A 54,220-nucleotide genomic window follows, 5' to 3' on the forward strand; every position below is an offset into this window, starting at 1 on the left:
GCTGCTGGTACTGCGCGACGCGCATCCGGCTGGGGGTCGCGACCTGCACGAGGACGACCTCGTCGTTGGACACCACGCCCTCGGCGAGCAGCTCGCCGAACGCCTCGACGCGCTGCTCGATGCCCTTGGTGTAGTCGAGCCGGTCCACACCGAGCAGGAGCCGCCGGTCGCCGCCCAGCTCGGCCTGCAGCCGGTCCGCCTCCTGCCGCACTGCGGGGTCGGCGGCGATCCGGTCGATCTCGGCCACGTCGATCGAGATCGGGAACGCCTGCGCGACGACGGTGCGTCCCTCGTACCCGACCCGGTCGTCGTGCGGTTGCAGGCCCAGGAGGCTGTCGGTGAGCTGGAGGAAGTTCTGTGCGGCGTGGGGTCGCTGGAAGCCGACCAGATCGGCGCCGAGCAGTCCGCGCAGCAGCTCCGCGCGCCGGGGCAGCTGCATGAACAGCTCGACCGGCGGAAACGGGATGTGCAGGAAGAAGCCGATGCGCAGGTCCGGCCGCATTGCCCGCAGCATCGCCGGTACCAGCAGCAGCTGGTAGTCGTGGACCCACACGGTGGCACCGTCGGCGGCGACCTCGGCGGCGGCCTCGGCGAAGCGGCGGTTCACCGAGTCGTACGCCTGCCGCCACTCGCGCCGGTGCACCGGCGGCTCGACCAGGTCGTGGAAGAGCGGCCACACGGTCGAGTTGGACTGGCCCTCGTAGTACCGGTCGACGTCCTCGGCGCTCAGCGGCACGGGTCGCAGCTGGATCCCGTCTGCCTCTTCCGGGCCGGTGCCGTCGTCGGGAGCACCGGTCCAGCCCACCCATGCGCCGCCGGAGCTGCGCACGATCGGTTCGAGTGCGCTGACCAGCCCGCCGGGGCTGCGGGTCCAGTGCTGCTCGCCGTCCTCGCCGATCGTGCGGTCCACCGGCAGCCGGTTGGCCACCACGACGAACTCGTACCCGTCAGCCATCAGGAGGTCTCCACACCCTCCGGATTACCTCACCCGGCGCGCGGGAAACCGCATCCGGGGAAGAATCACGCGGGTCGGCGCGCGAACACGATCGCTCCGGGCACCTCGTCGTCAGGGTCGAGCAGCAGCTGCGCCTCGACGGTCAGGCCCGCGTCGCGCAGCCAGGCCGCGACCCGTTCGGGGCGGCGACGGTGGACGTGGACCCGCATCGGGTGCCCGCCGTACCCCTGCGTCTTGAGCCGCGACACGTCGCCGACGTGGAAGCCGACCAGCAGCGGCGCGCCCGGGCGCAGCACCCGCCGGAAGCCGTCGAACACGGCCGGGATGTCGCCGTCCGGGACGTGGATCAGCGACCAGAACGCGAGCAGCCCCGCGGCGGAGGCGTCCGGCAGGTCCAGGTCGGTCATGGAGCCCACCTCGAAGCGGATGCCGGGGTGCTCGCGCCGGGCGATGTCGATCATCGCCGGGGACAGGTCGATGCCGAACGCGTCGACGCCCAGCCCGCGCAGGTGCGCGGTGACCTGCCCCGGCCCGCAGCCGACGTCCGCGACCGGCCCGTCGCCGCCGACCAGGTCGGCGAACAGCGCCAGGCCGGCCCGCAGGTACGGCAGGCCGGTCAGCGAGTCCCGCACGAAGTCGGCGTAGCTCTCCGCGACGGTGTCGTAGGAGGTCCGGGTGTCTGCCAGCCAGTCGTCCGCGCCCATGGTCGGACACCGTAGCGCTCAGCCGCCCGCCTTGGCCGCTGCATGCTCGGGCGTGTCCTCGGCGGCCGGCCGCCCGGCGTCGGGCTGCTCGGCGTCGGGCTGCCCGGCGTCGGGGTGCCCGGCGTCGGGCTCGTCGCGGCGCCGCAGCACGGTGCGGGTCACCTGGTACGCCACCGCGGTCACGGGGACGGAGACCATGGCGCCGGCGACGCCGCCGGTGAGGGCGCCCGCGGTCACCGCGACCAGCACCACGGCCGGGTGCAGCCGCAGCGCCCTGCCCATGATGAGCGGCTCCAGGACGTTGCCCTCGACCTGCTGCACGATGATGACGGCGGCGAGGACGAGCAGCGCGTCGATCGGGCCGCCGGCGGCGAGGGCGACCAGGGTGGCGACCACCCCGGCGACGGTGGCGCCGAGGACGGGCACGAACGCGGCCACGAACGTCAGCAGCGTCAGCGGCAGCGCGAGGGGCACGCCGATCACCAGCAGCGCCGCGCCGATGCCGACGGCGTCGATGGCGGCGACCGCGACGGTGCCGCGGGCGTAGCGGGCCAGGGCGCGCCAGCCGTTGCCGGCGGCCTCGCTCCACCGGTCGCGGCTGTGCGCCGGCAGCAGCCCCCGCGACCAGGTCACGATCGCCGGGCCGTCCTTCAGCAGGAAGAACACCAGGACCAGCGACAGCAGCGCGGCGCCGAACGCCTCGACGGCGCCCATCGCGTACGCCGCCGCATTGGGCGCGACGGCCTTGCGGACCTTCTCCCCCGCCTGGTCGACGGCCGTGTCGAGCTGCCGGTCGCTGACGCCGAACGCCCCGCCCAGCCAGTCGCGGGTCCGCTCCCAGCCCTGTCCGAGCTGGCCGGGCAGCTCACCGGCCTGCTGGGCGACGACCTGCCACATCAGCAGCACCGGCACGACCACCACCACCAGCAGCACGAACACGCCGGCGAGCGCGCCGACCGACCTGGGCGCGCCGAGGCGGCACACCAGCGCGGTCACCGGCTGCAGCAGCGCGGTGAGCAGCAGGCCGATGATCACCGCCAGGGTCAGCGGCGCCACCAGCACCGCGAGGCGCAGCAGCAGGTACACCGCGGCGGCGATCACCAGGGCGCAGCCCGCGCTCGCGGCGGCGTACCGCAGCGGCCAGGGCAGCGCCCGCCATACTCCCGTGCCTCGATCCGGCGTCATGCCGCGTCTGTACCCGGACGGCTTCCGCGGCACACCACGCCGAAGATCACTCGCCGCGCCGCCCGCCACCCCGTTCCCATCCGGCGGAAGCTACGACGACGTCCGCCTCGCCCTCGGCGCCGCGGAGACCGGCGAGCTGTCCGCCCCGGCGGCCTCCTGGCCGGCGGGCTCGTCCGGCCAGTGCCGCTCGAACACGATCTTGTGGCGGTCGCCGGGCAGGACGTTCACGGCGCACTGCACCGGCTGCTCCGCGACGGTGTAGCCGGTGTCGTAGTGCACCGCGACGGGGGTGCCGGGGCCCAGGTCGAGGCGGTGGATCTCGCCGGGCGTCGGCATGCGCACGAAGATCTCGTCGATGGCGTGGGCCTGCCGGTACCCCAGCTCGGCGAGGACCTGATCGGTGCCGCGCGGCAGGTACGCCGGCAGCATGATCTCGGAGTCCTTGACCAGGTCGATCGGGAAGTGGGAGTCGTTGATGTTGATCGGCTCGCCGTTGATCGACCGGATCCGGCGCCGGGCGACCAGCGTCGCGCCGGCTTCCAGCTGCAGCCGCTGCGCGAGGTCGGGGGTCGCCTCGATCAGCGCCACCTCGATGACATGGTGCGGGGTGCGGCCCTCCGCGACGATCTGCTGCGAGAAGCGGTCCATCTGCGGCGTGGCCGGCTGCGGGCGCGACTTCTGCTGCGGCCGGTAGATCATGTGCTCGCGCTGCCGGACGAAGTAGCCGTGAGGGCGCCGGGCCACGATCAGCCCTTCGGTGACGAGCACCCCGAGGCCGGCACGCACGGTCTGGCGCACCACCCCGAACCGGTCGGCGATCTCGTGCTCCGTCGGCAGCCGGTCCCCGGCCTGCAGCCCGCCGGAGAGGATCTCGTTGCGGAACGTGGCCGCGATGCGCTGGTAGGCCGCTGCCGCGGCGCCTCCCGGTGCTGCCACGACGCGCCACCTTCCCGTCGAGGTCTTGACACCGGCCCGTCGCCGGCCACAGCATCATACCGACCACACAGATTGTCTAGTCAATCTAGACGATGTCGTCTCCGGGAAGCGAGCCGACCGCATGTCACTCCCCCAGCTGCGGGCCCGCCGCGGCCGCATGACCGACGACCTCGCCGCGCTCGTCGCCGTCGAGTCCCCGTCCGCCGACGACACCGCCACGGCGGCCGGCGCGGACGCGGTGACCGCGCTCGGCACCGCCCTGATCGGCACGGCGCCCGAGCGCTCCGGCAACCACCTCCTGTGGCGGCACGGCCCGACAAGGGTGCTGCTGCTCGGCCACCACGACACGGTCTGGCCGGTCGGCACCCTGGCCCGCTGGCCGTTCAGCGTCACCGGCGACACCGCCACCGGCCCCGGCTGCTTCGACATGAAGGCCGGCCTCGTCCAGCTGTTCCACGCCCTGTCGGTCCTGCCGTCCCTCGACGGCGTCACCGTGCTCGTCAACGCCGACGAGGAGATCGGCTCGCCCGTGTCCCGCACCCTCATCGCAGACGCCGCCCGGGGCGCGGCGGCGGCGCTGGTCTGCGAGCCGAGCCTCGACGGCGCGCTGAAGACCGCCCGCAAGGGCATCGCCCGCTACCGCCTGGAGGTCACCGGCCGCGCCGCGCACACCGGCCTGGACCCGGCCCGCGGCGTCAACGCCGGCGTGGAGCTGGCACACCAGACCATCGCCGTGGCCGGCCTCGGCCACGGCGACACCACCGTCACCCCGACCGTCATGCAGGCCGGCACCACCGAGAACACCGTGCCCGCCGCGGCCAGCCTCGCCGTGGACGTGCGCGCGTTCCACGACACCGAGTTCGACCGCGTCGAGCGCGCCATCCACGCCCTGCGGCCGGTCGTGCCCGGAAGCCACCTGACGGTCCGCGGCCACCGGCAACGACCCGCGCTGCCGGCATCCGCCTCGACCGGGCTGTTCCGCCTGGCCTGCGACGTCGCCGCCGACCTCGGCCTGCCCGCCCTCACCGGCGCGGCCGTCGGCGGCGCCTCCGACGGCAACCTCACCGCCGGCCTGGGCGTGCCCACCCTCGACGGCCTCGGCCCCGTCGGCGGCAACGCCCACGCCGACGGCGAATGGGTCGACCTCGCCGCGATGGGCGACCGCGCCGCCCTGCTCGCCGCGCTCGTCACCCGGCTCCTCGCCCGCCCCGCCTGACCCGCGGCGGTCCCACCAGACGCGCCACACGCCCGCGCCGCCGAGGCCGACGGCCATGCCGTTCAGCGCGCCCGCGAAGCTCGTTCCCGTTCGGCAAGAACGTGTCGAGCAGGTCGAAGAGGACGCCGATGACCTGAGCCTCCTCTTCCACAGCCGTCGGCGTACCCGCCGCTGCACGCCCGGCGCCGTCAGCAGGCCGCGCGGCGGCCCTGCGGCAGCCAGGACCGCACCGTGCAGGCGAACGACCCGACGAGCAGGCCGGCGGCGGCCGCGCACATCAGCCGGACCAGGCTGGTGTGCACCAGGGCCGCCGCGGGCAGGAACGGCACCGCCGCGGCGGCCGCGGCGGCGACGCCGACGGCGACCGGCCAGAACAGCCAGAGACGGCGGTGCACCGGCGGCGGGTCTCCGTGCCAGCGGCGCACCAGCCGCTGCCGGCCGATCACCACGACGGCGGTGATCAGGCCGGCGGCGCCCAGGACGTGCATCACGTACTCCGACACGGGCGCGACCGCCTCCAGCCGGTCCAGTGCCAGGTGGCTCGCGGCGCCGAGCAGCGCCGAGGACGTCACGACCAGCCAGCCGGGGCGGGCCCGCCCGAGTGCGCCGTAGTCGGCGAGCGCGAGCGGGCGCCAGACCGGCAGGTGGGCGGCGACCACCGGTGCGACGCGGCGGATCAGCCATGTCGCGGCGAGGGTGACCGGCAGGCACCACACGACCAGCCCCAGCACCTGATGCGACAGCGGCCACACCGGTAACCCGGAGCCGTCCAGCGCGTACGCGAGGTCCGGTGCCGTCGACCCGATGACGAGCGCGATCTCGTCGAACCAGCGCGGTCGCCACAGCTTCAGCGGCAGCACGGCGGCGGGGTGCGTCGGGAATGTCAAGGGCACCACCGCGACGGTACCGGCGACCGGTGCAGACCGGGTGCCGCCGCCGTGGAGATCCTGTGACGGACCGCATGTCACAGCCGGCGGCGCTGTCTCGTCTCGTATTGCGACACGAAGCCTCGTGCGACACGAAGCCTCGTGCGACACGAAAACGAGCAACCAAGGAGCTGGGCATGAAGATCGCATTGGTCACCGGGGCGAACAAGGGCATCGGCCGCGCGGCCGCCGAGCAGCTCGCCGCGCTGGGCATGACGGTCCTGATCGGCGCCCGGGACCCGCGCCGCGGTGAGGAGGCGGCCGCGGCGGTGCGCGGTACCGGCGGCGACGCGCACGCCGTCGTCCTGGACGTCACCGACCGGGCGGTCGTCCGGGAGGCCGCGAGGCAGATCGGGGAGCGGTTCGGCCGCCTCGACGTGCTGGTCAACAACGCCGGGATCACCGGCTCCGGGCAGGTCTCGCCCCAGGACGCCACCGACCAGCTCCCCAGCGCCGTCGACCTGGACATGGTGCGGGCGGTGTTCGAGACCAACGTCTTCGGCGTGATCGCGGTGACCAACGCGATGCTGCCGCTGCTGCGCCGGTCGCCGGCGTCGCGCATCGTCAACGTCAGCAGCCACGCCGCGTCGCTGACGCTCACCGGCGACCCGGACGGGCCGTTCGCGGCGCTACTGCCGTCGGCGGCGTACACGCCCTCCAAGGCGGCGGTGAGCGCGCTGACCGTGCAGTACGCCAACGAACTACGCAAGGACGGCATCCTCGTCAACGCCGCCGCCCCGGGATTCGTCGACACCGACAGCAACAACCACACCGGGTTCCTGACGCCGGCACAGGGCGCGGCGGTCGTCGTACACCTGGCGACGCTCGGAACGGACGGACCGACGGGCGGCTTCTTCGGCGCGGACGGGCCGGTAGCGTGGTGACGGTGCCCCCGGCCGAGGAGTTCGAGCAGCTCAGGCCGCTGCTGTTCTCAATCGCCTACCGGATCCTGGGCAGCGTCAGCGACGCCGAGGACGCGGTCCAGGAGACCTGGCTGCGCCACGCCGCGTCCCCGGCACAGCCCGCGTCGGCCAAGGCGTACCTGTCGGCGGTGGTCACCCGCATCTCGATCGACGTGCTGCGCTCGGCCAGGGTCCGCCGCGAGGAGTACGCCGGGCCGTGGCTCCCCGAGCCGCTGCTGACCGACCCGTACCAGGACCCGGCCCGCTCGGCGGAACTGGCCGACTCGGTGTCGATGGCGGCGCTGCTGCTGCTCGAACGGCTCAGCCCCCTCGAACGGGCGGTCTTCGTGCTGCGGGAGGTGTTCGCGTTCGGCTTCCCGGAGGTGGCGGCGGCCGTGGGACGGTCGGAGGCGGCGTGCCGCCAGCTCGCCGTGCGGGCGCGCCGCCACATGGACGCGGGCCGGCCCCGCTTCGACGCCGACCGGACCGAACGCGAGGAGCTCGCCGGCCGGTTCCTCGGCGCCAGTGGCGGACCGGTTCACCGGTGTCGAGCACGTCGCACGGGTACTCGGGACGCTCGCCACCCTGTTCGCCGGGATCGGCGCGCAGGTGGAGCAGCACGAGGTCAACGGCCAGCCGGGCGCGATCTTCCGCGACCGCGACGGCCGGGTCCTCAACACGTGGAGCCTGGACGTCCTGGACGGGCGGATCCAGCTCATCCGTGCCGTCAACAACCCCGGCAAACTCGGTCACGTGGGTCCCGTCGCGGACGCCTGGGCCGCCCTCCGCGGCACGACGCAATGACCTACGTTGCAACCATGACGATCGGAACGAACCCGGCCGACCTGGCCGAGGCGCCGCTGCGGCAGGCCCGCAACTCCGCCGCCTTCTGGGCCGCGACCGGCGTGGCCCGCGGCCACGAGGTGATCCGCCGCCCCGGCTTCCTCGCCGTCGCCGGCGACGCGCGGGCGGGGCTGCGCATCCTGATCCAGCAGCCGGGGCTCGGCGCCGACGAGGTCGCCGAGATCACCGACCTGGCGGGCCGGGCCGCGGGGCCGGTCGACGCCGAGGACCCGTTCAGCGCGACTGACCTGAGCCACCTGGGCATGCGCACCTGGCAGATGCCGGTCATGCTGCGCCCGCCCGGCCCGGTCGAGACTCCGGCGATGCCTGTGGACCGGGTCCGCGACGAGGACGACCTGCACGAGGCCGAGCGGGCCGTGATCGGAGGCTTCGAGCTGGCCAGGTTCGAGCCGCACCGCGGCGGCGAGCTGTTCCCCATGGCGCTGATCGAGCAGCCAGGGGTGGACGTGTTCGTCGCGCGCATCGACGGCACGGTCGCCGGGGCGTGCGTCACGGTCGTCGACGCCGGGTTCGGCAGCCACTACTGGGTCGGCACCCCGGCGGCGTTCCGCTCCCGTGGCGTGGGCCGCGCCGTCATGCTCGGCTCGCTCGCGCCCCTGGCGGACCTGCCGGTGACGCTGACGGCGTCGCGGCTGGGCCGGCCGCTGTACGAGTCGCTCGGCTTCACCACCGCGGCCCAGTCGACCTGGTGGTCCTCCACCCGCTGAGGGTCCTGTGCGTCGGCGGCGTGGTGCGCGTCCAGCGCCCGCACCGGGGCCGTGATCCTCAGTCGAAGCGCTCGTACCGCAGGACGGCACGCAGGACGGCGGGCCGGTTCTCGATCTCGACGTTCTCCTGCGTGAAGTCGAACACCACGTGCAGGGCGGCGTCGATGTGTCCCGAGCGGGCGGCGCCGAACTCGATGCGGGTCACGTCGAGCGGGTTGTGCGCCCCGCACAGGTAGATCGACGCGTCGATGTATTCGTCGTCGTACGGGCTGGCCGGGAACTCGAACGTGCGCCCGCTCAGCGCGTCCAGGTCCCCGCCGGGCAGGCCGATGCACTCACCGCGGACCGCGGTCGAGATGACGTCCGGCCCGCCGGTTCCCGGCCGGAAGGTGCCGGGGTCGAAACGGTCCGCCGCGGAGAACGGCGCGAGCGGCACGGTGATCGACCACGTGTCCGCGTCCGGGCCTGACCGCAGCGGCGAGTGGTACCCGATCGTGCCCGGTTCGAGCCGCAGCAAATCGTCGGAGAGTGTGTGCACGGAATCATGGTAGGCACCCGGCGGTGTCACATTCGGGGCGGCGGCGGTGCTCAGTGGATGTGCGGGAAGATGTCGAGTTCGTCGGGCACGTCGCGGCGGTGAGGTCGCCCGCGAGGCTGGTCAAGCGGAAGGACGCCGTCGCTGTGTCGAGTCCTCCGGGGCGTGGGATGGTCGTGCGCGCCGACCTGGAGCAGGTGTTCCGGTCCGCGTACCCGCGGGTGGTGGCCGTCGCCGCGCGGGTGCTCGGGTCCAGGGACCAGGCCGAGGACGTGGCGCAGGAGGTGTTCCTGACGTTCGGGCGTTCGTCGGTGCCGGCGACCGAGGCCCTCGGCTGGCTGACCGTCGCCGCGGCGCACACGGCGCTGAACCATTTGCGCTCCGGGCGCCGCCGGGCGTCGCGGGAGGAGGCCGCGGGCGGTGGCGACGGTCGCCCGTGGCCTGCGGTGGGACCGGTGAGCGCCCCCTCGCTCGAATCGCCCGCGGTCTGGTGTTCCGGCCTGCGGAAGCGGTACCGCCGGCAGGTCGCCGTCGACGACGTCTCCTTCACCGTCCAGCGGGGCGAGGTCCTCGGACTGCTCGGGCCCAACGGGGCCGGCAAGACCAGCGCGATCAAGTTCCTGCTGGGCCTGGTGCGCCCGGACGCCGGTGAGGTGCTGCTGCTCGGCCGCCCCGGGCGGGACCCGGCGTCGCGGGCCCGCGTCGGCTACCTGCCGGAGCTGTTCCGGTACCAGCCGTGGCTGACCGTGGCCGAGGTGCTCGCCCTGCACGTCCGGCTCGCCGGCGCCGCGGTGCCGGACCGCGAACGGCGCGAATGCCTGGCCACGGTCGGGCTCGCCGACCGCGCCGGCGACCGGGTCGGTGGTTTCTCCAAGGGCATGCAGCAGCGGCTCGGGCTGGCGGTCGCGCTGGTCGCCCGGCCCGAGCTGGTCATCCTCGACGAGCCGACCAGCGCACTGGACCCGCTCGGGCGCGCCGACGTCAGGGACCTGCTGCTCGCACTGAAGGACCGCAAGGTCGCCGTGCTGCTCAACTCCCACCTCATCGGCGAGGTGGAACGCGTCTGCGACCGCGTCGTCATCCTCGACAAGGGCAGGGTGGCCGCCGCCGGTACCCTGGCCGAACTGCTCGGCGGACGCGAGCTGCGGCTCCGCCTCGACGGCGTGTCCGACGCGGCCGCCGCCCGGCTGGCCGCGACCGGGGCACTGACCCGCAGCGGGTCCGTGTTCACCGTCGCCCTGCCCGCCGAGCCGGACGCCGACCTCGTGCCGGCGCTGATCGCCGACCTGGTCGCCCTGGGCGTCCGGGTGCACGCCGTCGAACCCGCGCGGGTCACGCTCGAGGAACGGCTGCTGGACATTCTGCGTACCGGAGCCGCCGCATGACCGTCCTCATCATCGCCGCCCTCACCTTGCAGGAGGCGTCCCGGCGGCGGGTGCTGCGCTCGCTCGCCGTCATGACGCTGCTGCTGCTCGGCCTCAGCGCGTGGGGCTTCTCCCGCATCGACGCCACGTTCGGCGGGCTGACCAGCGGCGAGGCCCGCCTGGCCGCGGCGACGGTGCTCAACCTGGTGATGTTCGGCCTGAGCCTGATCTCCGCGCTCGGCACCGCGTTCCTCGCCGGGCCGTCCCTCGCCGGGGAGATCGAGTCCGGCATCGCCCTGGCGATGCTGACCCGCCCCGTCCACCGCTACGCCGTCCTGGTCGGCAAGTGGCTGGGCCTGGTGACGTTCGGCAGCGGCTTCGTCGCCGTCGCCGGGCTCGCCCAGCTCGTCATCGTCCGGGTCACCGTCGGCTACTGGCCGCCCGAGCCGGTGACCGGCCTGGCCCTGCTCGCCGGCCAGGCCGTCGCCCTGCTCACCCTCGGCCTGCTGCTGTCCACCGTCATCTCACCGATGGCGTCGGGCATCGTGTCGGTCGGCCTGTTCGGCGCCACCTGGATCGCGGGCGTCGTCGGCGCCGTCGGCGAGGTCTTCAACAACGCGAGCCTCACCCAGGTCGGCACCGTGTCCCGGATGCTGCTGCCGACCGACGGCCTGTGGCGCGGCGCCATGCACGCCTTCCAGGACCCGACGCTGCTCACCCAGTTCAGCGAGGCGTTCGAGGGCCACCCGTTCCTGAGCCGCACGGGCCTCACGTTGGCGTATGTCGTCTGGGCCGGCACCTGGGTCGCGGTCGTCCTCGGCCTCGCCGCGGCCGCCTTCCAGCGCCGCGACGTGTGATCGTCATGGTCCGTGCCCATGGGACCGTGGATCGCTACGCCGTGGCACGCTCCGCCGACCTGACCGACGACGTCGGCGAGTCCGTCGCGGGCGACGGGGGCCGGGCAGCCTCAGCGCAGCAACGGCCGGCCTTCACGGGCCCAGGCGACCGCGAGCCTCGTGTCGACCCACAGGTCTTCGCCGTACAGGCCGTCCACGAACGTGGCCGGCACTTCGGCCCGGCTCAGGGTGATCGTCGGCCAGCCCCAGCTCTGGGGTTCGGCGTCGTCGATGCCGTCTGTCAGGCCGGCGCCCTCCGGCAGGGTCCCGTAACGGCGGCACAGCACGTGCCCGGTGTTGGTGACGTTGAGGTCGCCCTCGTCGGAGATGATCAGCGGGCAGTCGGTGGTGCCGGCCACCGACAGGGTGCCGTCGGTCGTGGCGAAGTCGATGAGGCGGGTCACGGTGGCGCCGACCCGCGCGGCGGTCCGGACGGGGTACAGGGTCACCGTGCACCCGCCCGTCTGAGCGCTGAACGGCCGAAACTGTCATACCTCTCGTCTAGAGTGGCCCGGTGCATGTCGCAGACAGTCATGACCTGATCAAGGTCCACGGGGCCCGTGAGAACAATCTGAAGGACGTCAGCGTCGACATCCCGAAGCGACGCCTGACGGTGTTCACCGGTGTGTCTGGATCCGGCAAGAGCTCGCTCGTGTTCGGCACCATCGCCGCCGAGTCGCAGCGACTCATCAACGAGACCTACAGCGCGTTCGTGCAGGGGTTCATGCCCAGCCAGTCGCGGCCCGACGTCGACCTGCTCGAGGGGCTGACCACGGCGATCATCGTCGACCAGGAGCGGATGGGGGCCAACTCCCGCTCCACGGTCGGCACCGCGACCGACGCCAACGCGATGCTGCGCATCGTGTTCAGCCGGCTCGGCGTGCCGAGCGCCGGCCCGTCGTTCCACTACAGCTTCAACGTGCCCGCCGGCGCGTGCCCGAAGTGCGAGGGCATGGGCAAGGCCAGCGACATCGACCTCGACGAGCTGTTCGACCGGGACAAGTCCCTCGCCGGGGGCGCGATCACCATCCCCGGTTACAGCGTCGACGGCTGGCTGGTGCGCATCTTCGCCGCGTCCGGCTTCGTCGACGCCGACAAGCCGATCCGGGACTACAGCGAGCAGGAGCTGCACGACTTCCTCTACAAGGAGCCGGTCAAGGTCAAGGTCGAGAACATCAACATGACCTATGAAGGGCTCGTCCCCCGCGTCCAGAAGTCCTTCCTGCAGAAGGACAAGGAGGCGCTGCAGCCGCACATCCGCGCGTTCGTCGAGCGTGCCGTCACCTTCACGGCGTGCCCCGAGTGCGGCGGCACCAGGCTCAACAAGGCGGCGCTGGAGTCCCGCATCGACGGCGTCAACATCGCCGACGCGTGCGCGATGCAGATCAGCGACCTCGCCGACTGGGTCCGGGGCATCAAGGACCCTGCGGTGGCGCCGCTGCTGACGACGCTGCAGCAGACCCTCGACTCGTTCGTGGAGATCGGCCTGGGCTACCTGTCGCTGGACCGGCCGTCCGGCACGCTGTCCGGCGGCGAGGCGCAGCGCACCAAGATGATCCGGCACCTCGGGTCGAGCCTCACCGACGTGTCCTACATCTTCGACGAGCCGACCGTCGGCCTGCACCCGCACGACATCCAGCGGATGAACGGGCTGCTCGTGCGGCTGCGCGACAAGGGCAACACGGTCCTGGTCGTCGAGCACAAGCCCGAGACGATCGCGATCGCCGACCACGTCGTCGACCTCGGCCCCGGCGCGGGCGGCGCCGGCGGCACGGTGTGCTTCGAGGGCACCGTCGAAGGCCTGCGCGCCAGCGGCACCCTGACCGGCCGTCACCTCGACTACCGGGCCGAGCTCAAGTCGAAGACCCGCACGCCCAAGGGCACGCTGCCGATCCGCAACGCGACCCGCCACAACCTCCGCGACGTCAGCGTCGACGTGCCCCTCGGCGTGCTGTGCGTGGTGACCGGCGTCGCCGGCTCCGGCAAGAGCTCCCTCATCCACGGCTCGGTCCCGAAGGGCGCCGGCGTCGTCTCCGTCGACCAGACCGCGATCCGTGGCTCACGCCGCAGCAACCCGGCCACCTACACCGGCCTGCTCGACCCGATCCGCACCGCGTTCGCCAAGGCCAACGGCGTGAAGCCGGCACTGTTCAGCGCCAACTCCGCGGGCGCCTGCCCCAACTGCAACGGCAACGGCGTCATCTACACCGACCTGGCGATGATGGCCGGCGTCGCCACCGTCTGCGAGGAGTGCGAGGGCAAGCGCTTCCAGGCCGCCGTCCTCGACTACAAGCTCGGCGGCAAGAACATCAGCGAGGTCCTCGCGATGTCCGTCACCGAGGCGGAGGCGTTCTTCGCCGCCGGCCACGCCAAGTCGCCCGGCGCCCACGCCATCCTGCACCGCATGGCCGACGTCGGCCTCGGCTACCTCACCCTCGGCCAGCCACTCACCACCCTGTCCGGCGGCGAGCGCCAGCGCCTCAAACTGGCGATCCACATGGCCGAGAAGGGCGGCATCTACGTCCTCGACGAGCCCACCACCGGCCTGCACCTCGCCGACGTCGAGCAGCTGCTCAAGCTGCTGGACCGCCTCGTCGACTCCGGCAAGTCCGTCATCGTCATCGAGCACCACCTCGCCGTGATGGCCCGCGCCGACTGGATCATCGACCTCGGCCCCGGCGCCGGCCACGACGGCGGCCGCCTCGTCTTCGAGGGCACACCGGCAGACCTGGTCGCCGCACACTCCACCCTCACCGGCGAGCACCTCGCCAAGTACATCGGCGCGTAACGGCCACGACCGCTGCCTGCTCCGCGGCTCGGGCCTCACGCCCGGCCGGCGGAGCAGGCACGGCGGTCACCTCGCGGACGCACGCCGGCGCGACCAGCATGTCGTGGTTCAGCCGGCCGGGAGTGGTGCTGCCGGGCCGTCCCGGCGGCGCTGCGACCTTCCTGGGGCCGACCGTCCACGGCCCTGGCCACCCGGCACCACGCGGATCCGCCGGCGGCCTGCTGCTGACTGTCGTCGCTGCCGTCGCCTGGGTCGCCGCCAGCGGCGAGCCACCACGCGCCATGCCTTCCGGCCCGGCAGCGCGGATCGCGTGCTTCGCCGGTGTCGGACAACTTCTCGGTGTGGCGCTGGGACGCGGTCACCGGTGAGCCGCTGCCCGTGGTCTGACCCATCGCACCAGCTAGGGCAGCAGGACGTCGTCCACGACCGTCGTGCCGTTGGTGGCCACCACGACGGGGTCCGCGGTCGCCGGCGACCGTTTCCCCGTCGCCCACTGCACCTGCGTGCCGGTCTCGTACCGCACGGCGTACGTGCCGGGCCAGACGGTCACGAACCAGGTGCCGTCGGAGGCAGTGGTCGCCTGGAACTGCCGGCCTCGTGTGGTGTCGTAGACGACCACGGCGCTGCCCACCGACGGCTGGCCCGAGGCATCGGTGAGCCGGCCCCGGACCAGCCCGACCGGCAGTTGCCGCTCGTCCAGAACCATCGTCTGATCGGCGCCGACCCGCACGGGCCGGGTCGCGCTCTGCGACTCTGCCCCGCCGAGCCACTGGTCGAGGCCGGTGCCGGACGGCACGACGAACTTGATTGTGTAGCTGCCCGGGTACGGGCGCAGCCGGAAGGTGACGTCCGCGGCGGTCCAGTTGCTCACCGACTCCGCGGTGCTGGTCTGCGAGTAGGCGTAGACGACCACATTGGGCGCCGGTGCCCCGTTGCGGGTGAACCGCCCGGTGATGACGCCCGAGGGGAACAGCCGCTCGTTCACCGTGGTGTGCTGGCGGGGCGTGACGGTGACCGGGTCGGCCTGGGTGTAGCTGCGGCGCCGGTACGTCCACTGGTTGGTGGCGCCGCGTTCGGCGGCGGCCACCGCCACCCGTAGCTGACCCGCCGGTGGATAGCTGATCAGGTATTCGCCATTGGTGCCGGTCAGCACGGTGGCGAGGGGGCACCGCCGGTGATCGCGTACAGCTGGACCCGGGCGCCGGGTGCGGACTGGCCCGGGTCCGTGGTGATCCGCCCGCCGAGGGTGCCGTGCGGCATCACCAGCTCGTGGACCGTCGTCTCCGCGGCGGCCAGCACGGTGACCGGCATCATGGGCCTCCTGGCAGGCGTGGCGACCAGTACGAATGACGTTCACAATGCTGCGGGTGTCACGGGAGGTGGCAGGTGCGCGCGCAGATTCTCAGGCCGGACAGCGCCCCGTAGTACGCCGGTTTGCGGGCGCCGGTGGCGTCGAACAGCAGTGGGGTCAGGTTGGAGCGCCACGAGTCGCTGTCACGTACGCCCCAGACCGTGATGCCGGTGCAGCGCGACACCGCGACACAGGCGCTGACGACCCGCCGATACCCGTCGGACTGTGCCGTTCCCGAGCCTCCGATGTCCAGTTCGGTGATCTCCACGTCTACGCCGAGCGACGCGAAGGCCGAGATGGTCTGCCGGTAGGCGCTGGGAATCGCGGTGCTGCTGATGAAATGGCTCTCCAGGCCGACGCAGTCGATCGGCACGCCCCTGGTCTTGAAGTCCCGGACCAGGTTGTAGACGGCCTGCGTCTTGGCGAGGCCGATGTCCTCGATGCCGAAGTCGTTGTAGCACAGCCGAGCACCGGGGTCGGCCGCCCGGGCGGCCCGGAACGCCTCCTCGATGTAGCCGGGCCCGACGCGGTTCGCGAACACCGACTGCCGGACGACGCCGTTGTCGGAGAACGCCTCGCTGACCACGTCCCACGTCTTGATCTGACCGCGGAAGTGGCCCATGGTGACCGTGATGTGGTTGCGCAGCGCCACTCGGGCATCGTCGGCGGTGCCGAGCAGGGTTACCCAGGCGACCTGGTTGGCGCTCGGCGACACCAGACCTCGAGCCCGGACGCCGGCGCCGTGTGACCGGGCGTGGTCCACCACCCGGTCGGCGGCGGTGAAGTTGAACTGGTTACGGGCGGGCTCCACCGCATCCCATTCCAGCGCGTTCTCCGGCGTGACGGAGTTGAACTCCTGGTCGATGACCCGGGTGTAGACCGGATCGGTCAGCTTGGCCGGCTGGACGGCGGCGCCGAAGTAACGACCACGGGCCGCGGCGGCGGCACCGAGGCCGGTGGCCGCGCCGGCCACGCCGGGGACCGCGATCGCGCCGGTCAGGGTCAGTACCCCCAGGGCGCCGGCGAGGAGCACGCGATGCCGTCGTCCGGCCTTGCCGCCGGGTGGTCCTTTCACCATGGTTCCTCCTCCGGCCAGCAGCCACACGTCGATGCCGGTCGATGCTAGAGGCATCGACGACCGTCGGCGAATGCACGACCGCCACGACACCGGAACACACACCATCCGGCCCCCGTCGCGCATGTAACGTTCAGCGCCGGCGGTCGACGCCGCCGACGACGACGCCGCATGTCGGCACGGCGGCATCGACGCCCATTCGGCCCGTATGCGCACCACGGTGGGCAGGCGCGCGGGGCTCGGCACCCCCGGCGCCGGCGGCCCTCGACGGCGGGCGGCTTGACCCACATGGAGCACCCGGCCACGCTCGTCGATGGATGTCGATGGATCGGGCGATTGGGGGCACCGGTGATGAACGCTCAACGGCGAAGGAAGGTGCGGGCGGCCACGACGCTGGGCCTGGCAGTCTCACTGGTCGCGGGGGTGCTGACCGCCCAGCCCGCCTCGGCCGCCACCGCGGTCACGTTGTCCGTCGACGCGTCCGCCGCCCGGCACGCGATCAGTCCGGACATCTACGGCATGAACGGAGCGGAGGCGGCGTTCGCCGCCGAGATCGGCCTGCCGGTGGCGCGCTGGGGCGGCAACGCAAGCACCCGGTACAACTTCAAGAACCACACCTACAACACCGGTAGCGACTGGTACTTCGAGAACATCGTGGCCGGACCCGACAACACGGTCGAGTCGTTCGTCACCACCAACCGGAACCGCGGTACCAGGCAGGTCGTCACCGTGCCGATGAGCGGATGGGTGGCCAAGGACTCCCCCGGCGCACACCCGTTCGCCTGTGGCTTCCCGGCCACCCGGTTCCCCGCCCAGGACGGGTTCGACCAGTGGGACGCCAACTGCGGCAACGGCAAGCTCAACGGCACGAACCTCACCGGCGCAGTGCCCACGGACACGTCCATCCCGGTGGACGCCTCGTTCGCCGGTGAGATGGTGTCGCATCTGGTGAGCCAATTCGGCCCCGCGGCGCGCGGCGGGGTACCGATCTACGAGCTCGACAACGAACCGGTGCTGTGGAACGCCACGCACCGCGACGTGCACCCCGACGCCGTGTCCTACGACGAACTGGGCGGCAAGAGCACAGCGACCGCGGCGGCCATCAAGACCGCCGATCCGAGCGCCGCGGTGCTCGGCCCGTCGGGCTGGGGCTACTGCGAATGGGTCGCCTCCGGGTTGGACGGGTGCGCCCCGGGAGCCGACGCGGCCGCCCACGGCGGGCTCAATTTCTCCCAGTGGTACCTGAAGAACATGAAGGACTTCAGCAACGCCCACGGCGGGAAGCGCTTCCTCAACTACTTCGACCAGCACTACTACCCGCAGATCGGCGGCGGCACGGACCCCGACGCCAACGCGCTGCGGCTGCGATCCACGCGCTCGCTGTGGGATCCGACGTACGTCGAGGAGTCCTGGATCGGCCCCGGCGGCGTGAACGCGCCACCGCTGCAGTTCATCCGCACCATGAAGGCGTGGGTCGCGCAGTACTACCCCGGCACGAAGGTCGCCATCACCGAGTACAACTGGGGCGCGCTGAACGACATCAACGGCGCGCTGACGGAGGCCGACGTCCTGGGAATCTTCGGCCGCGAGGGGCTCGACCTCGCCACCATGTGGGGCGAACCCCAACCGGCCCAGCCGGGCGCCTACGCGTTCCGGATGTACCGCAACTATGACGGCGCGGGCAGCCGGTTCGGCGACGTGAGCGTCTCGGCGGTCAGCAGCGACCAGGGGCAGCTGGCGGTGTACGGCGCGCAGCGCCTCTGCGACAACGCACTGACCGTCATGGTCGTCAACAAGACGGGCAGCGACCAGGCGTCGCCGCTGTCGGTCGCCCGCTTCAACGGCAACGGCACGGCGCAGCGTTTCACCTACAGCCCCGCCGATCTCAACACGATCGTGCACGGCGACGACCTCGCGGTGCACCGGGGCAGGATCGATGCGACGTACCCGGCGAACTCCATCACCCTGCTGGTCCTGCCGGCCCGGCGACGCTGAGCGCCACCCGCGACACCGGCCGGTGCGGTGGTTGTCAGGCACCGCCGGAACCGGCCGGCGGGTCGAAGGCGGGCGCGACGCGCAGGGCGACGGCTCCCCATCGACCGGTGAGCGCGTCGTGCAGGCGGGCCGCCAGCTCCGCCAGTGCCGGCGCCACGGGCGAGCGGCGGGCCAGGTCGAGGCGGTGCAGGATCGTCGCCCGGCGGGTCGGCGCGGCCCGGACCGGGGCGGCAGGCGAAGGTCCGGCGACCGGGGTCTCGTCGTGCAGCGCCCGCGGCAGGAACCACGACACCGACATCAACGCCCACCCGACCGTGGCAGCCTCGACGTCCGCACGGAACGCGGCGGTGTCCGGTACCGCCGCCGCGGCCCGATACGCGTCCAGCGCGCGGCGTGTCACGGCGGAGGGCAGGCGCCACGAGCACCAGCAGGACGGCCACGGCGCGGTCAGGTAGGCGACGTCCCACGCCACGTGCCGCCACTGCGCGCCCTCGAAGTCGATCAGCGCGAGCCCGTCGCCGGTGCGCACGTTGTTGTCCGGGCACGCGTCGGCGGGCGTCAGTGCGGCCGGCCCGTCACTGTCGAGGCGGGTGCCGAGGGCGCGCAGCTCGCCGAGGGCGTGCGCGGGGACGTCGACGCCGAGCCCGGCGCAGTGCGCGGCGAGGGTGTCCGCCGATTGCCGCAGGTCCGCCGGTACGGTCGACTCCGGCGCCGCCCCGGCAAGGGCGTCCCGGAACGCCTCGCGTGAGCCCGCCGTCGCGCGGTGGAGCACCCCGATCGTCGTGGCCCACGAGACCACCGCTTCCGCGGCCGCGGCGGGGTCCCGGCCGAGCAGCGCGTCGGCGACGCTCGGCCCGCGGCCGAGGTCCGACATCACCACGGTCGGCGGGTCGGCGCGGGCCGCGACCAGCCGTGGCGCGCGGACCTGCGGCGGCAGGACGGACAGCGCCGCGGCCTCCCGGGCCCAGCCTTCCCCGGCCCCGGTGAACTCCTTGACGATCAGGGTGCGGTCGTCGGCCCGGATGCGCCGCACCCGTGACCGGCTGCTTCCGCCGAGCAGTTCCACCGTCTCCAGCAGGGCGCCGGGCAGCAGCGCCCGTGCCGTGTCCAGTCCGTCGTCCACGGGCGGAGGCTACGGGAGGTCGGTGGTCTGGCTCAGCGTGAACGGCGGTGCCGTGTCGTCGAACGGTTTGGGGGTGCCGCCGGGTTCGGCGGCGTAGGCGTGACCGTCCTGGACGTAGAAGTTCAGCCACGGGTTCAGGGCGAGCTCCTCCCGTGCGACGCCGATCCACCCCTGCGTCAGCGACCACCGGGCGAGCCAGCGCGGGACGATCTGCACCAGGTCGTACATCGCGTCGTCGAGCATGTACAGCCGCACGTACAACCCGAAGCAGGCGGGCCGGTTCAGGTACGGGTGCTGCTCGATCAGCGAGCCGGCGCCGCCGCCGGGCAGCCGGTCGTCGGCCGGGTCGACGGCCAGGCACGGCCAGTCGGCGTCCAGCGAGGGGTCCGCGGGTGGCTGGTCGGTGAGGCCGAGGTGGTAGCGGACCTCGTCCAGGAACGCCGCGGGCGCGTCGGGTCGCAGCCGCAGCGACAGCGTCCACTCGTAGTGCAGGCTCACGGGCGTCCGATGGACTGCTGGAAGCGCAGGCCGGCCTCGGAGGGCGTCTGGAGGGCCCGGGGCAGCAGGTCCTCGAGGCACCGGTCGCGGGCGTAGCCGCCCGGCTCGGCGGCGATGACGGTCGCCTCCGGCTCGACCTCCTCGAACGTCGTCGTGCGCCGCAGCAGCGCCTGGACCAGCGTCTGCAGGAACCAGCCCGACTGCTGCGGATCCTCGTCGTCGTCGAACCAGTCGGCGATCGCGCCGGGTTCGCGCAGCGCGGCGCGGACCTCGGCGAGGGCCACGGGGTCGCCGTCGAGGCCGGCCGCCACGGCGGCGTACGCGCGGACCCGCTCGTCCGGGTCGCTGAGCAGTTGCCGCGGCGGGATGTCCCAGCCGTCGAGGGTGAACGCGAGATGCGCCCGCTCGACGGGGTCGGTCCGCGACGTGTCCTCCAGCAGCCGCCCGGCGAGCGCCTCGCGGGTCTCGCCGAGGTCCGGGGCGCGCAGGAGGTGACCGGCCGCCCGCAGCGCCGCGATGCGCACGGAGGCGACCGGGTTCCAGATGAACGGCGCGACCGCCCGGTACAGCTCCGCCCTGATCGCCTGGCAGGCCTGCTCGGCCTCGTCGGGGTCGGGGATGCCGTCGCTGTAGGCGGTGCTGTCGCCGACGTCGCCGAGCCACTCCAGCAGCGCGGCCCGCAACGGGCGCACCCGGTCGTCCCACGGCAGGGCGGTCTGGCACGGCAGCTCCGTGCGCGCGTCGCCGAGCACCGCGGCGACGAACAACGCCACCGGCGCCGTGCACGAGTAGATGGTGCCCTGGTGCAGCACGCCCGCGTCGAGGTCGGCGAGCGCGCCGCCGGCGAGGTCGGCGTCGCCGCTCAGCAGTCCGACGAGGCGCTCCGGCAGGTCGTCGGCGCAGCCGTATGCGTGCTCCAGCGCCGACCAGTCGGTGCGGGCCAGGATCTCCATGGGCATGGCCATGCCCCGCATCCTTCCGGACCGGCCCGGCCCGGGCAACGCCCGTCAGCTGCCGCGCACGTACGCCAGGGCGCGCAGGACGTTGTCGGAGATCGGGGCGACGGAGTCCAGGACGAGGCGCTCGTCGTCCCAGCCCTCGAAGCCCTCGCGGCGGGCCTCCACCGACTCCCACGTCGGTTCGGCGTCGCCGGCGATCCCGACGTCGCGGCGGTCATCGAGCCGCTGCCGGTGCAGGTCGGGGTCGGAGCAGACGACCTCGACGAACCGCAGCAGCACCTCGTGCCGGGCGGCCAGGTCACGCCACTGCTGGCGGGCCACCTCGGCGTCGTTGACGGCGTCGACGACGACGGTCTGACCGAGTCTCAGCATCGTGCCGGCGAGCGCGCCGACGACGACGAACGCGGCCAGCCCGGTCGGCTGGTCCCGGTCGATCCCGGCGGCCCACAGCGCGACCTCGACCGGGTCGACGGGCAGCACCGGCGCCGACAGCTCCCGGGCCAGTTGCCCGGCGATCGTGCTCTTCCCGGTCCCCTGCAGGCCACACATCACAATCAGCACCCAGCGATGCTGTCACACATCAGTCGAGCGGGTCCCGGTGTCCGGCGAAGCGCGGCAGCGACCCCGCGCGCGGCCTCGAAGACGGAGGCCGGCCCGTAGACGAGGTACACGCCCGCGACGGTACGCCAACGGTGCTGGTAGCGGGGGCAGCGGAGATCCAGTAGGTTGCGCGCGTGAAGACTCGGGAGGACGACGAGCCGCGGCCCGTCGAGTTCGTCGGCGCGGGCGGGTACGGCGTGCCGTTGCCGTTCACGTCCTCCTCCGCCAGGCCCGCCGCGCCGCCCGCGCCGGAGCCGCCGAAGCGGTGGCTGTGGCTGGCGGCCGCGGGTATCGTGCTCGTCTTCGTGGCGGCGCTGTACCTCACCGCCAGGACCGGCGCGACGCACGGCACCGCCGCGCCCAGCGCGTCCGCCCTGTCGCAGAACCCCGTCGGGGCGAAGGGCGACCTCATCAACGCCGGGCTCGCCGCGCAGGCGCAGGCGCTGCTCGGCGGGGACCTGGACGGCTACCTGGCATCCGTCGACGCCGAGCTGCACGAGGAGTTCACGCTCCGGTTCCACTCGCTGCGGGCCTTGCGGGTGGCGCGGTGGACCGCGCAGGTGACGGAGACGCCGGATGAGGCCGACGACCGGTGGACCGTCAAGGTGACGATCGGGTACTGCCTCGGCAACCCGGCCTGCGAGCCCGTGCACCTGGTGCTGCCGACCGCGTGGACGGTGCGGGACGGACGGGCGGTCGTCACCGAGTTCCAGCGCACCGTGCTGCCGTGGGACCTGACGGCGTTGCAGGGTGTCGCCGGGCGGCGGGTCGTCGTGGCCGCGCCGGCCTCCCTCGCCGGTCAGCTCGAGCGGACCGTCCAGGCCGCCGACAGGGCCGCCGACATCGCCGACCGGTTCGCCCGGTGGGGGCCGCCGCCGACGCGGTATGTCGTGTACCTCGCCGGGCCCGAGGAGTGGCGTACCTGGTGGAACGGCCAGGCAGACAGCTTCGACGGCTATGCGGCCGGGTCATACGGTGTCGCGGTCCAGCCCGTCCAGGACGGACTGGAGAACCTGCTGGCCCACGAGTTCGCGCACGTGGTGAGCCTCGGCGCCGAGCCCGGCACGCTGTGGTGGCTTGCGGAGGGCCTGGCCGAGTACGTCGCTGACCGGGACGGCTCGTGGACCCGGGACCGGCTGCCGTCGGTGCGGCGCTACCTGCGCGCCGAACGCTGGGACGGCTCGGTCACGCTCGACGGGATACCGCAGGGTGCGTCCGACGACGACCGCCGCGCCCGGTACGGCATTGCCCTGCTGGCCGTGACCTGCCTGGCGCAGCGGTTCGGCGAGGACCAGATGCTGGCGTTCTTCGGCTCCGTCGTGCGCAAGGGATCGGACCCGGAGGCGGCATCGCTGAACGTGTTCGGCACCGAGTGGGCGCCGGTCGCCGAGGGCTGCGCCGCGCAGATCCGTGCCCGCGCGAGATAGCCGATGATGGGCGTATGGCGCTGACGACACGGTTCACGGAGCTGCTGGGGATACCGCATCCGATCGTGCTGGCGCCGATGGGAGGCTCCGCCGGCGGTGCGCTCGCCGCGGCCGTCTCCCGGGGTGGCGGGCTCGGCATGCTCGGCGCCGCGGACGGCGACCGTGCGTGGCTGGACCGGGAGGTCCCGATCGTGGCCGCCGGCACCGACCGGCCGTGGGGCATCGGCTTCCTCACCTGGATGCTCGACGCCGACGCCGTGCGGCGGGCGCTGGAGCACCGGCCGCGGGCGGTCATGCTGTCCTTCGGCGACCCGGCCCCGTACGCGGAGCTGGTCCGCCGCTCCGGTGCCGTGCTCATCGTCCAGGTCACCGACCTCGAGGAGGCCCGGCGGGCCGTGGACGTGGGCGCGGACGTCATCGTGGCGCAGGGCACCGAGGCCGGCGGGCACGGCGCGCGGCGCGGGCGCTCGACGCTGCCGTTCGTGCCGGTCGTGGTGGACCTCGCCGATCCGGTGCCGGTCCTCGCCGCCGGTGGCATCGCCGACGGGCGCGGGGTGGCGGCGGCGCTGGCGCTGGGCGCGGCCGGGGCCGTGATCGGCACCCGGTTCCAGGCGACCCGCGAGGCGCTCGTGGATCCCGCGATCGCCGGGGCGATCGTCGGCGGGCGCGCCGAGGACACCGAGCGCAGCGCGGTGCTGGACATCGCCCGTGGGTCGAGCTGGCCGTCGCGGTACACCGCCCGCACGCTCGGGCATCCGTACCTCGACCGGTGGCGCGGCCGGGAGCAGGAGCTCGCCGCCGACGCCCGGGCGCGGCAGGACTACCAGGACGACGTGGCCCGCGGCGCGATCCCGCCGCTGCCGGTCTGGGCCGGTGAGTCCGTCGACCTCATCACCGACCTGCCGTCCGCCGCCGACCTCGTGCCCGCCCTGGTGGAGCGGGCCGAGCAGGCCCTGACCGCCGCTCACGGGCGCCCGCGGACGATGCGGGTGCGCACCGCGGACGGCACCCACGAGTGGGCGCTGCGCCGCACCGACGCCGACGACCTGCTACTGCGGGCGCCCGACGGACGGCAGTGGGCGGCGGCCGGTGAGGACCTGCACGAGTCGCTCCTGGCGCTGCGCCGCGCGCTCGAAGCGGACGGCATCCTGCTGTGCTGCAACGGCGCCCGGCGCAACGTGCACGGCTTGGGCATGTCGCGGAGCATGTCGGGTGGCGAGGTCGCGTACGCGCTGCGGCGCTGGCGCCGCTCGGACGTCCGGGACCTGGTCGAGGTCCTCGACCCGGCCGACTGCAAGGACGTGGTCACCATCGACGAGCAGCAGGCCTGGTACGACGCCTGGCAGCGGACCGTCACCGGGTGGCACTATCTGTTCGGTGCCCCGCTGGACGCGTTGCGGCGCCGCTGATCCGCAGCTCCTCGGCGATCGCGGCGAGGACGGCCGCCGGGTCGGGGGCGCGGGTCAGCGCGCGGCCGATGACCACGTGCGACGCGCCCGCGCGGAAGGCGTCCGCCGGGTGCGCCGGGCGGGCGTGGTCGGTCGCGGCGTCCGGGTGCACGGGCAGCGTGACGCCGGGCGTGACGACGAGCACGTCCGGGCCGAGCAGCCGGCGCAGCGCGGCCGCGTCGTGGGGTGCGGCGACCACGCCGTGGCAGCCGGCGTCCCGGGCGAGCAGCGCCAGCCGCGCGGTCTGCTCCCCGGTCGTCGCGGTCACCCCGACCTCGGCGAGGTCGGCGTCGATGAGGCTGGTGACGACGGTCAGCGCGACCACGCGCAGCCGCGGGAACTCGGCGGCGGCCCGCACCGCGGCCCGCAGGATCCTGGACCCGGCGGAGGCGTGGACGCTCACCATGGTCGCGCCGCGAACGCCTGCGGCCCTGACGGCGGCCGCGACGGACGTGGGGATCTCGAACAGCTTGAGGTCGAGGAAGACGTCCTTGCCGGCCGCGGCGAGCGAGGTGACCAGCGACGGACCGGCGGCGGTCAGCAGCTGCAGGCCGATCTTGTACGACTGGCCGGTGTCCCCGAGCCGCTCCACGACCGCCTCGGCGTCCTCGGCGGTGTCGAAGTCGAGCGCGACGATGACCCGACGGGTGAGATCCATGGCCGTCATCCTGGCATGATCGTCGTCATGACCGACCGGTTCCTCACCCACCTGCCCGTCGGCGGGCCGTCCACGCCGTTCGAGGGCGACGGCATCCCCGGCTGGGACACGTTCCCGTTCGACGGCGACCTGCGGGTGCGCGCGCTCGACCCGCCGGTGCTGCCCGAGCCGCCGCGCAACGGTGAGGACGGGCCGCAGGCGTGCGTCATCTGCCAGGACGGGCTGCGGCAGGCGGTGTGGGCCGACGAGCACTGGATGCTGCGGCACTCCGGCGGGCCGACGGCGATACCGGTCGTGGTGCTGCTGTGCCCGATCGGCCACCACGACCTGGGCGACCTGCCCGCGGAGCGGGCCGCCGAGATCGGGCCGATGCTGCAGCGGGTCGAGCGGGCCGTCATGTCGGTCGGCGGGATCGGCCGGGTCCACTCGTCGAAGATCGGCGACGGCGCCACGCACCTGCACCTGTGGTTCATGGGCCGGCCGGCCGGGCTGACCCAGCTGCGCGGCAGCTGCCTGCCACTGTGGGACGACGTGCTGCCCAAGCAGGACGAGGCCCAGTGGCGCGCGGTCCTCGCCGAGGTCGCCGCCGCCCTCGCCGCCGACGGCGGCGCCGCCCTCTAGGGCAGTGTCCGCACGAGCCGGAAGCGTTGCAGCACGGCGGGGGTGTCGTCGTCGACGGTGAACCGCGGGTCGCCGAGCCAGCCGCGGTAGCCCGGCCCGTGCCAGAACTCCTCGTGGCCGGCGCGCCAGGCGGCGACGGTGTCGTGGCCCTCGCCCTCGTCGCGGGCGTGCGTGGCGTCGACGTCGCCGAGCCGGCGCACCTCGACCCGGGTCAGCTCGATCACCGCGACCCGGCGCTCGGCCGAGTCGACCACCGCCGCCCGGTCCCCGGCCGCCGGCAGCGGGTCGCCGTCGAGCTCGAAGTCCTGCGCCAGAGCGGTCGTGGTGGTCTTCGTCCCGTCCAGCACGGCGGCGACGAGCGCGTCGCGCAGCGGCCCCGGGAAGGCGAACTGGAACACGGGCAGCTCGGCGTCGGTCACCGGGCCAGCCTAGTCGTTCCTGACGCCCGTGTGCCTGCCGACCAGGCTGGCCGACGACGGGGTGAGCGGCACCTCGGTGGTCAGCATGGCCGGATGCCGCAGCCAGTGCAGGCGGGCGTGGTCCGGCTGCCCGCCGAACAGCGGCGGCCACCCGCGCGACGGCGTGAAGTCGTCGATGACGAGCACGGCGCCCGGGCGCAGCCACACTTCGACGTCGATCGGTTCGGCGCCCTGCTTGCCGTGTCCCCCGCCGTCGAGGACGAGCAGGTCGAAGGGCCCGTGCCGGACCAGCGTCCGCCAGTCGGCGGTGAGAATCCCGACCCGCGGATCGGCGGCGAACACCGCTGCGGCCACGGCCGCCACGGTGGGATCGTGCTCGACACTGACGATCCGTGCCCGCGGATGCGCGCCGCTGGCCAGCCACGCCAGCCCGACGCCGCATCCCGTGCCGGTCTCACCGATCGTGCCCGGGCCGACACCGCGGGCCAGCGTGCGGAGCAGCTCGCCGTGCTCCGGTCCGCACGAGTTGTCGAAACCGGCCCGGCGCGCCGCGCGGACCGCGGCCGCGACGGGCTCCGGCAGGGCACCGGCCCGGTCGTAGGCGGCCGTTCCTCGTACCGTCATGCCGGCCATGGTCGCAGGCGCGGCCTCCCCCGGTCGACCGGCTGCGCGCCGTCGTCGTCGGACGGCAGGACTATCGGACGGCCGCGTCGAGAACGGCCTCTGCGGCGCTCGTGCGGGCGTAGAGCACCCGGCGGCCGGCGCGGTGGGCGCTGACCAGACCGGCGTCGCGCAGTGTGGTGAGGTGCTGCGACACCCCCGGCGCGGACAGGCCGGTCCGCTGGGCCAGGTCGGTGGTGGACGCCGGTGTACCGAGCTCCGCCAGCAGCCGGGCCCGCGCGGCCGAGCACGGCGGCCAGGGCGTCGCTCGCGGGCCGGGTCTCCCACAGGGTGCCCGCACCCCGGGCCGGGTACGCCAGCTGCGGCGGGTCCGGCGGCGCCGACCTGGTGAACAGGTCCGGTCCGGTGAACACCGACGGGATCAGCAGCAGCCCCGGCCCGGCCGCGGCCCGCGACAGCGAACCCGGCCGGCGGGACAGGCGCAGCGCGGTGTCGTCCCACGCGACGGAGGCGTGCAGGGCGTTGAGGAGGTGCCCGGCGCCGTGCTCCGCGACGTGCCGGGCGCGGTGGAACACGTCGGCGTCGAGCACCGCGCGGATGCGCGCCCAGTACGGTGCGATCGCCAGCGCCCAGTACGCCTCGATCTCGCCGGTGACCCGTGCAAGGCATGCGGCCGGGTCGGCGTGCAGGGCCCGGGCGCGCGGGCCGAGGCCACCGTCCTGCCGGGCGAGGCGGTCGAGGTCGCGGCGGACGTGGGCCGGCGGCGTCGCACGGATCGCGGCGACCTCCTCGGCGAGGTTCGGGGCCGCGCCGGCGGGTGCCGGGTTGAGGAAATCCGGGACGTACCCGGCCGGCGGGATCAGCTCGGCGAGCCACCCGGCGTCCAGGCCTGCGGCGGCGACCCTGGGCCGGACGTCGTCGATCCAGCGCTGGTGTACGGGATGCGCCCGCCCCCGTGCCAGCACCCGGAAACTCGGCCCGGCCTCCCACATCGGCGAGACCACGAAGCGGGTGCGGGCCAGGTCGGCGGTCGAGAACGCCAGCTCCTCCACGACCCGACCCTACCGACCCGGCGCGCGACGATTCGGCTGGAGCTGAATCATTCGGTGCGACCGGCGGCGCGGCGCGAAGCTCTGCGCATGACTTCGCAGACGATCTCCGCGGCGGCCGCGGGCACCTGGACACTCGGCGACCTGACCGTCAACCGGCTCGGGTTCGGGGCGATGCGCCTGCCGCAGCACGGCGAGGCGTTCGCGCCCGGCGCCGTCCCACGCGACCGCGACGAGGCGATCGGTGTGCTGCGCCGCGCCGTGGAGCTCGGCGTGAACCACATCGACACGGCCGCGTTCTACTTTTCCGCACTGCGCTGCGCCAATGAGCTGATCGGGCGGGCGCTCGCCCCGTACCCCGGCGACCTGGTCATCGCCACGAAGGTGGGGCCCGCACGGGACCGGTCCGGTGCGTGGGAGCCGCACGCGGCCCCTGGGCAGCTGCGCGGGCAGGTCGAGCAGAACCTGCGCCAGCTCGGCCGGGACCACCTGGACGTGGTGAACCTGCGCGTCGTCGGCACGGACCCGGTCGCGGACCGGTTCGGCGCGCTCGCGGACCTGCGGCAGGCGGGCCTGATCCGGCACCTCGGCCTGTCCAACGTGCACCCGCACCACCTCGACGAGGCCCTCGCGATCGCGCCGGTCGTGTGCGTGCAGAACATGTACGGCGTCGGCGTCCGCCCCGACCAGGCCGCGCTGCTGGACCGGTGCGGCACGCTGGGCATCGCGTTCGTGCCGTTCTACTCGATCGCCGGCACCGGGCGGGCCGCCGGGGCGGCCGCCGCGGGCCCTGTGGGTGGCGAGGATACCGCGGTGCGGGCCGTCGCCGAGGCGCACGGGGCGAGCCCGGCGCAGGTCCGCATCGCGTGGACGCTGCACCAGGGCCCGCACGTCCTGGCGATCCCCGGCACCGGCGACGCCGGCCATCTCGCCGACAACGTCGCCGCGGCCGCGCTGCGGCTGTCCGCCGGCGACCTGGTCCTCCTGGACGCCGCCGGCCGGTGACGCCGGTATCGTCGGACGCCTGCCGTCGACCAGGTGGAGGTGACCCGTGGGGGGTCGTTCGTACATGCTCGCGACCCGGATGCCGATGTCGCGGGCCGGCTTCGACGCGTGGCTCGCCACGCCGCTGCCGGGCCTCGACGTGATCGACAACCCCGCCGCGATGTGGACCGGCTGGACGGACGCCGACGCCCCCGACTGGGACCTGGCCGCGATCGCCGACCACCCGGCGGCAGTGGCCGCGATCCGTGACGCCCGCACCGCGACCCCGCTGCGGCTCCTGGCGGCCCGCGCCGCCGGCGGCGTCACCCTCGCCCGCCATCACGACGGCGCGCTGGAGATCTACCTGTACGACTACCACGCCGACGCCTACAGCACCCAGACGGACCTGCTCATGCTCGCCGGCGCCGGCCGCTTCGCCGAGGAGGCCGCGCCGGTCATGTACTGGGGCGGCAACGTCTACCCGGACCTGCCGTTCGGCGGCGACGGGCCCCTCGCCGTGCTGCTGGTCGACCGGGCAGGCGCCCGGTTCGTCGACCGATACCCGCTCGACGCGCTGATCGGGCGGCTGCGCCCCGTCGAGGCCGTGTTCGTCGCCGCGGGCGAAGCGGCCGGCGGCGAGGGCGACTGGGACGCCGGGACGCTGCTGGATCCCGCGGTGCGCAACCACATGGCGGACGGCTAGCGGTCAGACGCGGCGCACGGCCAGGACGGCGACGTCGTCGGTGGGTGCCGTGTTGTCCAGCAGCGCCATCGCCGCGTTGCAGGTGGCGTCGGCCGTGCCCGGGGACAGCGCGCCGACCATCCGCTGCAGCCCGGCGATGATGCCACGGTCACGGCGTTCGACGAGGCCGTCGGTGTACAGGAACAGACCCTGGCCCGGCTCCAGCGGCATGCGGGTGCCGCGGCGCTCGGCGCCCCGGTAGGCGCCCAGCGGCAGGTCGGGCGACAGGCTGAGCAGGTGGCCTGGCCGGTCCGGACCGGTCATGACCGGTGGCAGGTGGCCGGCGTTGGACATCGTCACGGTGCTGAGGGTGGGGTCGAGCACCGCGTAGACGGCGGTGGCCATGGCGTCGGGCTCGAAGCGCTGCACCTTGCGGTCCAGGCGGGTCAGGACGTCGGCGGGGTCGTCGGTCTCCATCGCGTAGGCCCGCAGGGCGCTGCGGATGCGGCCCATGACGACGGCGGCGTGCAGGCCGCTGCCGGCGACGTCGCCGATGACGATGCCGACGTGACCGGACGGCAGGTCGAAGACGTCATACCAGTCGCCGCCGACGCCGACCTGGGCGCCGGGCACGTAGCGCACCGCCACGTCCAGGCCGGGGATCGCCGGTGGGCGGGCCGGGAGCAGGCTGCGCTGCAGGGCCACCGCGGCGGCGCGGTCCAGGTGCGAGCGGCGCGCCTGGGTGGCGAGGCTGGCCCGGTCGGCGACGAGCTGCAGCAGCTCGATGTCGTCGGGGGTGAACGAGCGGGGGTCGACGGTGCCGACGTGCAGCACGCCGATGACGCGCCCGCTGCTGAGCATCGGCACCCCGAGCACGGAGGTGGTCCGCGCCGGCAGCAGCACGTTGTCGAAGCCGCCGGCGCGGTCGACGTGTGCGACGGCGACCGGCTCGCCGCGCACGGCGACACCGCCGGCGAAGCCGACGCCGAGGGGCAACCGCAGGCCGTGCTGCAGCTCACGGTCGAGGCCGGCGACCGCGGTCGCGACGAGGTCGGTGCCGTCCTGGTCGAGCAGCAGCACGGCGGCGCTGTCGGCGCGCAGGATGTCCAGGGTGCGCTCCAGCAGCTCGTGGAGCAGGTCCTCGAGGCCGAGCTGCGACAGGGCGGCGTCGGTCACCGCTTGCAGCCGGCGCAGCTTCTCCACGCTGTCGGCCATCGCCTTTCCGCCGCGTCTCGGCACCGTGTCCCTGCCTCTCACGCTTTCCGCCCGTCGAGCTGCTGGTCAGTGTCGCACCGTCGCGGTGCTGTCGGATCGAGCACGATGGCCGCGATTCAGCCGGACAGGTGACCCAGGACGCCGGTCAGGTCGAGCACATCGTGCACGACGCCCGTCGCGTTGGCGATCCGGAAGTGCCGGCCCCGCTCGTCGGCCAGCCGTCTGCTCTTGAGCAGCGTGTTGATGCCGGCGGAGTCGATGAACGTCACCGCGGCCAGGTCGACCACCACGCCCGTCGCGTCGTCGACGGCGGCGAGCACCGCATGATCCAGGTCGGCCACCGTCGACAGGTCGACGTCACCGGCAACACTCACAGTGATCGTGTCGGCGTCACGGGTGGTGGACAGTGTCAGTGCCATGGGCCCTCCTCGCGCAAAACGACAAGCGCTTGCTGACCCTATATGGTGATTCGACGAGGACGCAGCGACGGCGTCGGCGGGTCCTGGCCGCCTGCGACATCGCCGATTGCAGCGCACGACGTTGTGGATGTGACATGCGGGATGACCCTGACGCACCTCCGGTGCTGGTGGCGCTGCCTCCGGTGACGGTGACCGGTGTCGCCGAGGTCCGGCGCCGGGTGACCGAGGCCGCCGCCGAGGTCGGCCTGTCGCCGGAACGGGTGGCGTCCTTCACCGTCGCCGTGAACGAGATCGTCATCAACGCCGTGGAGCACGGCGGCGGCACCGCCGTGGTGACCCTGATCCTGGAGCCGGAGCGGCTCGTCGTCGAGGTCGTCGACCACGGCACCGCACCGTGGCAGTTCAGCGTGCCGGCCGCCGCTCCCCCACCGGACCAGCCGCACGGCCGTGGCCTGTGGCTGGCCACCAAGCTCTCCGACGAGCTGACCGTCGACGCCCGCGGCGCCGACCGCCTCGTCCGCCTGACCGCGAACGCCGGCGGGCGGTAACCCGGGAAGCGGCGCGACGGCCGCGCCGGGCGGGTCAGACCGTGGCGGCTGCCTTGCGGTGCTGTTTGGTGCGGTACATGGCGGCATCGGCGTCGCGCAGCAGCCGGTCGGGGTCGTCGGCGGGGCCGGTGGCGACGCCGACGCTGGCACCGATGCGCAGCGCGCCGCCGTCGAGGCCGATCGGCGCCGACAGCCCTGCCACGATCTGCTCGGCGAGCGCGTCGACGCGGGCCGGGCGCGGGTCGGCGGGCAGCACCGCGAACTCGTCGCCGCCGAGGCGGGCGGCGACGTCGCCGGGGTGCAGCAGCGCGGTCAGGCGGCTCGCGACGGTGGTGAGGACGTGGTCGCCGGCGTGGTGGCCGTGCCCGTCGTTGATCTCCTTGAAGCCGTCGAGGTCGATGACGAGCACGCTGGTCTGCCCGCCGGCGGCGCGCTGCTGCAGGCGCTCGCCGAGCAGGGCGCGGTTGGCGAGGCCGGTCAGGGCGTCGTGGGTCGCCTGGTGGAGCAGCTTGTCCTGCAGGGCGCGGGCCTCGGTGATGTCGCGGGCGTTGTACACCACGCCGCGCACGCTGGGGTGGTCGCGCAGGTCCGCGCCGACGACGTCGAGCCACCGGTAGGTGCCGTCGGTGTGCCGCAGCCGCACCTGCGCCGAGGCGGCGGCCGACGCGTCGCCGGCGGGGAAGGCCTCGAGCCGGGCGGCGAGGGCGTCGAAGGTGTCGACGTCGTCCGGGTGTACGCGTTGCCGCAGCACCGCGCCGAGCGCCTGGGCCGGGTCGATCCCCAGGATCCGCACCGCGGCGGGGCTGGCGTAGGTGACGGCGTCGCCGGCGTCCACGACGAGGGTGACGTCCGAGGCGTGCTGGACGAGGGAGCTGAACCACTCCTTCTGGCTGCGCAGTTCGAGCATGCTGCGGTCCAGGTCGGTCAGCAGCCGGTCGTTGTCGTGGAAGGCGACGAGCTGCCGGGTCAACACGAGCACGGTGATGACCACGACGCCGGCGGTCACGCCCCAGATCCTGGCGCCCGGCCGGACCTCGACGAGCGCCGCGACCAGCAGGATCTGGGTGGCGAGGACCGCCACGTACGGCATCCGGCTGAAGCGGCCCCGCGGGGCGGCCGGCCGGTCGCCGCGGCCGCGCCGGTTGTGCAGCTCCTGCAGCCGCAGGCTGAACACGACCAGGATGCACGGCAGGAGCTGCGCGACGCTCATCAGGGCCGGGTTCGGCTCGCCGGTGAGGACGTTGGCGACGGAGGAGCCGACCGCGGTGCCGGCCGTGCCGATGCTGCCGGCGACCCCGGCGGCCATGGTGAACGGCGCGGTGTCGCTGAGGATCAGCTTCAGCACGCCGAAGACGATGACCAGCATGACCGCCGAGTTGGCGGCGCCGGCCAGCCGGTCCACCGCCCGGTCCGCACCGAGGTGGGCGCCGACAGCGAAGTACCAGAGGAACACGGCGACACCGGCCAGGACGGTCGCGGCGTCCAGCCACAGCCGCAGCCGCTGCCGCCCGGCGGCGCCGAGCGGGTGGCGCAGCATCGTGACGACCATCGTCGACATGCCGAGGACGACCAGGCCCGTCTGCACGACGCTGACCTGGGTCATCCCGGGGTGGCGCACCACGAGGAAGGACTGGTAGCCGTCGCCCGCGGCGCAGCAGACGGCGGTGAACGCCATCGTCCGCCAGAACCGGCGGGCGGGCGACCCCGCGGCGCACAGTGCCGCCAGCCGGCGGGCGAACCACACCAGCGAGACGTCCAGGCCGGTCTGGATCAGCCAGGACGACCTGCCGTCACCCGGGCCGGCGAGGAACCACAGCACCACGGCGACCGTGAACGCGCCCATGCCGAGCAGCACCGGGTCGCGCCGCGGAGACCGGCGGTCCGAGTCCCGCATGTGCCGCTCCCAAGGTTCCACGCCGGACCATCGGCCGCCGCGCGGGGCGTCTGAGCGCCGCACGGACGCGCACCTCAGCTGCCACCGGATCAAGCCACGGAGCACCCCGGCGGGACCCAGACCAGGCGGGCGGGGTACAGCGTCTCGGCCGTCTCCAGGGCCGCCTCCGCGGAGCCGAACACGGCCACCTCGAGGCTTCCGTCCGCCAGAAACCAGCTGGTCACGGCGCGGTCGGCGAGCTGGTGCCCCCAGGCGACGACGCACGGGTTGCCGTCGTCCTCCGGGTCGGCGACGATCCCGAACAGCGACGGCGCACCCTCCAGCAGACGCCTGTCGGTCTCGGTCACGCGGTGCCCCCTTCCACGTTGGTCACACGCAAATGCACGTGCATGTGCAGCCTATGACGCGGAAGCCCTGCTCAGCCCGGTGCAGAGTCATCGGGAGCACAGGTGAAGTACCCGGCGAATTCGCACACCGTGGTCCCACCGGGCGCACTGAGTAATGGCGGCGGCGGCCGCGGGGAGATCCGCGACCGCCGCCGTGACGAACTCAGCGCTGCGGCTTGTAGGTCGCCGCGGAGAAGTCGGCGGGCCGTCCGGCTCCGGTCATGTCCAGCGCCCACAGCCCGAAGAACGCACCGGTGAAGCCGCCGTCGGGGTCCCGGGCGTACTCGTCGGACAGGATGCTCGCGTCGAACGGGCCCCATTCGGCGTCGCCGTACGAGGCGCGCAGCACCGCGGCGTCGAGGTCGAGCCGCAGCCGGACCGGCCCGGCGACCGGGACGGCCGGGCCGTGCATGCTGACCCTGCCCTGGTCGCTGGACAGCATGCCGACGAACGGCCCCGCCGTCTCGTCGTACCCGACGTGCAGGAAGTACCAGTTGCGGCTGTTGTAGTACGCGGTGATCCCGGCGAGGTGCTGGAAGTGCGTCGGCGCGAAGTCGACCGTCGCCTCGAACGTGGCGCGGACGTGCTGGACGCGGCGGGCGACGAGGCTCTCGCCGGACATCGCGCCGGGCGAGCGGCCGCCGCGGACGCGCAGGTGCCCGGGCCGCGCCTGGCTGGACACCCACGTGCTCGCGGCGGGGCGGCGCAGGGTGCTCCAGTTGGGGCCGAGCGCCGGTCCGGTGAAGTCGTCGGTCTCCGGCTCGTCCGGCCACGGGTGCGCGGGCAGGTCGGGCCCGGCGACCTCGTCGTGCGGGACGCCACCCTCGATGCGCGGCCAGCCGTCGGCGGTCCAGGTGACCCGCTGGATCGCCGTCTCCCGCCCCAGCACGCACCGCCCGCGGGGGGTGAGCGGCCGGCCGGCGAGGTGGGCGAAGAACCACTCGCCGGCCGGGGTCTGCACGAGACTGCCGTGCCCGGCCTTCTGCAGCGCCAGGTCCGGGCGGTGCACGGAGGTGATGAGCGGCCCCGCCGGGTCCGACTCGTAGGGCCCGAGGACGTCGCGGGAGCGGGCCACGGTCGCCTGGTGGAACCACTCCGTGCCGCCCTCGGCGGTGACGAGGTAGTACCAGCCGTCCCGCAGGTACAGGTGGGGCCCCTCGGTCATGCCCGCCGCGGTGCCGGCGTAGATGTCGGTGGCCTCCCCGACGAGGCTGCGGGCGTCCCGGTCGTACTGCTGGGCGATGATGCCGTTGGCCCATTCGTGGCCGGGCCGCCAGTCGGTGCGGTTGGACAGCAGCCAGCTGCGCCCGGTGGCGTCGTCGTGGAACATCGACACGTCGAAGCCCTGGGCGTGCAGCGCCACCGGCGCGGACCAGGGCCCCTCGATCGACGGCGCGGTCACCAGGTAGTTCGGCGTGTCCCAGAAGCGCGAGTAGGCCTTCACGTCGGTGAAGACCAGGTGGAACAGGCCGTCCACATAGGACAGGCACGGCGCCCAGATCCCGCCGGAGTCCGGGTTGCCGGTCATGTCGAGCAGCCGGACGCTGTCCAGCGCTCCGCCGATCGGCCGCCAGTTCACCAGGTCCCGGGAGTGGTGCAGGCGCACGCCCGGATACCACTCGAACGTCGAGGTGGCCAGGTAGTAGTCGGTGCCGACCCGCAGGATCGACGGGTCTGGGTGAAATCCGGGAAGGACCGGGTTTCGGATGGAGCCGGCAGGCCGTCGCAGCATGCCGACACCGTATGGACCCGGAGCAATGAGCCGAAAGCCTTTTCGAAACTCACCGTTGTGCCACGGCCGGAAAACCGCACCCGGACACGCCGATCGGTGGCGTGCGCCGCCGTGCGCATCCGGCTGCCGCCGTGCCTGCCGCTGCCGGTGGCCGGGGTCCTGTTCACCTGCCTGGTCGACCCCGGATTGTACCGGTTCATCCTCATCTTCAGCGCGGTCCCGGGCCGAGCCGCCTGATCCGCGTCGCCTGAGCCCGGTGGACCGCATGTGGCACCCTCGGTGCGCTCAAGCACGCGAGGAGAAGCATGGAGTTCAGGATCCTGGGCCCGCTGGAGGTCGTCGCCGCGGGCGCAACCGTCCCGCTCGGCGGCCCGAAACCGCGGGCGGTCCTCGCGACGCTGCTGCTGGACGCCGACCAGGTCGTCACCGTCGACCGGCTCATCGGCGGCGTGTGGGGCGAGGACCCGCCACCCAGCGCCATGAACGCCCTGCAGACCTACCTGTCCCGGCTGCGCCGCGTCCTGGGCGCCAACACCCTGGAGCGCCACCAGCGCGGCTACCGGGTCGCCGCCGCGTCGCAGCAGATCGACGCCCGGCGGTTCGAGCACGGCGTGACGCAGTCCCGCGACGCCCTGGCCGCCGCGGACCCCGCGACCGCGCACCGGGCCGTCGAGGCCGCGCTGGCGCTGTGGCGGGGACCGGCGCTGATGGACCTCACCGACGACCTGTCCGCGCAGGCCGAGATCGCCCGGCTCACCGAGCTGCGGCAGGTCGCCGCCGAGCTGCGCGTCGAGTCCCTGCTCGCCCTCGGCCGCACCGCCGAGGCCGTCGCCGCCGCCACGGCCTTCGTCGCCGACCACCCGCTGCGGGAACGCGGCCGCGCCCAGCTGATGCTGGCGCTGTACCGGGCCGGCCGGCAGCACGAGGCCCTCGCCACCTACCACGAGGCCCGCACGCTGCTCGCCAACGGGTTCGGCCTCGACCCGGGCGTGGACCTCACCACCCTCGCCCAGTCGATGCTGCGCCAGGACCCGCAGCTCAGCCTCGCCGCGCCGCCCGCGCCCCCGTCGCTACCCGCCACGCCCTCGGCGCTACCCCTGCTGCACCCCCGCCGCTGGCGGCGGGCCGGCGCCGGTGGCGGAGCTGGAGCCGGTGGCGGTGCGGCTCCCGCGCCGGTCGCCGCGCCGGCGGACCGGTTCGTCGGGCGGGACCGTGACGTCGCCGAGCTCCGCGCGCTGCTGCACACCCACCGGCTGATCACCCTCACCGGACCCGCCGGCAGCGGCAAGAGCCGCCTGGCGGCCGAGGTGTGCCGCGACGCCCGCCTCGACGTGCAAGCCGTCGAACTCGCCGGCCTCACCGACGGCGCGCAGCTGGAGCCGGCCCTGGCACAGGCGCTCGCCACGCACCCCGGCCACAGCGACGTCGTGCTGCTGCTGGACAACGGCGAGCACCTCGCCGCGTCCCTGGCCGACGTCGCGCCGCGGCTGCTCCGGCAGCGGCCCGGCCTGCGGGTCCTGCTCACCAGCCGGGTGCCGCTGCGCGTCGGCGGCGAGCGGCCGCACCGGGTCGCGCCGCTGCCGGTGACCGCCGCGATGGAGCTGTTCCTGGACCGTGCCGCCGCGGTCACGCCCGGGTGGACGTGCGACGCCACCGAACGGGAGACCGTCGCCCGGCTCTGCGAACGGCTCGACGGGCTGCCGCTCGCCGTGGAGCTGGCGGCGGCCGAGCTGGCGGCGCTGTCCCCCGCGCAGGTCCTCGAACGGCTCGACGACCCTGCGGCCCTGCACACCGCGCGCCGCGACGTCCCGGAGCGTCACCGCAGCCTCGACAGCGCACTCGACGTGACGTACCGGCTGCTGGACGCGCCGCAACGGGACCTCATCGCCAGGCTGAGCGTCTTCGCCGGCACCTTCGACCTCGACGCCGCCGGACGCGTCGCGGGCGGCGGCGTCCTCACCCCGCTCACCGGGCTCATCACCGCATCACTGGTCACCGCGCTGCCCGGCACGTCGCCGCGGCGCTACCGGATGCCGCGGACCGTGCGACGGTACGCCGACCGGCGGCTGCGCGACGACGAACGCCGCGAGGTCCGCCGCCGGCACCTGGGCCACGCCGCCGAGCTCGCCGCGACCGCCGACCGGGAGCTGCGCGGGCCGGACGCGCGCCGGTGGTTCCGGGCGCTCACCGCCGGCCACGACGACACCCGCGCCGCCTCGCGTTCGCCTTCGACGGCGAGGCCCCCGACGCCGGGTTGCGCCTGGCCGCCGATCTCGCGTGGTACTGGTACCGCGGCGGCCACCTCGTCGAAGGGCTGCGCTGGCTGCGCGCCGGGCTCGACGCCGCCCCGGGCGCCGACGCCGACGATCGGGCCAGGGCGCTGACCGGCATCGCCTACCTGCACTACCTCGCCGGTGACGTGACGGCCGGCGCCGGTGCGATCACCGCCGCGGCCGACCTCGCCCGGCGGCCCGTCACCCTGGCCCGCGCGACCGCGCACCTCGCCCTGTCACTGGGCCTGCGCGGTCACGTCGAGGAAGCCACGGCCGTGGGCCCGGTGGCCCGCGCACAGGCCGTGGCCGCCGGCGCCGACTGGGTGCTCGCCGAGGCGCTGATCAGTATCGGTCACGTCGCCGGGCTCGGCGGCGACCCGGCGGCCGCCGTGGCGGTCCTGGACGAGGCGGCCGAGGTCGGGACGCGCTGCGGCTTCGCGTGGGCGGTCCGCTCCGCCCGGTGGATGCGCGCCGACCTGGCGGCGGCCGCCGGCGCGCACGACGAGGCGGACACCCTCGCCCGCCGCGCCGCGCTCGACCTCGACGAGCAGGACGACGTCACCGGCTGGCTGGCGGCGCTCGGCGGCCGGTTCGGCTACGCGCCGCGACGCCCGGACCCGGTCGCGGCGCGGGGCTGCTGAGACTGCACCTGGATTGCACGCGGCCGTTCAGCGGCGGGTCGCACGATGTGCCCCTGGCACATCCATGACGCGACCGATACGGAGCACATCCTTGATGAGAACCCTGACCCGAGCCACGGCGGCGATGCTGCTGGCACTGGCCGGCACCGTGGCGGTGCCCGCCGGCGCCGCGCACGCCCAGCTGGTGTGCGACCAGCCGATCCCGCCGCCCGCCTGCGACGACAACGACCCCGAACCGGATCCCGGGCCGACCGACGTCGCGCCCCGCGGCGCCTTCGACACCATGACGTTCGTCGGCAACGGCGTGCGCATCACCGGCTGGGCCGCCGACGTCGACAGCGCCGGCCCACTCTCCGTGCACGTCTACGTCGACGGCGTGTTCGCCGGTTCGCCGGTTGCCAACACGTACCGGCCCGACGTCGCCGCCGCCTACCCGCACTTCGGCGCCTACCGCGGCTACGACGCCGTGGTGCCGTCGAAGCACGGCGCCCACACGGTCTGCACGTACGCGATCAACGTGTCGCCGCCCGGCACCACCACCCCGGCGACCAACCCGAACCTCGGCTGCAAGTCCTACGACGTGCCGGCCGTGGCGAACGTCGAATCCCTCTATAGTGGACAGTGGCTGGTGGCGTTCGACGACAACATCGTCGGTGAGACGGGCTTCGAGGTCCGCTGGGAGTACGTCACCTGGTACACGATCCCGGGCACGCACTACCGGGTCGCCACGCCGAGGGTCTGGTCGTACACGGTGCCGGCGCATGAGGGCACCGGCCGGGTGTCGTTGCCCGACCACCGCCCGGCGGACGCGACGAAGCTGACCGTGATCGCGCCCGGCTTCGGCAGCGCGAGCACGACCGACCTGTACTGACACCGCGGGCCTGAACAGGCACCGGCCCTGGCACACCCGCGCCGCCAGGACCGGTGCCGCCCCGCGTGCGGTCTCAGAACAGGGTGAGCGGCTCGATCGGTTCGGGGTCGGGCAGGGGCGCCAGCTGTGGCAGGCGGGCGCGGACGTCGGCGTGGAAGCGGCGGGCGAGCGCGGGCGCGTCGGCGTTGTCAGGGGTGTGGACGAACACGGTCGGCGAGCGGCCCTCGCGCAGCCAGGCGGTGACGACGTCGAGCCAGTGCTGCCAGCCCTCGACGGTGCGGTCGGTGTCGTCGCGGCCGAGGTACCGCACGATCGGGCGGTCGGTCAGCGCCGCCGTGCGCAGCGGCATGCGGGGCTTCTTCGTCCACGCGTCGCGTTCCGCGTCGCTGGTCGGCGGGGTGCGGAAGAACGCGGTGGTGTCGAACGGCACCCACTCCGCGGCGGTGCCCGCGAGGGCGGCCTCCAGGAGGTGGGCGGCGCGGGCGTCGGTGAAGAACTCGGCGTGCCGGACCTCCACGGCGTAGCGGTGCGAGGACGGCATCCGCCGCAGGAAACCCTCGAGCACCGGGACGTCGGCGGGGGCGAACGAGCCGGGCAGCTGGATCCACACGGCGTGGGCGCGGGGGCCCAGCGGCTCGATCGCGTCGAGGAACGCGCGGACGTCGGGGCCGGCGTCGGCGAGGCGGCGCTCATGGGTGACCCGCTTCGGCAGCTTCACCACGAACCGGAAGTCCGGATCGGTCTGCTGCGCCCACGACGCCACCGTGTCCCGGGCCGGGGTGGCGTAGAAGGTGGTGTTGCCCTCCACGGCGTTGCACCAGCCCGCGTACGCCCGCAGCCGCTCGTGCGCCGGCAGCGCGTGCGCCACGAACCGGTCCTGCCAGGCCTTGTGCGTCCACATCGCACATCCCACGTGCAGCCGCACGACGCCGCCTCAGTCCCGCGGCGGCAGCGTCGTCGGCAGGGGCACCACCCTGCAGCGCTGCGCCAGCGGGGCGCCGGCCAAAATGCCGGCGATCAGGTCGCCCATGCGCGCGGCGGACGGCCCGTACAGGTACAGCGCCGTCTCCTGCGGGCCCTCCCAGTAGGACTGCATCTCGCCCTCGGCGCCGAGCGCGTCCAGCAGCGCGGCGATGAGGTCGTTGATGTCGTTGCCCTCGTAGACCTCGGCGGGCAGGTCGGTGCCGTTGAGGTACACCGCGAGCCCCTCGGTGACGCCGAACGTGACGGGCGCGTCGTCGTCCAGCCGGATCGTGGAGCCCTTCGGGATGCCGGCCGCCTCAAGGGTGGCGATCGTCAGCGCGAGGACCGCCTGCGCATCGCCGGCCACGTCGAGGTCGACGTCGCTGACCGTCGGCTCGCCCTCGGCCGACAGCAGCGTCCCGCCGCCGCCGATGTGACTGCCCGGCGCCTTCGCGTCGAGGGCCTCCTCCAGAGGGTCCTCGTAGCGCTCACCCCGGTCCAGCGGGCGCAGTCTGGCGTTGATGGTGATCCACAGGCGGCTCGGCACAGCGGCACGCTACCAGCGCCGGGCGGCCAGGTCGCGCAGCAGGCGCAGATCCATGACGTCGACGTCGCGCGGCTCGTACCCCGTGTGGAAGGTCAGCTGCAGGCCCGCCGAGATGCACGGCACCGGACGCCCGGCGATCGTGCCGGTGACGAGGTCGGCGCCGGGATAGTCGAACCAGGCGCCGCCCAGGCCCGCCTGCCGGCCGTCGCCCGTGCCGTCGAACGCCACGGGGTGCACGTCCACGCGGCCCTCGCCGGGCTCGACGACCTCCACGCGGACCGGCCGCCAGTCGGTCTCGACGGTGTACCCGAGCGCGGCCAGGGCCCGCATCGCGTCGGCCTCGCGGCTCGCGTCGACGGCGAGGTCGAGGTCACGGTGCGGGCGCGTCTGCCGGCCCACCAGGGCGTCGACGCCCCAGCCGCCGGAGATCCAGCACGGGCAGCCGGCCGCGGCGAGCGCGTCGAGCACCGCGTGGACCTTCCCCACGTCCATGCCCGCGTCCGTGCCCCCGCCGCGCCTGCCGGCGTGCTCGCCGGTCGTCAACGGCCGCGGCGCTGGCCGGGCCACCGCGGGTCGGGGCACCGCGGCCCGCGCCGGGTTTGCCCGGCTGCCGGCTCTGCTGCCTGGCGGGCTGTCTGGCGGGCTGCCGGCCGGGCTGCCCGGCGGTCGGCGTGGCCGGCGCTGACGGATCCTGGGTCCGGCCGCGGGTGCTGTTGGCGGTCCGGCCACGGACGATCCCGATCATCTCCTCGACCAGGTCGGTGTGTCGGTCGCGGACCCACGCGAGCGCGACCGACGACGCCGGCGCGTCGGTGACGACCCGGTACGTGAGGTCCTTGCGGTGGTGCGCGCGGGCGAGGGACTGCGGCACGACCAGGACGCCGACCTCCGCCGCCACCAGCTCGACCGCGGCGGCCGTGGTCGCCGGCCGGTCCGCCAGCACCGCCGCGGGCGGCGCCGGCCAGGTCAGCACGTCGTCCAGCGGGCTGAGCAGCGTCTCGTCGGCCAGGTCCGCGACGGTCACCTGGTCGGCGGCGGCGAGCAGATGCTCACGGGGCACGACGACGACGGTGGCTTCGGTGTACAGCGGGATCGCATGGAACTGCAGGGGATCGACCGGCAACCGGATCAGCCCCGCGTCGGCACCCGCGGACAGCAGCGCCGCGGCGTCCGCCGCCTCGGTGGGCTCCAGCCGCAGGTCCACCTCCGGCAGCCGCTCGGACCAGGCACGGGTCCACTTGTCCACGGTGACTCCGGGGACGACGAGCAGGCGGAACGTCGCGGGTGGGCGATCCTCGGGCTGGGGCATGGCACCTCCGAGGAGTTCGACCGGGACCCGGCCAGGTTACCCGCCTGTGTGCCCGGCATCCCGGACCCGCCGGGGTGACGGCGGGCACCACGGTCCGGGCGATGTCTGCTTGCGTTCACCGGGTCGCTACCCTGACCCGGTGAGCAAGCCGAAGAAGTCCCAGGTGATGAAGCCCTCCACGGCGGCGCTGAAGCTTGACGTGTATCTGCCCGCGACACCGCAGGAGTTCCAGGACGGGATGGTGTCCCGCGAGGAGCTCGACGAGATGCAGCACAACCCGCCGCAGTGGCTGGCCGACCTGCGCCGCGACGGGCCGCACCCGCGCAACGTCGTCGCCGCCCGGCTGCGGGTGTCCAACAGCGGGCTGGCGCGCGGTGGGATCACGGAGCCGCTCACGACCGCGCAGATCGCCGCCCTGGCCGCCGACCCGCCGGCGTGGCTCACCCGGGAGCGTGAGACGCACGCGGAGAACAAGCGTGAGGAGCGGCGCCTGCAGGCCCTCCGCGAGGAGGCCGAGGCCGCGCCCGTGGCCAAGGCAAAGCCGGCCGTCCCCGCCAAGAAGACCCCGGCCAAGAAGACCACCGCCGCCAGGAAGACCACCGCGAAGAAGGTCACCGCCCAGCGGCGCCGCAGCGCGTAGCTACCCGCTGAGGATCTGTTCGCGCAGGATGTCGGCGTGCCCGCAGTGCTGCGCCAGCTCGCGCAGCACGTGCAGGTAGACCCAGCGCAGCGGCAGCGGGCCGCGCCGGTTGCCGGGCAGAACGTCGTCCAGGCCGAGCGGCGCCGTCGCCCGCCTGGACGCCTCGCACGCCTCTCGGTACGCCGCACGCACCGAGGCGATCGTGTCCGCGTCGTCCAGGACGAACGTCTCGTCCGGTGTCGCGGGGATGCCGAGCTCGGCGCGGGACCGCCGGGTGATGGCCTCGTCGAACCAGACCCGCTCCACGACCGTCACGTGCTTGACGAGCCCGAGCAGCGTCGTGCGGGACGGCACCAGCGACCGCCGGGCCTGCTCCTCGGTGAGGCCGTCCAGGCACTCGCCGAGCGCCGCGCGGTGCTCGTCGAGGAACGCCTCGAACTGGACCCGGATCGGCTGGTCGTAGACGTCGTCGGCGGTCATCGGGCCACCGTCAGGTCGTACATCGCGGTGACCCGGAAGCCGTGCCCGTCGGTGCCGGTGAAACGCACCCGGTGCTCCCCCGGCTCGAGCGGGTCGACGCTCGCCCACAGACCCCACACCCGCATGCCGACCGCGCCGCGCCGCCGGGTGACCGGGTTCAGGAAGGCGCCCCGCACCTCGAACAGCTCCGACGCGTCGATCGGCTCAACCGGGTGCCGCACGTCGTCGACGTACGCCTCACCCGTCGCCCCCGGCAGTGGCGGGATGTAGGTCCCGTCCGGGCACCACATGTTGAAGGCCGGGAAGAACAGCGGGCGGTCCGCCGGGACGGTGCACTGCCGCTGGACCGCGCCCCCGAAGCACCCGGCCAGGAACCACACGTCCCCGGGCTGGCGGCGGTGCGCGTGCCGGCCGGTGTCGTCCAGGACCGGGTTGCGCAACGGCCCGGTCGCGGCGACCCACTGCACCCACCGGGCGGCGAGACCCTCAGGGCTGCCGGGCTTGTACGGGAACGTCGTCACGTCGCAAGATCATAACGGTGCGGCCGAAGTGGCGCTGTCCCCGGCCGCTCAGCGCGGCGCGGGGCCGGTCGTAGGTCGGCGCGAGGACCCGCAGCGCGGCCTCGGCCAGCAGTTCGCCGGTGACCGTCGGGTTGCTCGGATCACAGGTCTTCGCCCTGCGTCAGAATCAACGGCATGGCGGCTGAGGCGGTTTTCGGGCTCATCGGCGTTCTGCTCGGTTCGGTGTCAACGTCTGTCGTCGCCGTGTACCAGGTACAACTGGCCGGCAGACGCGAACGCGAGGCACGTGACCATGAGCGAGCCGAGGCGAGCCGGGCACGACGCGACGCTTTCCAGCGCGAGAGCATCACGGCCCTGCAGGACGCGGCCGCAGACATGATCAAGGCCGTGTACGACGAACTCGACCGGCAGCTGGCCCAGATGCGTCAGACATCCAGCTGGCCGGCGCGACGATGGGAGACACCGACCGCGGCCGGTTGGGCCGACGCCGAAATCCGGCTGCAGGTCGCCCGCGCCCGGGTCTTCGACGACGATGTGCGGACGCTCGCGCGTGATACCCGTGCCATGGCGAGGCAGGCCGTCTGGGCCGCGACCCTGGAGGAGGCCAAGGAGGCGAATCATCTCCTCGATGAGCTGTACGCGCGATTCAACGACCTGGTGGCTCAATCGCTCCGCCAACTCGATTGAGCACACCTTCGGGCCGGGTCGGATCTCAGCCGATGTACGCGAGCGCGAAGCCGATCGTGGGGATCCCGAACAGCACCGACAGCACGGCCAGCCTGGTGATGGTGGGCCGGCGGGTGAGGATCGCGTAGCCGGCCAGCAGCACCGGGGTCATCAGCAGCTGCGGTACCAGCGTCGAACGGGGCACCAGCACGTCCAGCCACGCGCACAGCACCGAGAACGCCAGCGCCGACCCCCACAGCGCGATGCCGAGGCGGTGCGCGAACCGGGCCCCGAACCGCACCGCGAACGTGGTGTCGCCGGCTCCGGTGTCGGCGGCGAGGTCGGTCACGGTCGTCGGCACGTACAGGGCGGCGGCGAAGAGCAGGCCGATCAGCCCGAACTGCCACGGAAACTCCCACGGCGGACGCGTGATCGCCCAGCCCGCGGCCGGCGACACCACACCGACCACGAGCGCGTTGACCGCGACGTCCCAGCCCGGCCTGGTCTTCAGCCGCAGCGGCGGCACGCTGTACGCCCAGCCGAGCAGCAGCACGCCGGCGACGCCGAGCACGAACAGCGGCCCCACGTACAGCGCGGCGGCAACGGCGGTGAGCGCGATCCACCGGTACCACATCCGCAGACGCTTCGCGGAGACCGCGCCGGTGACCAGTGGTGCCGTCGCCTTGCGCGGGTTGTCACGGTCGCTGCGCAGGTCCTGCAGGTCGTTCTGGGCGAGCACCGCACCCCAGATCAGCGGCCCGAGCACGAGCAGCGCCACCAGCGCCCGGGGCGCGTCAGCCCGGTCCGGCAGCCACGCGTGCCCGGCCAGGACGGTGCCGAGATACGCGGGCACCCACGACACCGGCCAGAACCACGGCCTCGACACGGCCACGAGCAGCGCGGCCGGGCGTTCCAACACCGCTGTCATGCTTCGATCATCGTCCTCAATGCCTGAGCCCGCACTGAGAGCCGCGTCATGCCCCCGTGATGGGCTCCGCCCACGCCGCGTGCGTGAACTGCCACTCGCCGGCGACCCGGTGCCGCACCCGCGGCTCGTGACGGATGGTGTACCGCAGCCCCTCGATCTCCACGATGCCGCACTCCGGCCCCGGCTGGTCGACCGACTCGGACTCCACGGTCACCGGCCAGCCGGCCTTCGTCGCCTTGTGCCGCCACACCTCGAACGCCCGCTGCTTGCCGTTCTCCTCGCTCACCTTCGCCAGGATCTCAACCGGATCGACCCGTGCCATATCGCGTACTCCCTGCAGAAGGCGTTTCGGACTGCGTCACCGTAGCCGGAACTGTCGTACCCCGCGCTTACGATCCGGAACGTGAGCGATGCGTACACGGTCTTCTGGCCGCAGGACCGCTGCCTCGCCGCCCGGGCCGCGGTCATGGCCGGGCGGCCGCTCGAGGTGCTGTTCGGCGGCCCGCACCTCTCCCTGCCCAGCTTCGCCCGCGCGAAGGTCACCGCCGGCGACCTGGTCTACCCGATCGGCGTCTTCGCCCAGCGGCTCTACGTGCTGGGCAGGATGCGCGTCACCGCCGTCCGCGACGTCGAGGACGGCGAGACGGACCGGTTCCCGCACTGGCGCTTCCTGGCCGACGGCTGCGTCAGCGAGACCGTCCTCGGTGAGGCCGGCACCCTCCTGCGGCAGGACGCGACGGTGCCGGCCGAGGCGGTGCGGCGGCTGACCTACCGTTCACTGCGGGCGACCCGCACCCTCAAGCACGTCGACGACGACGGCCTGCTGACCCGTTCGCTGGGCGTGCAGGGCATCTACCGCCTCGCGGAGCACAGCGCCCTGGACCTGGACGCGGCCCTGGACGCGCCGGCGGACCCGACGGCGCCCGCGTTCGGCCCACCCGTGAGATCACGCCCGACGCCACCGCCGGCGCAGGTCGAGGTCCTGTTCTGATGCGCCGGGCCCACGCCGGGCCCACGCCGGGCCCACGCCGGGCCGGGCGGGGTCGCCGTCGAACGCGGCGGTCTGCAGGTCCAGCCGCTGGGCAGGGGGAACGTTGCTGCGGTAGTCGCCGTATCCGGCGCGTGCAGCCGGTGCAGGGCGCCGGCGCGGCGTTGACCGCCGGGTCGCGGCAGGCCGGGTCCGACCAGGTCGTCGGGGTCGGCGAGTTGTCGACCCGCCCACGGGTGGGTCGACCTCGAAGCAGGACCGGTGTCCGAGCGGGGCCACCGCCCGCGACCCGGCGGGAGTTCGGCAGCTCGGCGGCCCGCGGTTCTCCGCGTCGCCGGGGGATCCGCAGCACCAGAGCATCGAGCCGGGCCGCCGGCACGGCCACGTCCTCGTCGTCGGCCCCGGCGATTCGGCAGTCGGGGGCGAGCCCGCCAGGACGTTGCTCACCCGGCGCACCACGACAGCCGCCCCCGCGTCTGGCATCGTCGCCGCGGCATCGCATGGAAGGAACGGGGCGGCGGCGGTGTTGTCCACGGGTGTGACGCTCACGCTCGCCGTGCTCGGCGACTCCATCGCATACGGGCAGGGCGCCTCCAGCCCGGATGACACCGTCGGTGCGCGGCTGGCTGCCTCGCTGACGGCGGCCGGCACGCCCACGCGGGTGCGGGTCTTCGCGGTGCCCGGGGCGGACAGTCAGGGGCTGGCGGAGCAGGTGCGGCGGGCGACGGCGGCGGCGCCCGGTGTGGCGCTCATCATCGTCGGCGCCAACGACCTCACCCACTTCGTCCCGCCGCAGCGGGCCGCGGCGCTGCTCGGCGCCGCCGTGCGTGACCTGCGCGCCGCCGGTGCTCAGCGGTCGCGCCGGCACCCGACCTGAGCGTCATCCCGTGGGTGCCGCCGCAGCTGCGCCTCGCGGTGCGGGCCGGCAGCCAGGCGCTGCAGCAGGCGCAGACCCAGGCTGCGCTCGCCGCCGGTGCCCGGGTCGCGGACATCGGGCGGAGCGCGGCGGCATTCGCGGCGGAGCCCGCGCTGTTCAGCCCCGACCGTTTCCACCCGTCCAGCGCCGGGTATGCGGTGATCGCGACCGCCCTGCTGGCCGCCGTCCGCGCGGCCGCCGCCCTGGTCCGCCCCGCCCCGGCCACGTGAGCGGTTCGCTGGGCGTACCCCTGGCGCCGGGTCCCTAACATCGAGCCATGTCTCGGCATCTGCGCCCATCCGACGCCACGCCGAGGCCGCCCTGGTGGCAGCGATGGCCTGACGCGCTGCGGATCTCCGGCATCGCGCTGGTGCTGTTCTTCGCGCATCTGGTGGTGCCGACGATCCCCGGCAGCCTGGTCGATCCAGTGCTCGAATACCGGGAGGACGGCTACGCGGTCACGGTGAAGCCCGGCGACGGCTGCCTGATCTTCCACCGGGACACCTCCTCGCGCGGTGGCGACGAGATCCTGCCGTACTGCCCGGCACGCATCCCCGACGGCGCGAACGGCTGGGCGCCGCAGCTGCGGGACTTCTACACCGTCGACCCGGCCACCAGGCTGGTCACCGAGCTGGTGCAGTTCGGCGTCGTGCCCGACCAGGTGACCCGGGTCCGCTCGACGTTGCCGGGCGGCCAGATCGTGGAGACGCCCACCCGGCGCGTCGACGGGGTCGCGCATCCGGTCGTCGCGCTGCACCTGCGCAACACGGCGTTCCCCGTCGACCTGACCGAGACCGGCGGGCGCAGGGTGTTCGTCCGGCTGGAGCTGTTCGACGCCGGCGGTCGGGCGGTGCCCGTTGTCTGAGCCCCGGCGTCCCTGGTGGCGGGTCAGCCGCAAGGACGTGGTCGTCGTGCTGCTGCTCGCCGCGGTCACCGTGTACCTGCACTGGCCGCGCCCGCCGGCCGGGCCGACCCAGCTGCTCCGGCAGGGCACCGTCGGCGGGACCGGATGGAGCGTCCTCGGGCAGCGGGCCGGCTCCGGCGACGCGTGCCTGCAGGTCCGCGTCGCCGGCGCCCGCCGCGCGCTGATGTGCGACCAGCACTGGGACCGCGACGTGCAGCAGCTCTCGCGCGCGGCGGGCGGGCCGCCGTCGCTGCTGGTGGTCCGTTTTCAGGGCACGGAGCAGGTGCTCGTCGTGTCCGTGCTGTACCGCGAGATCGCCACCCTGCGCGCACCGGACGGCGACCGGGCGGTGCTGCACACGGCGCCGCTGTTCGACACCGGGATGGCCTACGTCGCCGACGTGCTCGCCGCCGACGACGCCGCCGCCCTGCAGGCGTTCGCCGCCGACGGCGAGCCGCTGTTCTACCAGTACGTCCCGTGCGGGCCCGCGCTCAGTGCCGGAACAGCCGGATCCCGGTGCGGACGAGGGTGATGCCGCGCCGGTCGCACTCCTGCTGCACCGCGGCCGACCGGATCGAGTCGCCGGGTTCGGCGATGTACCGCACGCCGTGCCGCGCCGCCTCTTCGACGTTGTCGGCGAACGGCAGCGCACCGTCGGACACGAACGCGACCCGGTCCAGCGCCCGCAGCCACGCCGCCGGGTCGGGGACGTCCCCGGCCCTGCGGAGCTGCTCCGCGACCCGGTCCTGGATGCGCGCCGATGACGCCTGCACGGACGGGTGGCGGCGCAGCCACCACGTGTCGGCCTTGGCGCCGGCCAGTCGCGTGCAGTCCACCCGCGACTGCTGCCCGGCGCCGATCCCCAGCGCCATGCCGTCACGGACGTACGCGACCGAGTTCGACTGCGTGTGCCGCACCACGACAAGGCCGAGCAGCAGGTCGTCGACGGCCGCAGCGGGCAGCCGCGGATCCGTGAGCAGTTCCCGCGTCAGCGGTACGCCGTCGCGAGGCTGGGTGAGGCGCAACCCGTACACCTCGCGAGCCTCCACCGCGGGTGGCTCGAACGCCGCGTCGGCCTCCACGACGAGGAACCGGCCGCCCTTCTTCGCCGCGAGGGACGCCACGACGCCAGGCTCGTATCCGGGTGCGACGATGCCGTCGGAGACCACCCGCCGCAGCAGGTCCGCCAGCTCCTCGTCCACGGGCTCGGACACGGCGACGAAGTCACCGTAGGAACTCTTCGGGTCGGCGTCACGGGCCCGCGCGTACGCGCCCGTCACCGCCCCGGTCGCCGCCGGGTCCAGCTGATATGTGGCGGCCGTCACCGCGTCGAGCGGACCCGCGGTCGCGGCGCCGGCAGGTGAGACGTGCTTGAACGACGCCGCGACGGGCCGCCCGAGCGCGGTCGCGGCCTCCCGCACGAGCTGCCAGGCACCCGCGGCGTCGAGGATGTTGATGTACGACGGCTCCCCGCGCACCACCCGCAACGGCCGGGTGCCGGGGTCGATCGGCGTCGCGGTCGCCGTCTGCTGGTGCGGGTTCATGCCATACCGCAGGTTCATACTGCCTCCGATCGCAGGACGTCTGCTTCCGGAGGCACCCAGGCGGTCGGCGCCACACCCTCGATCCGGCCGGGTCCCCGGTGGTGCTCCACCTTCGCCAGTACCCGGCCACCCCCAGCATACCGATCCACCTGGCATGATCATGTCCGCCGGACACCGCCGGCCGGGGGAAGGTTGACGCCGATGGGACTCTTCAAGCGCCGCGCGCTGCCGCCGGCAGAGCGGCTCATGGCCGCCGCCGGGCTGCCGACCGGCGGCGGCGCGGTCCCGATGATGGACCTGGTCATGGAGGTCGCACCACGGCGCAACGCCCGGATCACGGCGGTCCTCGCCGTCGTCGAGGACCTCCTCGCGCAGCCCGGCGACGCGCAGATCGTCGCGCTGAAGTTCATCGAGAACCTGCAGAACGCGGCGTCCCACGGTACCGACGGCCTCCTCACCGTCGAGGAACTCCTGCCGATGTGCGGCCCCCGCACGGTCGAGGGCTGGGAGACCGCGAACCGCTTCTGGGCGGCCGTCGTCGCCTGGTGCGACGCGAACGGGCAGCAGCTCGAAACGTCCGCCTCACTCGACGTCGTGCAGCACCAGGGCCTGCGGTCCCTGCTGTGGCCCACGACCCGCAGGCTCCCCGACGGCCGCCGCGTCGACCTGAGCCACGTGCTGCTCTACGAGAAGGCGACCGGCACACCGATCACCGCCTTCACCCCGTAACGCCTGCAAGGTGCCGAGGGTGGCGACGGCGGGCAACGGGGCCGAAGCCCCGGTGCCGGCCATCGGTGCGATCATCGGTGTATGACGGCATGGCGAGACGTCCAACAGGCAGCGCCGGAGTTCGCTGAGCGGGTGCAGGCGCTGTTCGACGCCCACAGGCACAAGACCATCGCCACCCTGCGCGCCGACGGGGCGCCGCGGATCTCCGGCATCGAGGTGGTCTTCGAGGACGGCGAGCTGGTCTTCGGCTCGATGGCGAACGCCCGCAAGGGCGCTGATCTGCGCCGGGATCCCCGCTTCGCCCTGCACAGCGCGACGGTCGACCCGGTCGAGGGCGCTGAGGCGGCGTGGCCGGGCGAGGCGAAGGTCTCCGGCCGGGCGGTCTCGGCCGGGGCGGTCACCGACGGGCCGGACGGCGACCGCTTCCAGGCCGACATCGCCGAGGTCGTGCACACCCACCTCAACGAGGCCGCCACGCTGCTCGTCGTCGAGTGGTGGACACCCGCGCAGGGGCTGCGCCGCGTCGAGCGCGAGTGACGCCGGCCGTCATCGTGCGGGGCGGTGGTAGCGGCTGAGGACGGTGTCGCCGAGGTGCTCGGCCGACCGGCATTCCAGGTAGGTGGGCGGGCAGTCGGGGAAGAGCCGCTGCCCGGTGCCGGCGATGGTGGGGAACGTCAGGAGCCGGTATTCGTCGATGAGGTCCTCGGCCAGCAGCGCGTGCACGATGCTGAGGCTGCCGGCGACGATCAGGTCGCCCTGCGCCCGCTTGACGGCGCCGATGAGGTCGCCGGCGATGACGGACGAGTTCGCCCACGCCGAGACGTCGGGCAGGGTGGTGGAGGCGACGAGCTTGGGCACGGCGTTCATGCGGGCGGAGAAGGGGTCGTCGCGGTGCGGCCACAGCTTGGCGAAGTGCTGCCAGGTGACGCGGCCCAGCAGCAGGGTCCCCCCGTCGAGGGTGCTGCCGAGGCGGAACTTGTCGCCCGCGACCGCGCCGGGTCCGTGGCGGAACGCCCAGCCGCCGGTCGGTGTGCCGTCCCTGCCGTCGGGGTCGGACACGATGCCGTCCAGGGTGATGAACTCGATGACGATGACGCTCACGATGGTGTCCTCTCGGTCGGTGCTCGCCGGGTATGTACCAGCGGCACCGCCGGAACTCATCGCGGCCGGCGCAACTCGTCGGAAGGAATTTCGCGAGGCAGGTCGAAGAGGCCGAGCACGGCCGGGTCCGCGAACGTGACGTTGCGCGCCACCCGGCCGCCGGTGACGCTGAAGACCTGCAGCGTGTGCAGCCGGAGCCCACCGGCGGGTTGCGGGGCGTACGCGGCGAGCGCCGGCTGCCCGTTGGCGGTGAGGTGCTTGACGGCCCACCCGGTGCCGCGGGTCCGGAACACCCGATCCATGAACAGGCCGTAGTCCCGGCTGCCGCGCAGCCACAGCGGCACGGGCGGCATCTCCAGGATCGCGTCGTCGGTGAGCAGCCGGACCAGGGCCGGCACGTCGCCCGCCGCGAACGCCCGCGCGTACCGGTCGATGACCGCGCGCGTGCGCGGGTCGTCGGGCTCGGTGACCTCGTCCATGTCGCCGACGCCGGTCAGCGCGGCACGGGCACGTTGCAGCGCGCTGTTGACGGCCGGGACCGTGGTGTCCAGCTGCCCGGCGACCTCGGCGGCGCTGAAGTCGAGCACGTCGCGCAGCAGCAGGACCGCCCGCTGGCGGGGCGGGAGGAACTGCACGGCCGCCACCAGGGCGATCCGCAGGTCGGTGCGCACCTGCTGGTCCACCCGCGCGTCGGGGAACGGCTGCAGCCAGGGAATGTCGGGTGCCGGGGTGAGCGGCACGCCGGGGTCGTCGCCGGGCGCGCCCAGCCCGGAGGGCAGCGGCCGCCGGGCCCGGCCCGCCAGCGCCGTCAGGCACGCGTTGGTGGCGATCCGGTACAGCCAGGTGCGCACCGAGGCCCGGTCGCCGTCGTAGGAGTCGCGGGCCTTCCACGCGCGCAGCATCGCCTCCTGGGCCAGGTCCTCCGCGTCGTGGAACGAGCCCAGCATGCGGTAGCAGTGCGCGATCAGCTCGCCCCGGTACCGCTCGTAGTCCACCCGCCCATCATGCCGGTTGACATTATGCAGGTAACTGCCTGCATAATGGGTCGTGGGCGACATGGAGCAGGTCTTCAAGGCGCTGGCCGACCCGACCAGGCGGCTCCTGCTCGACCGGCTCCGCGAGCGCAACGGTCAGACGCTGCGCGAGCTCTGCGAGCAGCTGGCGATGGCCCGCCAGTCGGCCACCCAGCATCTCGACCTGCTCGTCGCGGCCAACCTCGTCACCGTCGTGCGGCGAGGGCGGGAGCGCCTGCACTACCTGAACCCGGCGCCGATCCACGAGATCGAGGAGCGCTGGATCTCCGGCTTCGACCTGCCCCGCCTGCGGGCACTGCGGAGCATCAGACACCGCGCAGAGGAGCACGCCATGGCATCCGTGCCGACGTATGTGTACGTCACCTACATCCACGCGACCGCCGAGCAGGTCTGGCGGGCGCTGACCGACGCCGACCTCACGGCGCGGTTCTGGGGCCACGCCAACATCTCCGACTGGCGGCCCGGCTCGGCGTGGGAGCACCGGCGCACCGACGGGTCGGGCGTCAACGACGGGGCCGGCAAGGTGCTCAGCGCCGAACCGCCGACCCGCCTGAGCATCACCTTCGAGGGCCCCGAGGGCGGGGAGCCGGATCCGTCGGTCGTCACGTTCGTCGTCGAGCCGCACCAGGACATCGTGCGTCTCACGGTGACGCACGAGCGCCTCGGCGACATGGCCGAGTTCAACGACATCTCCAGCGGCTGGCCGGCGGTCCTGTCCAACCTGAAGTCGTTGCTGGAGACCGGCGACGTGCTCCCGCAGGCACCGTGGGAGATGGCCACCGCCCGGTAGCGGTCCGGGACGGACGGCTGATGTCCAGCGGCCGGCCGATGCCATACGGTGACCGGACCACCCCAGGAGGTAACCGCATGGAGATCGACGGGTCCGTTGCACTGGTCACCGGCGCCAACCGGGGGCTCGGCCTGCACATCGCGCGGGAGCTGCTCGCGCGCGGGGCGGCGGTGTATGCCACGGCCCGTGACCCCGGCGCCGTCGACCTGCCCGGCGCGACGGTGCTGCGGCTCGACGTCACCGACCAGGCGTCCGTGCAGGCCGCGGCGGAGGCCGCCGGTGACGTCACGCTGCTGGTCAACAACGCGGGCGTGGCGACGTTCTCCAACCTCGTCGACGGCGACCTGGACAGCATCCGCCTCGAGATGGACACCCACTTCTTCGGCACGCTGCGGATGGTCCGCGCGTTCGCGCCGATCCTGGGCCGCAACGGCGGCGGCGCGGTCGTCAACCTGCTGTCGGTGCTGTCGTGGGTCACGTTCCTGGACGCGACGTCCTACAGCGCGGCGAAGGCGGCCCAGTGGAGCCTGACCAACGGCGTGCGGCTCGAGCTCGCGCAGCAGGGCACGCAGGTCAGCGCCGTGCACCTGGGCGCCGCGGACACGGACATGATGGCCCGCTGGGAGATCCCGAAGCTCGACCCCGCGTTCGTGGCGACCGCCGTCGTGGACGGGGTGGCCCGCGGGGACCTGG

General features: G+C 73.8%; 62 protein-coding genes, 1 pseudogene and 1 riboswitch (2 of these 64 running past the window's edge). Of the genes and pseudogenes, 29 read left to right on the top strand and 34 right to left on the bottom strand.

Translation table 11 applies throughout. The annotated features are described in order from the left end of the window. The 4 genes from OHA72_RS43435 to OHA72_RS43450 form a co-directional block, all read right to left on the bottom strand. On the bottom strand, window positions 1-955 hold the 5' portion of the coding sequence (locus tag OHA72_RS43435) for an alpha,alpha-trehalose-phosphate synthase (UDP-forming) (RefSeq protein ID WP_327001937.1). 446 nt of this gene lie to the left of the window's left edge; the window shows 955 of its 1,401 coding nt (coding positions 1-955); its start codon is at window positions 953-955; its stop codon lies beyond the left edge, outside the window. A 65-nt stretch (window positions 956-1,020) separates the two neighbouring features. Further along, on the bottom strand, window positions 1,021-1,659 hold the full coding sequence (locus OHA72_RS43440; protein ID WP_327001938.1) for a class I SAM-dependent DNA methyltransferase: 639 nt from the start codon (window positions 1,657-1,659) through the stop codon (window positions 1,021-1,023). 18 nt (window positions 1,660-1,677) lie between these two features. After that, window positions 1,678-2,844 carry an AI-2E family transporter gene (locus OHA72_RS43445; protein WP_327001939.1) on the bottom strand — a complete coding sequence of 389 codons (1,167 nt, stop codon included), beginning with the start codon at window positions 2,842-2,844 and terminating at the stop codon, window positions 1,678-1,680. Between the two features lie 90 nt (window positions 2,845-2,934). Continuing rightward, complete coding sequence (locus tag OHA72_RS43450) at window positions 2,935-3,780, bottom strand: GntR family transcriptional regulator (protein ID WP_327001940.1); 846 nt, start codon at window positions 3,778-3,780, stop codon at window positions 2,935-2,937. 121 nt (window positions 3,781-3,901) lie between these two features. On the opposite strand from OHA72_RS43450, the gene OHA72_RS43455 reads away from it, so the two are divergent. Further along, window positions 3,902-4,996 (top strand): M20/M25/M40 family metallo-hydrolase, encoded by a 1,095-nt coding sequence (locus tag OHA72_RS43455; protein ID WP_327001941.1) that lies wholly within the window; start codon window positions 3,902-3,904, stop codon window positions 4,994-4,996. A gap of 188 nt (window positions 4,997-5,184) precedes the next feature. On the opposite strand, the gene OHA72_RS43460 is transcribed toward OHA72_RS43455, so the two are convergent. Beyond that, the gene (locus OHA72_RS43460) at window positions 5,185-5,889 is read right to left on the bottom strand and encodes a DUF4184 family protein (protein ID WP_327001942.1); all 705 of its coding nucleotides are present in this window, start codon (window positions 5,887-5,889) and stop codon (window positions 5,185-5,187) included. A gap of 170 nt (window positions 5,890-6,059) precedes the next feature. On the opposite strand from OHA72_RS43460, the gene OHA72_RS43465 reads away from it, so the two are divergent. From OHA72_RS43465 to OHA72_RS43480, 4 genes and pseudogenes are all read left to right on the top strand, one after another. Continuing rightward, window positions 6,060-6,806: an SDR family NAD(P)-dependent oxidoreductase gene (locus tag OHA72_RS43465; RefSeq protein WP_327001943.1), complete on the top strand. Its 747-nt coding sequence runs from the start codon at window positions 6,060-6,062 to the stop codon at window positions 6,804-6,806. Between the two features lie 2 nt (window positions 6,807-6,808). Continuing rightward, a pseudogene (locus tag OHA72_RS43470) lies at window positions 6,809-7,216 on the top strand (sigma factor); the annotation flags it as partial. A 133-nt stretch (window positions 7,217-7,349) separates the two neighbouring features. Then, entirely contained in the window at window positions 7,350-7,628 is a 279-nt protein-coding gene (locus OHA72_RS43475) for a sigma-70 family RNA polymerase sigma factor family protein (protein WP_327011969.1), read from the top strand. Between the two features lie 14 nt (window positions 7,629-7,642). Then, entirely contained in the window at window positions 7,643-8,395 is a 753-nt protein-coding gene (locus tag OHA72_RS43480; protein WP_327011970.1) for a GNAT family N-acetyltransferase, read from the top strand. 58 nt (window positions 8,396-8,453) lie between these two features. Here OHA72_RS43480 and OHA72_RS43485 read toward each other — a convergent pair whose 3' ends face one another. Continuing rightward, on the bottom strand, window positions 8,454-8,933 hold the full coding sequence (locus OHA72_RS43485) for a hypothetical protein (RefSeq protein ID WP_327001944.1): 480 nt from the start codon (window positions 8,931-8,933) through the stop codon (window positions 8,454-8,456). Between the two features lie 59 nt (window positions 8,934-8,992). Between OHA72_RS43485 and OHA72_RS43490 the strand changes: the two genes are divergently transcribed. Then, on the top strand, window positions 8,993-10,315 hold the full coding sequence (locus tag OHA72_RS43490) for an ATP-binding cassette domain-containing protein (RefSeq protein WP_327001945.1): 1,323 nt from the start codon (window positions 8,993-8,995) through the stop codon (window positions 10,313-10,315). Then, a complete protein-coding gene (locus OHA72_RS43495) occupies window positions 10,312-11,151 on the top strand; it encodes an ABC transporter permease (RefSeq protein ID WP_327001946.1) in 840 nt (279 codons plus the stop codon). Before OHA72_RS43490 ends, OHA72_RS43495 begins: the two co-directional genes overlap by 4 nt. A 110-nt stretch (window positions 11,152-11,261) precedes the next feature. Here the strand turns inward: OHA72_RS43495 and OHA72_RS43500 are convergent, their stop codons facing one another. Then, window positions 11,262-11,639, bottom strand: a complete 378-nt coding sequence (locus tag OHA72_RS43500) for a hypothetical protein (protein ID WP_327001947.1) — start codon at window positions 11,637-11,639, stop codon at window positions 11,262-11,264. Between the two features lie 65 nt (window positions 11,640-11,704). Here OHA72_RS43500 and OHA72_RS43505 point away from each other — a divergent pair, with 65 nt between their 5' ends. Then, on the top strand, window positions 11,705-13,978 hold the full coding sequence (locus OHA72_RS43505) for an ATP-binding cassette domain-containing protein (protein WP_327001948.1): 2,274 nt from the start codon (window positions 11,705-11,707) through the stop codon (window positions 13,976-13,978). 400 nt (window positions 13,979-14,378) lie between these two features. Here the strand turns inward: OHA72_RS43505 and OHA72_RS43510 are convergent, their stop codons facing one another. Genes OHA72_RS43510 through OHA72_RS43520 form a run of 3 tightly spaced genes read right to left on the bottom strand, consistent with a single transcriptional unit; the run spans window position 14,379 to window position 16,407 of the window. After that, window positions 14,379-15,131 (bottom strand): carboxypeptidase-like regulatory domain-containing protein, encoded by a 753-nt coding sequence (locus tag OHA72_RS43510; protein WP_327001949.1) that lies wholly within the window; start codon window positions 15,129-15,131, stop codon window positions 14,379-14,381. After that, window positions 15,125-15,292, bottom strand: a complete 168-nt coding sequence (locus OHA72_RS43515) for a hypothetical protein (protein WP_327001950.1) — start codon at window positions 15,290-15,292, stop codon at window positions 15,125-15,127. Before OHA72_RS43515 ends, OHA72_RS43510 begins: the two co-directional genes overlap by 7 nt. Window positions 15,293-15,348: 56 nt before the next feature. Beyond that, window positions 15,349-16,407, bottom strand: a complete 1,059-nt coding sequence (locus tag OHA72_RS43520; RefSeq protein WP_327001951.1) for a glycoside hydrolase family 10 protein — start codon at window positions 16,405-16,407, stop codon at window positions 15,349-15,351. Window positions 16,408-16,755: 348 nt separating this feature from the next. Between OHA72_RS43520 and OHA72_RS43525 the strand changes: the two genes are divergently transcribed. Continuing rightward, window positions 16,756-18,399, top strand: a complete 1,644-nt coding sequence (locus OHA72_RS43525) for a glycoside hydrolase family 44 protein (RefSeq protein ID WP_327001952.1) — start codon at window positions 16,756-16,758, stop codon at window positions 18,397-18,399. 34 nt (window positions 18,400-18,433) lie between these two features. Here OHA72_RS43525 and OHA72_RS43530 read toward each other — a convergent pair whose 3' ends face one another. The 4 genes from OHA72_RS43530 to OHA72_RS43545 are packed head-to-tail and all read right to left on the bottom strand — an operon-like array spanning window position 18,434 to window position 21,540. After that, window positions 18,434-19,522 carry a phosphotransferase gene (locus OHA72_RS43530; protein ID WP_327001953.1) on the bottom strand — a complete coding sequence of 363 codons (1,089 nt, stop codon included), beginning with the start codon at window positions 19,520-19,522 and terminating at the stop codon, window positions 18,434-18,436. Between the two features lie 9 nt (window positions 19,523-19,531). Next, on the bottom strand, window positions 19,532-20,020 hold the full coding sequence (locus tag OHA72_RS43535) for a hypothetical protein (RefSeq protein ID WP_327001954.1): 489 nt from the start codon (window positions 20,018-20,020) through the stop codon (window positions 19,532-19,534). After that, window positions 20,017-20,985: a hypothetical protein gene (locus OHA72_RS43540; RefSeq protein WP_327001955.1), complete on the bottom strand. Its 969-nt coding sequence runs from the start codon at window positions 20,983-20,985 to the stop codon at window positions 20,017-20,019. Before OHA72_RS43540 ends, OHA72_RS43535 begins: the two co-directional genes overlap by 4 nt. Before the next feature lie 42 nt (window positions 20,986-21,027). Next, on the bottom strand, window positions 21,028-21,540 hold the full coding sequence (locus tag OHA72_RS43545) for a P-loop nucleotide/nucleoside kinase family protein (RefSeq protein ID WP_327001956.1): 513 nt from the start codon (window positions 21,538-21,540) through the stop codon (window positions 21,028-21,030). A gap of 173 nt (window positions 21,541-21,713) precedes the next feature. Between OHA72_RS43545 and OHA72_RS43550 the strand changes: the two genes are divergently transcribed. Together OHA72_RS43550 and OHA72_RS43555 are read left to right on the top strand one after the other, a co-directional pair. After that, window positions 21,714-23,006: a DUF2268 domain-containing putative Zn-dependent protease gene (locus tag OHA72_RS43550; protein WP_327001957.1), complete on the top strand. Its 1,293-nt coding sequence runs from the start codon at window positions 21,714-21,716 to the stop codon at window positions 23,004-23,006. A gap of 14 nt (window positions 23,007-23,020) precedes the next feature. Further along, the gene (locus OHA72_RS43555; RefSeq protein ID WP_327001958.1) at window positions 23,021-24,415 is read left to right on the top strand and encodes an NAD(P)H-dependent flavin oxidoreductase; all 1,395 of its coding nucleotides are present in this window, start codon (window positions 23,021-23,023) and stop codon (window positions 24,413-24,415) included. Here the strand turns inward: OHA72_RS43555 and pyrF are convergent. Continuing rightward, the gene (gene pyrF, locus OHA72_RS43560) at window positions 24,360-25,112 is read right to left on the bottom strand and encodes an orotidine-5'-phosphate decarboxylase (protein ID WP_327001959.1); all 753 of its coding nucleotides are present in this window, start codon (window positions 25,110-25,112) and stop codon (window positions 24,360-24,362) included. The genes OHA72_RS43555 and pyrF overlap by 56 nt on opposite strands. Window positions 25,113-25,139: 27 nt before the next feature. On the opposite strand from pyrF, the gene OHA72_RS43565 reads away from it, so the two are divergent. Then, a complete protein-coding gene (locus OHA72_RS43565; protein WP_327001960.1) occupies window positions 25,140-25,733 on the top strand; it encodes an HIT family protein in 594 nt (197 codons plus the stop codon). Here OHA72_RS43565 and OHA72_RS43570 read toward each other — a convergent pair. The 3 genes from OHA72_RS43570 to OHA72_RS43585 are packed head-to-tail and all read right to left on the bottom strand — an operon-like array spanning window position 25,730 to window position 27,825. Further along, window positions 25,730-26,152: an ASCH domain-containing protein gene (locus OHA72_RS43570; RefSeq protein WP_327001961.1), complete on the bottom strand. Its 423-nt coding sequence runs from the start codon at window positions 26,150-26,152 to the stop codon at window positions 25,730-25,732. The two genes, OHA72_RS43565 and OHA72_RS43570, sit on opposite strands and share 4 nt — an antisense overlap. Before the next feature lie 9 nt (window positions 26,153-26,161). Then, complete coding sequence (locus OHA72_RS43575; RefSeq protein WP_327001962.1) at window positions 26,162-26,776, bottom strand: O-methyltransferase; 615 nt, start codon at window positions 26,774-26,776, stop codon at window positions 26,162-26,164. Further along, window positions 26,773-27,825 carry a DUF5937 family protein gene (locus OHA72_RS43585; RefSeq protein WP_442788383.1) on the bottom strand — a complete coding sequence of 351 codons (1,053 nt, stop codon included), beginning with the start codon at window positions 27,823-27,825 and terminating at the stop codon, window positions 26,773-26,775. Before OHA72_RS43585 ends, OHA72_RS43575 begins: the two co-directional genes overlap by 4 nt. Window positions 27,826-27,912: 87 nt before the next feature. On the opposite strand from OHA72_RS43585, the gene OHA72_RS43590 reads away from it, so the two are divergent. Continuing rightward, window positions 27,913-28,827, top strand: a complete 915-nt coding sequence (locus OHA72_RS43590; protein ID WP_327001963.1) for an aldo/keto reductase — start codon at window positions 27,913-27,915, stop codon at window positions 28,825-28,827. A gap of 46 nt (window positions 28,828-28,873) precedes the next feature. Further along, entirely contained in the window at window positions 28,874-29,509 is a 636-nt protein-coding gene (locus OHA72_RS43595) for a hypothetical protein (RefSeq protein WP_327001964.1), read from the top strand. A 3-nt stretch (window positions 29,510-29,512) separates the two neighbouring features. On the opposite strand, the gene OHA72_RS43600 is transcribed toward OHA72_RS43595, so the two are convergent. After that, complete coding sequence (locus OHA72_RS43600) at window positions 29,513-30,703, bottom strand: PP2C family protein-serine/threonine phosphatase (RefSeq protein WP_327001965.1); 1,191 nt, start codon at window positions 30,701-30,703, stop codon at window positions 29,513-29,515. Between the two features lie 116 nt (window positions 30,704-30,819). After that, on the bottom strand, window positions 30,820-31,122 hold the full coding sequence (locus OHA72_RS43605) for an STAS domain-containing protein (RefSeq protein ID WP_327001966.1): 303 nt from the start codon (window positions 31,120-31,122) through the stop codon (window positions 30,820-30,822). Window positions 31,123-31,256: 134 nt separating this feature from the next. Here OHA72_RS43605 and OHA72_RS43610 point away from each other — a divergent pair, with 134 nt between their 5' ends. Beyond that, complete coding sequence (locus tag OHA72_RS43610) at window positions 31,257-31,670, top strand: ATP-binding protein (protein WP_327001967.1); 414 nt, start codon at window positions 31,257-31,259, stop codon at window positions 31,668-31,670. A 34-nt stretch (window positions 31,671-31,704) separates the two neighbouring features. Here the strand turns inward: OHA72_RS43610 and OHA72_RS43615 are convergent, their stop codons facing one another. The 3 genes from OHA72_RS43615 to OHA72_RS43625 form a co-directional block, all read right to left on the bottom strand. Next, window positions 31,705-33,564, bottom strand: coding sequence for a diguanylate cyclase domain-containing protein (locus tag OHA72_RS43615; protein WP_327001968.1), 1,860 nt, complete (start codon window positions 33,562-33,564; stop codon window positions 31,705-31,707). An 89-nt stretch (window positions 33,565-33,653) separates the two neighbouring features. Next, a complete protein-coding gene (locus tag OHA72_RS43620) occupies window positions 33,654-33,911 on the bottom strand; it encodes a hypothetical protein (RefSeq protein ID WP_327001969.1) in 258 nt (85 codons plus the stop codon). Between the two features lie 202 nt (window positions 33,912-34,113). Beyond that, the gene (locus tag OHA72_RS43625; RefSeq protein ID WP_327001970.1) at window positions 34,114-35,682 is read right to left on the bottom strand and encodes a glycoside hydrolase family 43 protein; all 1,569 of its coding nucleotides are present in this window, start codon (window positions 35,680-35,682) and stop codon (window positions 34,114-34,116) included. 111 nt (window positions 35,683-35,793) lie between these two features. Here OHA72_RS43625 and OHA72_RS43630 point away from each other — a divergent pair, with 111 nt between their 5' ends. The 3 genes from OHA72_RS43630 (at window position 35,794) to OHA72_RS43640 (ending at window position 39,467) form a co-directional block, all read left to right on the top strand. Then, a complete protein-coding gene (locus OHA72_RS43630) occupies window positions 35,794-35,919 on the top strand; it encodes a hypothetical protein (RefSeq protein ID WP_327001971.1) in 126 nt (41 codons plus the stop codon). A 68-nt stretch (window positions 35,920-35,987) separates the two neighbouring features. Continuing rightward, window positions 35,988-38,066: an AfsR/SARP family transcriptional regulator gene (locus tag OHA72_RS43635; RefSeq protein WP_327001972.1), complete on the top strand. Its 2,079-nt coding sequence runs from the start codon at window positions 35,988-35,990 to the stop codon at window positions 38,064-38,066. A 624-nt stretch (window positions 38,067-38,690) separates the two neighbouring features. Further along, entirely contained in the window at window positions 38,691-39,467 is a 777-nt protein-coding gene (locus OHA72_RS43640; protein ID WP_327001973.1) for a hypothetical protein, read from the top strand. A gap of 73 nt (window positions 39,468-39,540) precedes the next feature. On the opposite strand, the gene OHA72_RS43645 is transcribed toward OHA72_RS43640, so the two are convergent. The 4 genes from OHA72_RS43645 to OHA72_RS43660 are packed head-to-tail and all read right to left on the bottom strand — an operon-like array spanning window position 39,541 to window position 42,286. Beyond that, complete coding sequence (locus OHA72_RS43645; protein WP_327001974.1) at window positions 39,541-40,368, bottom strand: DUF72 domain-containing protein; 828 nt, start codon at window positions 40,366-40,368, stop codon at window positions 39,541-39,543. A gap of 33 nt (window positions 40,369-40,401) precedes the next feature. Then, window positions 40,402-40,977: a hypothetical protein gene (locus OHA72_RS43650; RefSeq protein ID WP_327001975.1), complete on the bottom strand. Its 576-nt coding sequence runs from the start codon at window positions 40,975-40,977 to the stop codon at window positions 40,402-40,404. Between the two features lie 9 nt (window positions 40,978-40,986). After that, window positions 40,987-41,445 (bottom strand): nucleotidyltransferase domain-containing protein, encoded by a 459-nt coding sequence (locus tag OHA72_RS43655; protein ID WP_327001976.1) that lies wholly within the window; start codon window positions 41,443-41,445, stop codon window positions 40,987-40,989. Then, window positions 41,348-42,286, bottom strand: a complete 939-nt coding sequence (locus OHA72_RS43660; RefSeq protein WP_327001977.1) for a LysR substrate-binding domain-containing protein — start codon at window positions 42,284-42,286, stop codon at window positions 41,348-41,350. Before OHA72_RS43660 ends, OHA72_RS43655 begins: the two co-directional genes overlap by 98 nt. A gap of 139 nt (window positions 42,287-42,425) precedes the next feature. Between OHA72_RS43660 and OHA72_RS43665 the strand changes: the two genes are divergently transcribed. Beyond that, on the top strand, window positions 42,426-42,926 hold the full coding sequence (locus OHA72_RS43665) for a DUF5997 family protein (RefSeq protein ID WP_327001978.1): 501 nt from the start codon (window positions 42,426-42,428) through the stop codon (window positions 42,924-42,926). Here the strand turns inward: OHA72_RS43665 and OHA72_RS43670 are convergent, their stop codons facing one another. Together OHA72_RS43670 and OHA72_RS43675 are read right to left on the bottom strand one after the other, a co-directional pair. Next, window positions 42,927-43,406, bottom strand: coding sequence for a DinB family protein (locus OHA72_RS43670; protein ID WP_327001979.1), 480 nt, complete (start codon window positions 43,404-43,406; stop codon window positions 42,927-42,929). After that, on the bottom strand, window positions 43,403-43,927 hold the full coding sequence (locus OHA72_RS43675) for a hypothetical protein (RefSeq protein WP_327001980.1): 525 nt from the start codon (window positions 43,925-43,927) through the stop codon (window positions 43,403-43,405). The genes OHA72_RS43670 and OHA72_RS43675 overlap by 4 nt, the downstream gene beginning before the upstream one ends. A 174-nt stretch (window positions 43,928-44,101) precedes the next feature. Between OHA72_RS43675 and OHA72_RS43680 the strand changes: the two genes are divergently transcribed. Beyond that, the gene (locus tag OHA72_RS43680; RefSeq protein WP_327001981.1) at window positions 44,102-44,614 is read left to right on the top strand and encodes a hypothetical protein; all 513 of its coding nucleotides are present in this window, start codon (window positions 44,102-44,104) and stop codon (window positions 44,612-44,614) included. Window positions 44,615-44,639: 25 nt separating this feature from the next. Here OHA72_RS43680 and OHA72_RS43685 read toward each other — a convergent pair whose 3' ends face one another. Together OHA72_RS43685 and OHA72_RS43690 are read right to left on the bottom strand one after the other, a co-directional pair. Further along, a complete protein-coding gene (locus tag OHA72_RS43685; RefSeq protein WP_327001982.1) occupies window positions 44,640-45,521 on the bottom strand; it encodes a UbiA prenyltransferase family protein in 882 nt (293 codons plus the stop codon). A gap of 46 nt (window positions 45,522-45,567) precedes the next feature. After that, window positions 45,568-45,843, bottom strand: coding sequence for a hypothetical protein (locus tag OHA72_RS43690; protein ID WP_327001983.1), 276 nt, complete (start codon window positions 45,841-45,843; stop codon window positions 45,568-45,570). Between the two features lie 81 nt (window positions 45,844-45,924). Between OHA72_RS43690 and OHA72_RS43695 the strand changes: the two genes are divergently transcribed. The 5 genes from OHA72_RS43695 to OHA72_RS43715 all read left to right on the top strand — a co-directional run bounded on the left by OHA72_RS43695 (window position 45,925) and on the right by OHA72_RS43715 (window position 48,861). Continuing rightward, window positions 45,925-46,512 (top strand): hypothetical protein, encoded by a 588-nt coding sequence (locus OHA72_RS43695; protein WP_327001984.1) that lies wholly within the window; start codon window positions 45,925-45,927, stop codon window positions 46,510-46,512. A gap of 535 nt (window positions 46,513-47,047) precedes the next feature. Beyond that, window positions 47,048-47,386 carry a GDSL-type esterase/lipase family protein gene (locus OHA72_RS43700; RefSeq protein ID WP_327001985.1) on the top strand — a complete coding sequence of 113 codons (339 nt, stop codon included), beginning with the start codon at window positions 47,048-47,050 and terminating at the stop codon, window positions 47,384-47,386. Window positions 47,387-47,400: 14 nt separating this feature from the next. Next, the gene (locus OHA72_RS43705; protein WP_327001986.1) at window positions 47,401-47,655 is read left to right on the top strand and encodes a hypothetical protein; all 255 of its coding nucleotides are present in this window, start codon (window positions 47,401-47,403) and stop codon (window positions 47,653-47,655) included. Window positions 47,656-47,702: 47 nt separating this feature from the next. Next, on the top strand, window positions 47,703-48,290 hold the full coding sequence (locus tag OHA72_RS43710; RefSeq protein ID WP_327001987.1) for a hypothetical protein: 588 nt from the start codon (window positions 47,703-47,705) through the stop codon (window positions 48,288-48,290). Further along, on the top strand, window positions 48,283-48,861 hold the full coding sequence (locus tag OHA72_RS43715; RefSeq protein WP_327001988.1) for a hypothetical protein: 579 nt from the start codon (window positions 48,283-48,285) through the stop codon (window positions 48,859-48,861). The genes OHA72_RS43710 and OHA72_RS43715 overlap by 8 nt, the downstream gene beginning before the upstream one ends. On the opposite strand, the gene OHA72_RS43720 is transcribed toward OHA72_RS43715, so the two are convergent. Further along, entirely contained in the window at window positions 48,821-49,891 is a 1,071-nt protein-coding gene (locus OHA72_RS43720; protein ID WP_327001989.1) for a hypothetical protein, read from the bottom strand. The genes OHA72_RS43715 and OHA72_RS43720 overlap by 41 nt on opposite strands. Before the next feature lie 29 nt (window positions 49,892-49,920). Beyond that, a riboswitch (ZMP/ZTP riboswitch) is annotated at window positions 49,921-50,006 on the bottom strand. Between the two features lie 68 nt (window positions 50,007-50,074). On the opposite strand from OHA72_RS43720, the gene OHA72_RS43725 reads away from it, so the two are divergent. After that, window positions 50,075-50,602 (top strand): hypothetical protein, encoded by a 528-nt coding sequence (locus OHA72_RS43725; protein ID WP_327001990.1) that lies wholly within the window; start codon window positions 50,075-50,077, stop codon window positions 50,600-50,602. An 81-nt stretch (window positions 50,603-50,683) separates the two neighbouring features. Next, window positions 50,684-51,139, top strand: coding sequence for a pyridoxamine 5'-phosphate oxidase family protein (locus OHA72_RS43730; protein WP_327001991.1), 456 nt, complete (start codon window positions 50,684-50,686; stop codon window positions 51,137-51,139). A 9-nt stretch (window positions 51,140-51,148) separates the two neighbouring features. Here OHA72_RS43730 and OHA72_RS43735 read toward each other — a convergent pair whose 3' ends face one another. After that, on the bottom strand, window positions 51,149-51,703 hold the full coding sequence (locus OHA72_RS43735; RefSeq protein WP_327001992.1) for a dihydrofolate reductase family protein: 555 nt from the start codon (window positions 51,701-51,703) through the stop codon (window positions 51,149-51,151). Window positions 51,704-51,759: 56 nt separating this feature from the next. Next, window positions 51,760-52,698 carry a sigma-70 family RNA polymerase sigma factor gene (locus tag OHA72_RS43740; protein ID WP_327001993.1) on the bottom strand — a complete coding sequence of 313 codons (939 nt, stop codon included), beginning with the start codon at window positions 52,696-52,698 and terminating at the stop codon, window positions 51,760-51,762. Window positions 52,699-52,759: 61 nt separating this feature from the next. On the opposite strand from OHA72_RS43740, the gene OHA72_RS43745 reads away from it, so the two are divergent. Both OHA72_RS43745 and OHA72_RS43750 read left to right on the top strand, forming a co-directional pair. Next, on the top strand, window positions 52,760-53,527 hold the full coding sequence (locus OHA72_RS43745; protein WP_327011775.1) for an ArsR/SmtB family transcription factor: 768 nt from the start codon (window positions 52,760-52,762) through the stop codon (window positions 53,525-53,527). 77 nt (window positions 53,528-53,604) lie between these two features. Further along, window positions 53,605-54,220: the 5' portion of an SDR family oxidoreductase gene (locus OHA72_RS43750; RefSeq protein ID WP_327001994.1), read on the top strand. It continues 83 nt past the right edge of the window; only the first 616 of its 699 coding nucleotides appear in the window; its start codon is at window positions 53,605-53,607; its stop codon lies beyond the right edge, outside the window.

The organism is Dactylosporangium sp. NBC_01737, from assembly GCF_035963215.1.
Taxonomy (GTDB): Bacteria; Actinomycetota; Actinomycetes; order Mycobacteriales; family Micromonosporaceae; genus Dactylosporangium.

What these genes read in the sequence shown, in the direction of transcription:
- OHA72_RS43720 (WP_327001989.1), bottom strand. Translation starts at nt 49,891, where the DNA reads ATGAACCTGCGGTATGGCATGAACCCGCACCAGCAGACGGCGACCGCG.
- OHA72_RS43615 (WP_327001968.1), bottom strand. Translation starts at nt 33,564, where the DNA reads ATGCGGGACTCGGACCGCCGGTCTCCGCGGCGCGACCCGGTGCTGCTC.
- OHA72_RS43540 (WP_327001955.1), bottom strand. Translation starts at nt 20,985, where the DNA reads ATGGCCATGCCCATGGAGATCCTGGCCCGCACCGACTGGTCGGCGCTG.
- OHA72_RS43520 (WP_327001951.1), bottom strand. Translation starts at nt 16,407, where the DNA reads ATGGTGAAAGGACCACCCGGCGGCAAGGCCGGACGACGGCATCGCGTG.
- OHA72_RS43730 (WP_327001991.1), top strand. Translation starts at nt 50,684, where the DNA reads ATGACGGCATGGCGAGACGTCCAACAGGCAGCGCCGGAGTTCGCTGAG.
- OHA72_RS43660 (WP_327001977.1), bottom strand. Translation starts at nt 42,286, where the DNA reads ATGCCCCAGCCCGAGGATCGCCCACCCGCGACGTTCCGCCTGCTCGTC.
- OHA72_RS43565 (WP_327001960.1), top strand. Translation starts at nt 25,140, where the DNA reads ATGACCGACCGGTTCCTCACCCACCTGCCCGTCGGCGGGCCGTCCACG.
- OHA72_RS43640 (WP_327001973.1), top strand. Translation starts at nt 38,691, where the DNA reads ATGAGAACCCTGACCCGAGCCACGGCGGCGATGCTGCTGGCACTGGCC.
- OHA72_RS43610 (WP_327001967.1), top strand. Translation starts at nt 31,257, where the DNA reads ATGCGGGATGACCCTGACGCACCTCCGGTGCTGGTGGCGCTGCCTCCG.
- OHA72_RS43465 (WP_327001943.1), top strand. Translation starts at nt 6,060, where the DNA reads ATGAAGATCGCATTGGTCACCGGGGCGAACAAGGGCATCGGCCGCGCG.
- OHA72_RS43725 (WP_327001990.1), top strand. Translation starts at nt 50,075, where the DNA reads ATGGGACTCTTCAAGCGCCGCGCGCTGCCGCCGGCAGAGCGGCTCATG.
- OHA72_RS43605 (WP_327001966.1), bottom strand. Translation starts at nt 31,122, where the DNA reads ATGGCACTGACACTGTCCACCACCCGTGACGCCGACACGATCACTGTG.
- OHA72_RS43710 (WP_327001987.1), top strand. Translation starts at nt 47,703, where the DNA reads ATGTCTCGGCATCTGCGCCCATCCGACGCCACGCCGAGGCCGCCCTGG.
- OHA72_RS43625 (WP_327001970.1), bottom strand. Translation starts at nt 35,682, where the DNA reads ATGCTGCGACGGCCTGCCGGCTCCATCCGAAACCCGGTCCTTCCCGGA.
- OHA72_RS43440 (WP_327001938.1), bottom strand. Translation starts at nt 1,659, where the DNA reads ATGGGCGCGGACGACTGGCTGGCAGACACCCGGACCTCCTACGACACC.
- OHA72_RS43575 (WP_327001962.1), bottom strand. Translation starts at nt 26,776, where the DNA reads ATGACGGTACGAGGAACGGCCGCCTACGACCGGGCCGGTGCCCTGCCG.
- pyrF (WP_327001959.1), bottom strand. Translation starts at nt 25,112, where the DNA reads ATGGATCTCACCCGTCGGGTCATCGTCGCGCTCGACTTCGACACCGCC.
- OHA72_RS43685 (WP_327001982.1), bottom strand. Translation starts at nt 45,521, where the DNA reads ATGACAGCGGTGTTGGAACGCCCGGCCGCGCTGCTCGTGGCCGTGTCG.
- OHA72_RS43690 (WP_327001983.1), bottom strand. Translation starts at nt 45,843, where the DNA reads ATGGCACGGGTCGATCCGGTTGAGATCCTGGCGAAGGTGAGCGAGGAG.
- OHA72_RS43670 (WP_327001979.1), bottom strand. Translation starts at nt 43,406, where the DNA reads ATGACCGCCGACGACGTCTACGACCAGCCGATCCGGGTCCAGTTCGAG.
- OHA72_RS43480 (WP_327011970.1), top strand. Translation starts at nt 7,643, where the DNA reads ATGACGATCGGAACGAACCCGGCCGACCTGGCCGAGGCGCCGCTGCGG.
- OHA72_RS43555 (WP_327001958.1), top strand. Translation starts at nt 23,021, where the DNA reads ATGGCGCTGACGACACGGTTCACGGAGCTGCTGGGGATACCGCATCCG.
- OHA72_RS43495 (WP_327001946.1), top strand. Translation starts at nt 10,312, where the DNA reads ATGACCGTCCTCATCATCGCCGCCCTCACCTTGCAGGAGGCGTCCCGG.
- OHA72_RS43600 (WP_327001965.1), bottom strand. Translation starts at nt 30,703, where the DNA reads ATGGCCGACAGCGTGGAGAAGCTGCGCCGGCTGCAAGCGGTGACCGAC.
- OHA72_RS43525 (WP_327001952.1), top strand. Translation starts at nt 16,756, where the DNA reads ATGAACGCTCAACGGCGAAGGAAGGTGCGGGCGGCCACGACGCTGGGC.
- OHA72_RS43635 (WP_327001972.1), top strand. Translation starts at nt 35,988, where the DNA reads ATGGAGTTCAGGATCCTGGGCCCGCTGGAGGTCGTCGCCGCGGGCGCA.
- OHA72_RS43455 (WP_327001941.1), top strand. Translation starts at nt 3,902, where the DNA reads ATGTCACTCCCCCAGCTGCGGGCCCGCCGCGGCCGCATGACCGACGAC.
- OHA72_RS43515 (WP_327001950.1), bottom strand. Translation starts at nt 15,292, where the DNA reads ATGATGCCGGTCACCGTGCTGGCCGCCGCGGAGACGACGGTCCACGAG.
- OHA72_RS43590 (WP_327001963.1), top strand. Translation starts at nt 27,913, where the DNA reads ATGACTTCGCAGACGATCTCCGCGGCGGCCGCGGGCACCTGGACACTC.
- OHA72_RS43680 (WP_327001981.1), top strand. Translation starts at nt 44,102, where the DNA reads ATGGCGGCTGAGGCGGTTTTCGGGCTCATCGGCGTTCTGCTCGGTTCG.
- OHA72_RS43745 (WP_327011775.1), top strand. Translation starts at nt 52,760, where the DNA reads ATGGAGCAGGTCTTCAAGGCGCTGGCCGACCCGACCAGGCGGCTCCTG.
- OHA72_RS43445 (WP_327001939.1), bottom strand. Translation starts at nt 2,844, where the DNA reads ATGACGCCGGATCGAGGCACGGGAGTATGGCGGGCGCTGCCCTGGCCG.
- OHA72_RS43645 (WP_327001974.1), bottom strand. Translation starts at nt 40,368, where the DNA reads ATGTGGACGCACAAGGCCTGGCAGGACCGGTTCGTGGCGCACGCGCTG.